Genomic DNA, 48,396 nt, shown 5'->3' with positions numbered 1-48,396 from the left:
GACCAGCTACAAGGCCACCATCAGCATCGACATCCTGACGACACCAGACCCGTGACCGGAACCCGCAGGCTCTATCTACACGGCGTTGGGACTAGCCCTGGGCGGTGGCGACCGCCGGAGCCATTGCCACGCGGTCACGGTCCCGCGCCGCCCAGCGGGCGACCGGGCCCATCGCGTAGCCGGCGGCGAGGAACACTCCGCCGAAGACCAGCCAGCCCGCGAGCCCGCCGTCCAGCAGCAGGGTGGTGAGCAGCAGCGGCCCGAGGGTGCGGGCGACGGCGACGCCGGTGCCGAAGAAGCCCTGGTACTGGCCGATCCGCTCCGGCGGCGCGAGGTCGAAGCCGAGCTGCCAGGAGCCTGCCGACTGCCGCATCTCACCGGCCACCTGCAGCACGGCCCCGCCCACCAGCAGCGCGCCGACCGCCCACACCGGGACGTCCAGCACGGACAGCCCGCAGACCGCGCAGGACAGGAGCAGCAGCACTCCGGCCGCCCGGACGGCCCGCACCGCCGAGTCCAGCCCGGTGACGTCGCGCGCCGCCCGGACCTGGAACAGCAGCACCGCCCCGGTGTTGAGCACGAACAGGGCCGAGCCGAGCCAGCCGAGCCCGGGGGCCCGCTGGGCTATCCACAGCGGGAAGATCAGGCTGAGCAGCGGCATCCGCAGCAGCAGCACGGTGTTGACCAGGGTGACGGCGGCGTAGCGGCGGTCCCGCAGCACGGCCAGGCGCGGGCCGGTGCCCGACTCCGCTTCCGCGGGCGGGACTTCGGGGAGCCGACGGAGCAGCAGCGCACCGGCCAGGAGGCCGAGCACGGTGACGACGAAGGCGCCGAGGTAGGCGGTCCGGGTGCCGATGGTGAGCGCGATGCCGCCGATCGCGGCGCCAACGGCCAGTCCCCCGTTGAGGGTTGACTGGAGGTGGGCGAGCAGTCCGGTCCGTTCGGCGCGCGACACCAGGCCGGCAACCAGCGCCTGCCGGGCGGCGGTGAGTCCGGACTGAGCGGTGGCGTACAGCCAGACGGCGAGCAGGAACGGCAGGTAGGAGCGGATCACCAGGAAGACGGCGACCACGGCCGCCGCGCCGAGCACGAGCGCCACCGCCGTGCGGCGCGGGCCCCGACGGTCGGCGACGTGCCCGAGCGGGACGCCCGCCACCGAGCCGACCGCCCAGCCGACGGCGAGGCCGATGCCGAGGGCCGTCGCCGACATGCCGACGACGCGGGTGAAGTAGAGCGCGGAGCAGGTGTAGTAGGCGCCGTCGCCCACCGCGCTCGCCAACTGGGCGGCGGCAAGGGTGCGCTGGGGGCCGGCGGGGGGCAGCAGGGCGGACCTGGCGACGCTCTGGTTCGGCACTTCTCTCCTGTCGGACGGACGGCGCGCGGGCCGGACGTTCACACCCGCTCGGGGCGGCTCTCAGTGGGGCACCGCCCAGCCTAGGGAACAAGTGGACCGCCTGACAGGTCCATTGATCTTGAATTTTCCTGGTCCAATTGCATGCTCCGCCGCACCGCCGACCGAGCAGAGAACTCCCGTACGACAATGGGCTGTTGATGCAATATGCGCGCCTGAACCGGGTTCGCACCGGCCGCGCCCGTGCGATCGAAGCGCCGTCCGTACCCGCTCCGACTCCCCCGCCCCAAGCGGACGGAGCACCTCCATCACCCGGCCGGAGGGCCAAGATTGGCCGTGTTGACCCGTCAGTAAGGCCCTCCTATGCTCAACGGCGTTCGCGATCCGGCACCGGGGCCGGGGCCGTCCGTGCCCGCCCGATCCGGCGCCGTCTCCCGCGCGAAGGGTTTCCTCCCATCAGCACCTCCATCGCGTCCCCGGACTCCACCGACCCTGGCGGGACGACCGAACCGGCCGCCGCCGAGGGCACCGGTCGGCGCCGATTCCTCACCTACCTGCTGGCCGCCCCGACCCTCACCGTCGCCGCCCGGCTCGGCCTGGACGCCGCCGCACCCGCCTCCGCCCAGGCCGCCGTACAGGCCGCCGCGGCCGCCCAGGACGCTGCCGCGCCACCGCAGTTGCTCGGCCTGCCGGGCATCCCGGACGTCCTCGACCTCGGCGACGCGATGATCCTCGCCGGACTGCCCACCTCGCACCTGCTGGTGCTCGAAATCACCCCCGCCGGGCGTGCCGCGCTCCACCTGCCGCGCCTGGAGGTCGGCCAGGGCCTCACCACCGCGATCGCCATGCTGGTCGCCGAGGAACTCGACGCCAAGCTCACCGACGTGGACGTCCCGCTCTCCGACGGCCGCCCCGAACTGCTCTTCAACCAGCTGACCGGCGGCTCCAACTCGGTGCGCTCGCTGTACGACCCGGTGCGCGCCGCCGCGGCCGCCGCCCGCGCCCGGCTGGTGACCGCCGCCGCCAACCGCTGGAACGTTCCGGCGACCACCCTGCGCACCGCCGACTCCGCCGTCCTCGCCCCCGACGGCCGCCGCCTCGGCTACGGCGAACTCGCCGCCGACGCCGCCGCGGTGGTGCTGCCCGCCGTGCCCGGCACGCCCAAGCCGGCCGACCAGCGGCGCCTGGTCGGCACGCCCACCGGCCGGATCGACGCCCGCGACATCGTCACCGGACGCGCCAAGTACGCCGGGGATCTCCAGATCCCGGGCGCCGCGCCGACCGTGGTCGCCCGCCCGACCACCATCAACGGCACCCTCAAGTCCCTGGACGCCTCGGTCGCCCGCGCCATGCCCGGGGTGCTCGCCGTGGTGCAGATCCCCAGCGGCGTCGCCGTCCTCGCCGAAACCTTCGACCAGGCGCTCAAGGCCCGCGACGCCCTGCGCACCACCTGGAACCCCGGTCCGGTCGCCGACCTGTCCACCGCCGACATCCAGGCCCAACTGCGCGCCGCGCACGCGCCGTTCCTGCTGCCGCCGCTGCTCACCCCGTACCTGGACGGCGAGTTCGACTTCGCCTTCGTCAACCACGCCCCGATGGAGGTGCTGACCGCCGTCGCCGACGTGCGGCCGGGCCGCGCCGAGCTGTGGTTCGCCGCGCAGAGCCCGATCATCGCCCAGCAGACCATCGCCGCCGAACTCGGCCTGCCCCAGAACGCCGTCACCGTCCACGTGGTGCGCGGCGGCGGCTCCTTCGGGCGCCGGCTGTTCTTCGACGCGGCCCTGGAGGCCGCCCAGATCTCCCAGGCCGCCGGCCGCCCGGTCAAACTGATGTGGACGCGCAACGACGACATGCGCCACGGCCGGATGCGCCCCGCCAGCCACCACCGGATCCGCGCCACCTACGGCCTCGGCCAGGTGCTCACCTGGGAGCACCGCGCCGCCACCGTCCGGACCGACCTCTCGCACGGCCTCGGCGAGGCGCTCACCGGGGCCGGGTTCAACCTCTCGCTGGCCGGGCTCAGCCTCGCCCAGGCCTTCTTCCTGCTCACCGAGAAGAACCCGTACAACGTCGGCATCCCCACCCAGTTGCTCGCCGAACTGCCGCTGGCCATGCACACCGGCAGCTGGCGCTCGGTCTACTCCGGCATGGTCCGGGTCGCCGACGAGATCATGATGGACGAACTCGCCCGCCGGATGGGCCAGGACGAGGTCGCCTTCCGCCGCGCCCGGGTGCGCGGCGCCGCCGGACAGGCCGTCCTGGACACCGTCGCCAAGGCCGGCGCCTGGGGCCGCCCGATGCCGGCCGGCCACGCCCAGGGCATCGGCTACCACGACGAGAACGGCGGCCGGGTCGCCTACCTGGTCGAACTGGACGCCTCCGACCGGGCCAACCCCCGGGTCACCAAGGCGGTGGTCGCCGCCGACGTCGGCCAGGTCATCAACCCCCGCGGCCTGGAAGCCCAGTTGACCGGCGCACTGATCGACGGCATCTCGGTCATCCTGCAGGCGGGCAACCACATCGACAACGGCGCGGTACGGGAGGGAAGTTACGCCGACTTCCACTACGCCCGACAGCGGCACACCCCGCCGGTGGTCGAGATCCACCTGATGCCGCCGAGCGGAGCCCCGGGCGGCGCGGGCGAGTTGGGCGTCCCGGCGGCCTCGGCCGCCGTCGCCAACGCCTACGCGCGCGCGACCGGCACCAGCCCGCGCTCCTTCCCCATCAACTTCTGATCACCCAGAGCCCGAGGATCACAACTCCCCATGCCCACCCACACCTTCGTCCTCAACGGGCAGCCCGTCACCGTCGAGGCCCCGGACGACATGCCGCTGCTCTGGGTGCTGCGCGACAAGCTCGGCGTCACCGGCCCCAAGTACGGCTGCGGGGTGGGCGTCTGCCGGGCCTGCACCAGCCACCTCGACGGCCAGGAGTTCCAGCCCTGCACCCGCTCCGTCAAGGACTGCGAGGGCCACACCGTCACCACCATCGAGGGCCTCGCCGACGGCGACACCCTGCACCCGGTCCAGGAGGCCTGGATCGACTGCGACGTCGCCCAGTGCGGCTTCTGCCAGCCCGGCCAGATCATGACGGCGGTCGCCCTGCTGCGCCGCACGCCCAACCCCACCGACGCGGACATCGACCAGATCCAGAACATCTGCCGCTGCGGCAGCTACCCGCGCATCCGCGAGGCGATCAAGCGCGCGGCGGCGGCCCAGCAGACGCACTGACGCGGGTGTGCCCCGCCCGACGGACGGGCGGGGCACACCTGGTCAGCTCAGGATCAGCACTGCGGGATGGTCGGCACGTGGAAGTTCCAGTTACCGTCGGTGTAGGCCCCGTACACGTAGGCCGTCTGGCCGTGGTAGCCGTAGCTGGCGGAGTACACGGTGGTCACCTGGTACCAGACGTCGCCCTGGTTGTTGATGTCCTCACCCGTGGTCCAGCACACCATGTCGACCGCGTCCCCGGAGGACGAGGTCGACCACAGGTCGCCGGCAACCTTGCCCGACCACGAGTACGGCTGCGAGTAGACGCCCACGCCGTGGCCGGTGGGGTGGTTGTTGAGGTAGTACCAGCCGACGGCGTTTGCGTCGCCCGCCGACATGCCGACCCCGACCGCCGCCAGCGTCACCGCGGCCACCGCGGTGACGCCCCGACGCCCGATCTTCTTGAGAATGCCCTTGACCATACCGATTCTCCTGTCCGGTCGAACCGCTTCAGTGCCGTTCCGTTGACCTCGACGGCGGAGCCAGCTGACCCGATCACCGCCGGTGTTCGGTACCGCCTGACAGGAACTGACAACAGCTGACAGCGTCGGCCGAAAGCCCGAACAGGCCGCCTGACAGCTGACAACACGACGTGCCCCCGTCCGGCGGACGGGGGCACATCCGGTTCAGCGGGACCTCAGCACGGCGGCACAGCGCCCTGGTGCCACAGGAGGCCGCCGTCCACGTAGGAGCCGTAGACGTAGCCGACTCCGTGCCAGTCGCCGTAGTAGGCGGAGTGCACGGCGTCCACCCGGTACCAGACGTTGCCGCCGTTGTTGATGTCCTGACCCCTGGTCCAGCAGACCACGTCGACCAAGTCCCCGGAGTGCAGGTCTCCCGTGACCTTCGGCGACATGGTGGTCGGCTGTGCGTAGACGCCCACCCCCTGGCCGATGGGGATCGGGCCGCTGATGGTGACCCACCCATAGGCGGACGCCTCGCCCGCCGAGAGGCCGACCCCGCCGGCCGCCAGCGCCACCGTGGCCACCGCGGTCGCCCCGCGCCGTCCGATCCTGCCAAGCAGGCTCTTGACCATGTCGATTCTCCCTTCCTGTCGAACCGTTGTGCCGTCCGCTTGACCTCGACGGCGGTGCCAGCTGACCCGACAGGCGGTGGTGTTCGATACGGGCCACCGAGATCTGACAACAGCTGACACGGGCGGCTGACCACCCCGAACGCGCCATCCCCCGAGGAAAGTCGCCAGACCTCTGATCGTCGCCGTCACACGCCGCTATGATCCGTACGCAACAAGCAAGCAGCGCCACCAAGGGATCTGACATCTGACAACAGGGGGCGTCATGGCGGAGCACGCACGTGACCCGCGACCCGGGCAAAGGGCAGCCTCGCCCACTGCCGCCGAGAGCTTCGCGGGTGAGCTGCGCACCCTCCGGCTGGACGCGGGCCAGCCCTCGTTCCGCACGATGGCCAGGACGGCCGGCTCGATCTCCCACACCACGCTCTACGAGGCCGCCTGCGGCTCGCGGCTCCCGTCCTGGGCCACCACCAGGGCCTTCGTCCAGGCCTGCGGCGGCAACGAGGAGGAGTGGCACCGCCGTTGGAGCGCGGCGGTCAACGGGGAGCGGCCCGCCGTCCCCGCGGTCCCCGTGCTCCCCGCACCTGCGGTGACGTCGGACCCGGAACCGCGGCCGTCCCGTCCCCCGGCCGTGCCGCCGGTGCCGTCGGTACCGTCCGCGCCCTCGTTACCGTCGGCCGTACCGTACCCGCACCGCCGTCGGATCTGGACCCACGCGCTCAGCCTGCTCGTCGGCCTGCTGCTCGGCGTCTTCGGCACGCTGGGCCTGCTCGCGATCCGCGCGCCCGCCGCCCAGCCCGACGCGCGGACCTGTCCGTCCGCCGAACCGGACACCCCCGACCCGCAGCCGACGCCCGCACCGGACGGCGCGACCCCGAGCACCGAGGCCCGGTCCTGGATCGCCCGGACCGCCTACGACCAACAGGCCGCCTCCAGTACGCGACTCGCGACCCCCGTACACGTCGCGGTCACCCCAGGAGACACCCTGGTCGTCGCGATGATGCTCACCGGCACCTGCCCCGGCCCGGTCAAGGTCACCGACAGTCGCGGCGACCGCTTCCAGGTCCTCGGGGACGTCACCGACTCGCTGCGCCACCGGGTGCTCGTCCTCGCCGCCTTCGGCGCCACCGCCCTGACCACCACCGACTCGATCCGCGCCGACTACCCGCGCGCCGGCGAGTACCACATGACCGTGGACGAGTTCCGGGGCGTCACCACCGTCCGGGCCGTCACCCGTGCCTCCGGCGACGCCGGTGGTACGGACTTCACCACCGCGGCAACCGCCACCACCTGCGACCCGGGCGACCTTCTGGTGAGCGCGGTCGGCAGCAACACCGGCACCGCCCCGGAGTTCGGCACCGGCTGGACCACCCTGCCGGCCCTCCAGCTCTCGTCCTACCGCCTCACCACCGCGCACCGGATCGCGACCGACGCCGAGCACTGCGTCGCCGCCGGCCGGACCACCTCCCAGTGGGGCGCCGTGCTGGCCGCCCTCCGCTGACCCACGGTCCCGGACCGCCGTCACGAACCGGAGCCCGCCCAGGGGTCGCGGCCGAAGAACGCGGCGAGCCGGTCGTACGGCGGGGCGTCCGCCGGGGCGGGGACCTCGGGGCCGACGGCGTGCTGGTCGGACTCCTCACCGCGGTACTCGGGTTTGAGCGCGCCGCGGGCCCAGGTGAGGGCGGCGGCCGAGACCTCGTGGTCCAGACCGTCCGTGGACTGGCTGGTGGCTCTGGCCAAGTCCCAGGCGTGGACGGCGAATTCGGCGACCTGCTGGTCCACCGGGAAACGTGCCGGGAGGGCGCCGACGCCGGGGACCTCCACCGTCCCGGTGAGGTCCCCGGCCGCGCGCCAGGCCTCGACCAGCCGCTCCGCGCCGGCCTCGAAGGCGTGCAGCCACTCCTCTTCCACCCGTTCGAAGGGCTGCGACCAGTCCGGCTGCCCGCCCTGCGCCCGGACGGTGAACTGCCGCAGGTCGAACAGCAGATGGCTGATCAGGTCGCCGACGTCCCAGGAGCGGCAGGGGGTCGGGTGCCCGGCCAGCTCGACGCCGGCGCCGTCGATCAGACCGGCGGTCTGCGCGAGGGCCCGGGCGAGCAACTCGATCGGGTCGTCCACGGCGGTCATGGCACACCTCTCGGTCGGGAAGGGGGACGGGTCGTGCCGGGTGATCGTAAGCACGTACGCCCACGACCGCCCGGCACGACACCGGCCCCCCGACCGACCCCGACCGGCCCAGACCGACCGTCAGACCGTCAGACCGCGAACCCGCCGTCCACCGCGAGCTCCGCACCGCTGACGTACCGACCCTCGTCGCCGACCAGGTAGGCGACGGCGGCCGCCACCTCCGCCGCCGTACCGTAGCGGCCGAGCGCGGTGAAGCCGCGCTGGAAGTCGGCGGACTCGCCGTCGGCCGGATTCATGTCGGTGTCGATCGGGCCCGGGTGAACCAGGTTGACGGTGATCCCGCGCGGACCGAGCTCCCTGGCCAGCGCCTTGGTGAGACCGATCAGCGCGGCCTTGCTGGTCGCGTAGAGCGTGGCGCCGGAGAAGGCGACGCGCTGCGCGATGCAGCTACCGATGCCGACGATCCGTCCCCCGCCCGTCAGGTGGGTGGCCGCCGCCTGCGCGAACAGGTAGGGCGCCCGGACGTTCACGTCCAGCACCCGGTCGATCTCGTCCAGCGTCATCTCCTCGATCGGCCCTCCGGCGCCGACGCCCGCGTTGTTCACCAGGATGTCCAGCCGACCGAACCGCTCGGCGACCGCCGCCACCGCGGCGCGCACCGCCTCCGGGTCGGCGCCGTCCGCCCGGACGGCCCAACCGGTCCGGCCCATCGCGCTGATCTTCGCGACCACCTCCTCGGCCCGGTCGGCCGCACCCTGGTAGGTCAGCGCCACGTCGGCACCGTCCTCGGCCAGCCGCAGCGCGACCGCCGCCCCGATCCCCCGGCTGCCGCCGGTCACCAGGGCCACCTTGCCGTCGAGCGCCGCCGTACCGTTCATCGTCATATCTACAGAACTCCTTGCTCCGGTCTCGGACATGAGGCAATCCTCCACCGAAGCCCTCCCCGACTCCGGCGGGATTCAGACGTTGCGTTCAACGTTCAACTACGACTCCGCGCGCCCCCGGTAGTACGAGCCGACCGCCGGCTGCCCGGTCCAGTTCGGCCCGGCCGACGGGTCGGCGCCCGCGTAGTCGAAGGGCAGCTCGACCGGCCGCCCGCCGTCGAGGAGCAGCAGGCGTCGGCGCGCCCGGTACTCGAACCCGGCCGCCCGCAGCGCGGCCACCACGGCGCGCGCGGCGACGGAGCCGTCGGGCCGGCGCACCGACTCCGGGTCGAAGTGCGCGGCGAACCGGCCGTCCGGGGTCAGCCAGGAGGCGGCCCGGGCGATCGCGCCGAGCTGGTCGCCGAGGTAGTGCAGGCCGTGCACACACGTGATCAGGTCGTACGACCGCTCGGGTGCCCAATCGGCGAGCGCCGCGGTGACCAGTCTCAGCCGGGGGCGGGTCGCCGCGTCCGGTGGCGGGGCCAGCGGCCCGACCAGGTCGACGCCGGTCAGCTCGACCTCCGCGGGCAGCAGCCACGCGGCCTCCGTGAGCGCCCGCCCCTCCCCGCTGCACAGGTCCAGCCAGGCGGGCGCCGAACCACCGCGCTCCGCCAGCCAGGCCGCCGGGTCGAAGCCGAGCTCGCGGGCATAGCTGTTCACGCCGCTGAGTCCGCGCTCGCGGTTCATGGTGCTGTTGGCCACCACGGAGCTGGCCGTGAGCTCACTGTCGCTGATGAGTCGAACCATCATTCGACCCTACCGGCGCGGGAATCCGGCCCGAGAAGTCCAGCCCGAGAAGTCCGGCGCGGGAACCCACGACGGGATCCCCCGTGGGGAGCCAGACGCACGGACCCGGCGCGCGGGAACCGCGAACGCGCCGAGCGGCCACCCCGCGCAGGGGTGGCCGCTCAGGCGGCGTCAGGACGCGGGAGGCGTCAGACGGTCAGGGTCTGCCCCGGGAAGATCAGGTCCGGGTTGCCGCCGATGGTGCGGGCGTTCTTGCTGTACAGGCCGTCGGTGTCGACGCCGAACTTGGCGGCGATGCCGCTCAGCGTGTCACCGCTGCGAACGGTGTAGCTGCCGCCGGTGGTGTTCTTCTCCGCGACCGGCGCGGACTGGGCCGGCTTGGCGGACGGCTGGCCCTTGGCGGCCTTCGGCGCCTGCTTGGCCTTGGGCGCGGCCGGCTGGGCGGCCTTCGGGGCCGCCTTCGGCGTCGCGGCGGGCTTCTCGGCCCGCGGGGCGGGCTTGGCCGCGGCGGCGCTGTCCGCCGAGGTGTCGACGGCCGCCGGGGCGCCGCCCTTGCTCAGGCCCGCCTTCTGCGAGCAGACGGGCCAGGCGCCCGGCCCCTGCGAAGCGAGGACCTTCTCGGCGACGGCGATCTGCTGCGCCTTGGTCGCCTGGTTGGCCTGGGAGGCGTACGCGGTCCCGCCGTACGCGGCCCAGGTGGACGGGGTGAACTGCAGTCCGCCGTGGAAGCCGTTGCCGGTGCTGATGCTCCAGTTGCCGCCGCTCTCGCACTGGGCGACGGCGTCCCAGGCGGAGGTGGTCGCGGCAGAGGCCGAGGTGGCCGTGACGAGGCCGGCCACCGGCAGGGCCGCGACGGCGGCACCCGCGACGACCGCCATCCGTACGCGGTTGCGCTTGGTGCTGGCGGTGGTGTCGGTGGCAGCGGCGGTCTCGTGACGGGAAGTCATGAAATTCCTCTCGACAAGCCCCGGGCGGGCAGCCGGAACCAGGCCCGGGACATGGGCCGGTCGGTCGCGCTTGCCTCACTCGTCGGGCGGCCGAGCACGTGTCGGACGTGCCGTACCGCCCCGGCCACCTCCGCTCGCCGACGGCCTGTTCGAGCCGGTCTCGTCGGCGGGCACCGCCCTCGCGCCGTGGGTCGGTCGGCGGGCAGTGCGTCGGGGTGAACCCGGGTGGCGCTCGTTGCGCCGCCAAGAAAGCTAGGGGCATGTCCGGGACGCAGCAAGCAATTCTTGGTCGTCGCAGCTCAGTTGACTGTTACCGGCGGTATCGATCAAGAAAGGGCGCCCGGTTCGACCGGGTTTGACCGCATTTTCGGGATGAAACGATCAATTTCCGTGCCCTCACTCACATCTGTCCAGCCGTGAACTCGGGCACACCGTCCACCCACCGCAATCGGGAACTGACGCACCGTCACCGAGTAATCCGGAGTTCCCCGTTCGGCGACCGGGTCGGGTGGGATCCGCCACACCCACCACCCATCGCGACCACGTGAACGCGCTCAGCTACGACCGTCGAGCTCGGCGTCCCGCGCCAGCAGCGCCGCCTGGACCCGGTTCTCGCAGCCCAGCTTGGCCAGGATCCGGCTGACGTACGTCTTCACCGTCGCCTCGCTCATGTGGATCCGCGCCCCCGCATCGGCGTTGGACAGGCCCTCGCCGAGCAGCGCCAGCACCTCCGACTCGCGTTCGGTGAGCACCTCCAGCCGGCGCCGGGCCTGCGCGCTGCGGGCGGCCGCCGAGCCGCTGCGGCCGGAGGCCAGCGAGTCGACGATGTGCCGGGTGGCCGCCGGGGAGAGGAAGGCGTTGCCGCTGGCCGCCGCCCGGACGGCCTGGATCAGCTCGTTCGGGGCGGTGTCCTTGAGCAGGAATCCGGCGCCGCCCGCGGTCACGGCGCGCAGGACGTTCTCGCGCTCCCCGAAGGTGGTGAGGATGATCGCCCGTGCGCCGGGTGCGACCCTCGCCAGCTCCCCGAGCGCCGTCAGCCCGTCCATCACCGGCATCTGGATGTCCAGCAGCACCACGTCCACCCGGTGCGCCCGGGCCAGCTCCAGTGCCTCCCGGCCGTCGGCGGCCTCCGCGACCACCTCGATGTCGTCGGCCGAACCCAGGATCATCCTGATCCCGGCCCGGATGAGCGGCTCGTCGTCGGCGACGAGGACTCGGATCACTGGTGGTCATTCCCCTCGAACAGTGCTGCACCTGCGGCACCATCCTCACATCCCGGCCGAACGCACACCCCGGCCGGGCCCCCGCCCGGGCTCCCCGGGCCCCGGGGAGCCGGGAGCCGGGAGCCGAGCCAGGCGGTCAGTTCTTGGTGACGTACTCCACCTTGTCCACCAGCACCCCGCCCTTGAAGCAGAACCGCGCCACGTGGGTCTCCGACCAGGACTCGTCCGAGTCGCCCTTCTCCAGTGAGTACCAACGGCAGTGCGAGCCCTCCGGCTGGGTCGGTCCGTCGTGTTCGAAGCCGGACGTGAAGAAGTCGTTGCCGGGCGGCAGCCGGCGCATCACCTCGGCCCTCGACTCACCCGGCCGGATCTGGTCGTAGACCGACATCTGCACCGTCGAGTCGGTGGTGCCGCGGACGAAGCCCATCACGCCCCAGATCACCAGGACCACCACGACCAGCGTGACCGCGCCGACCCCGGCCGCGCAGCCGATCGCGGGGCTGCGCCGCCCGTCGCCCGTCCCGTCGGCCGGTGGCAGGCCGTCGAGGAACCGGTCCTCCTCGCCGGCCAGGGCGGCGGCCCCCTCGCTCTCCGCCCCCTCGTACGGGAGGACGGCCGCCAGGCGGAAACCCTCCTCGGGCGTCGCTCCGGCGTGCACCATGCCGCCGACCAGCCGGGCGCGCTCGCGCAGCCCGGTCAGCCCCTGCCCCCCGCTGACGACCGCCCCCGCGCCGGCGTGTGCGCCGACGAGCTCCGGCGCGCGGGAGTTGGTGACCTCGACCACCAGCGCGTCCGGCTCGTACCGGAGCGCGACGGCGATCGGCGCGCCGGGGGCGTGTTTGTGCGCGTTGGTGAGCGCCTCCTGCACTATCCGGTACGCCGCGTTGTCGACCACGGCCGCCAGCGGGCGCCGCTCGCCCTCGGTCGAATGGGCCACCTCCGTCCCGGCCGCCCGGGAGGACTCCACCAGCTCCACGATCCCGTCCACCCCGCCGCGGACCGGCGCCGCGCCCTGCGCCCCGACCGTCGGCGGCAGCGCCGTCGAATCGTCGTGCAGCACCCCGACCACCTCGCGCAGTTCGCGCATCGCCGCGACCGCCGCCTGCCGCAGCACGCCGACCGCCTCCCGCTGCCGGTCGGTGAGGGTGCGGTCCACCTCCAGCGCGCCCGAGTGCACGGAGATCAGCGCGAGCTGGTGGCCCAGGCTGTCGTGCATGTCCTGGGCGATCCGGTGCCGCTCGCGCAGCCGCGCCTGGTGCACCACCATGACCCGCTCGCGCACCAGCTGGTCGTTGCGCTCGCGCAGCGCGTCCAGCAGGGCGCGGCGCTGCGCCCGGTAGCGGCCGTAGAGCGCGGGCAGGACGACGAAGACCAGGAACATGCCGAGCGACAGTCCGATGATCAGCTTGAGCGGGGCCAGGGCGCCGTCCTTCAGCGTCCCGGTCACGTTGAACAGCAGATAGCTCAGCACGAAGGAGCCGAGCAGTCGCCCGACCCGGCGGATCCGCGCCCCGGCGGCCCAGCCCGCGCAGACCAGCATCGGCAGGGGCCCGAACGACCAGCCGGTCATCGCCCCGGCCAGCACCAGCGCGGTGGCCGGGAGCCCCCGTCGCAGCACCCACAGCACCGCGACGGCGATCCCGAAGGGGACCGCCAGACCGGTACGGCTGACCAGCTCCAGCAGGCCGGCGACCACACCCATGAACAGGGCCTGCACGGCCTCGCCCACCACCCGCCGCCGGGGCCAGGGCCCGGGCAGCGCCGTTCGTACCGCCTTCGACCAGGCCCGCGCGATTGCTTCCACCCGTCGAGGCTAACCGGGCGGTCACCGCGCCCGCGGTCACCCTTCGTCGCCCTCCGCACCGACGAAAGTCGCCGGTCCGCAGGCGGTGAGCAGCAGCGCCACGTCGTCCACCCGCCCGGTCGAGCCGACCTCGCGCAGCAGCCGCTCGGCCAGCTCCTCCAGCTCCTCCCCGGCCCGGCCGTGGTCCAGCGCGGCGCGCAGCCGCTCCACCCCCTGGTCGATCGCCAGCGCCGGGTCCTCCACCAGTCCGTCCGTGTAGAGGGCGAGCAGCGAGCCGGGCCGCAGCCGTAGCTCGCTGACCGGATACGCCGCCTCCTCGTCCACGCCCAGCAGCGGCCCGCCGGGGACGTACAGCGCTTCGGCCCGCCCGTCCGGGTGGCGCAGCACCGGCGGCAGGTGCCCGGCGCGGGCGATCCGGACGGCGCCGTCGGCGGGGGTGAGGCGGACCAGGCAGCAGCTGGCGAGCAGCCCGGGGTCGAGGTCCAGCAGCAGCCGGTTGGTGCGGGCGAGCACCTGGTCGGGCGGCTCGCCGCCGCTGGCGAAGGCGCGCACGGCGCTGCGCAGCTGGCCCATCGCGGCGGCGGCGCCGACGCTGTGGCCCTCGACGTCACCGATCACCAGGGTGAGGTCCGCGCCGGTGACGATCGCGTCGTACCAGTCGCCGCCGATCTCCATGCCCTGGGTGCCGGGCAGGTAGCGGGCGGTGATCCGGATGCCGGGCACCTGCGGGAGGCGGTGCGGCAGCAGGCCCTGCTGCAGGCCGCGGGCCAGGGCGAACTCGGCGTCGTAGAGCCGGGCGCGCTCCAGGGCCTGGGCGATGAAGCCGCTGAGGCCGGTGAGCAGGCCGCGCTCCTCGGCGGTGAACGGGTGCGGGAGGTCGAAGCCGAGGATGCAGCTGCCGACCGGGCGCCCGGAGGCGATCAGCGGCAGGAAGGCCCAGGCGCCCATTTCGTCCAGGGCCAGACCGGGGTAGGTGGCGGCGAGCTCGCGCACCGACTCGAAGAAGATCGGGGTGCCGGTGCTGAGCGTCTCGGCGCCGGGTATGCGGGCGTCGAGCGGGGTGCCCTCGAAGCCGTCCAGGAAGCCGTCCGGGTAGCCGAACTGGGAGACCAGGTGCAGGTGCTGCTCGCGCACCCCGTAGATGGCGAGCTCCTGGCCACCGAAGGCCGGGAGGATCTCCTCGGCCACCGCCCGGCACACGTCGCGCACGGTGACCGCCTCGGTGAGCGCGCTGGCGAGCTGGAGCAGGTGGTGGGTGCCGCCCACGCCAGTGGTCGTGGGCGGCGGCGGGGCGGCGGGCGGTTCGGCCGCGCCCGGCGGCGCCTCGGCGGCGACCACCCGGCCGGTGACGCCGTGGATGTCGGGGTAGAGCGAGAAGGCGAGCCAACCGTCCGGCGGGCGGGCGGCGAGGAAGGCGGTGGGCTGCTGGGAGATCAGGGCCGCGCGGTGGCGGTTCTCGTAGACGGGGTCGGTGAGCCAGGGCAACACCTCCCAGAGGCGGTGGCCGACCAGCTCCTCCCGGCTCGCCCGCAGCAGCGGCTCGCTGGCGCGGTTGGCGTAGGTGATCAGGCCGTCCGGGTCGAGCGAGAAGACGCCCTCGCGCAGCCGCTCGACGGCGGCCGCGGCGGCGGTGAGGGTCCGGACGTCCAGGACGGCGCCGACCAGGTGGGTCCGGCCGTCGACGATCGCGCCGGGCACCCGGGCCCACAGCTCCACCGGGTACGGGCGGCCGTTCGGCCCGAGCACCCGCACCCGGGCGGCCAGCACCTCGCCGCGTTCCAGGGCGGTGCGGGCGGCGGCCCGGAACTCGGGCACGTCCCCGGGGGCGATCCGGCGGGTCAGACAGCTCACCGTGCCGTCGAACTCGCCGGGCGCGAAGCCGAAGATCTCCCGGAACACCGCGTCGGCGGCGAGCGCGCCGGTGGCCGTGTTCCAGTCGAACAGCCCGACCCTCGTGCTGGGCACCGCCGGCGGCGGAAGCTCCACCACGGCGGCGTCCCCGGCCGGCTCGACCGGCTGCCCGGACCCGGCCAACTCGGCAAGCCCGGAGGCGAGTCGGGAGGCGATGGCGTCCAGCTGACCGGCCGCCCGCTCCGGCACGCCCTCGTCCGAGGCCGGCCACAGCACGCTGAGCACCCCGAACCGGTCCCCGCCGTACCCCACCGGCACGCAGGCCGAGACGAAGTCGTACGGCAGGCCGACCGCGAGCTGCGGGAAGCGCCGCATGGTGTCCTCGGTGTCGGCCAGCGCGATGGTCCGGCCGGTCCGGAAGCAGACCGCGACCGGCAGCGGCCCGGCGGCGGCGACCCGCCGGAACGAGCTCATGATCGACAGTGGCACCCCCGCGAGGGTGCACAGCACCAGCGACCGGCGGTCCCGCGAACGCAGGTACGCCATCGCCCCGTGCGCCCCGGTGGACCCCAGCACCCGGCGGACGGCCTCCGCCAGCAGTTCGTCCCGCTCGCGGACCGCCTCCGGGGCCGCCTCCAGGGCAGCCTCCACGACCGACTCCCAGACCGCCCCCGGCACCGCGCCCGAGCCCGTATCCGGAGCCGTGTCCAGGACCGGTCCCGGCAGGGTTTCCGGGACCTCCTCGCGGACCGGCTCAGCGGCCCCGGTCGCATGCGGACGGCGCATGCTCCCTTGCTACGTCCGCCCCGGAACCGTGTCAAGGCGAGCCCCCACCGCCCTGGGCCACCCGTCGACCTCGCGCGCACCGGCACGGACACCCTCACCCACCGCGCGAGCCATCCGCCGAGGGGGTGATGCCTACAGCTCGGTGAGGTCGACCTCCACCGGGTACGGCACCACGGCCTTCACCAGCCCGGCGAACAGCTCGCCCGCCCGGTACGACTGGCTCGCCGCGTCCAGCACATACGTGTGGACGACCGGCACCCGGCCCTGCCCCTGCTCGACCCGCCAGTAGAAGGGGATGCCGGCCTTGGCGTACTGGTCGAGCTCGACCACCCGGTCGGTGGTCTCCGAACCCGGAGAGAGGCTGAGCGGCGGCTCCGGATGGTTCGGGGACTGTTCGATATCCTCCCGGCGAGTGGCGGCACCGAGGCCGCCGGGGGTGGAAGCGAGAGCGGGATGCAGTCGCCGTCGTCCGAGGGGTCCGCCCGGGAGCAGTCGTGGCAGTGGGACGGGGAGGCGGACGGCGCGGCCGAGGCACCCGGGGACGTGATCGGCGCGGGCGGGGACGGGCCTCGGCTGAGTCGGCGCGGGCTGCTGATCGGGGCCGGGGTGCTGGCGGCCGGCGGGGCGGCGTGGGCGTTGGCGAGCTCGGGCTCCGACCGGCCGGTGCCGGAGCCGACGAAGCCGACGCCGACCGCACTGTCCGGGCCGACCCCGCTGTGGACGTACCGGGGCGCGCAGGCCATGACCCCCGAGCGGCTGGTCGCCCCGCCGGACCGCCCGGTGTTCCTGTCCAAGGCCGGGCTGCAGGTCCTCGACCCGGCCAGCGGTGCCCCCCAACGGCTGCTGGTGTTCGACCCGCCGCCGCCCCCGGGCTGGCCGAGCGACGTCGAGCCGCCCGTCGGGAAGGTCGCGGTCGGGCCCGAGTACCTCTTCACCGCCACCTCCCGAGGGCACCTGGACGCCCGCCACCTCACCGACCCCACCCGCGACTGGAGCCTGCCGCTGCCCGATGAACTGCAGGACCAGCTCCTGTTCACCTGCATGGGCGGCGGCGTCCTCTACGGCTACGTCTGGGGCCGGCCCCGCGCGGACGGCACCGCGCCGAGCAACCGGGTCTTCGCGCTGCGGCTCGACGGCCGTTCCCTGCTCTGGTCCGTCGCCGGCGACCACCAGGAACAGCCGGTCGCCCCCGCCACCAGGGGCACTGCCCGCCTGGTGGCCTGCGCCCGCTCCCTCGGCGACCGCACCGAGCTGGTGGTCCGGGACGCCACCACCGGTCGCGAGCTGTGGACCGCCCCCGGCGACGAGGACCTGCGCTGGTGCGCTGCCGCAGGGGAGAACTTCCTCGTCCCGGACGGCAACGGCGGCGTGCGCGGGCTGGGGCCCGACGGCGAGCCGCGCTGGACCCACTCCCCCGCCCGGGGCGAGTCCTGGCGGGCGTTGCCGCCCGTCCCGGACGGCGTCCGGGTGTTCGTCCCGCACGACAACGGCCTCGTCACCTGCCACGACGCAGGCACCGGCGCGGTGCTCTGGTCCTACCGCCTGCCGTTCCTGCTGGACCGACGCAGCCGTCCACTGGTCGTCGGCGGCACGCTGTACGTCCCGGGTCCGGCGGCGGGTGGGGTCAGCGCGGTCGACACCGCGACCGGCGTGCCGGCGTGGACCTTCCACGACTCCGGCCCGGGCCGGGACGTCTGGACCGTCGCCGCCGACGGAAACCACCTCTACGCCGGCCACGACGACATCCTGCACGCCCTCCCGCTGTCCTAGCTGGGGCCTGTCCGGCGGACGGGACGACACGGCAGGATGGCCTGATGCAGGTACGCCCGATCTCCCCCGACAAGCTGGCCGAACTGCTCGCCGACCGCATCACCGCGCTGCCCGGCGCCGGCGAGCGCTGGCTGCGGGTCGCCGTGGACGGCGCCGGGCCCGCCCGGCCCGAGCTGCTGGCCGACGCCCTGGTGGAGCCGTTGCGGCTGCGCGGCCGCCCCGCGCTGCGCGTGTCCGCGGCGGACTTCCTGCGCCCGGCCTCGATCCGGCTGGAGTACGGCCACCACGACGCGGACGCCTTCCACGACCTCTGGCTGGACGACGGCGCCCTGCTGCGCGAGGTGCTGGACCCGCTGGAGCCGGGCGGCAGCGGCCGGGTGCTGCCCTCGCTGCGCGACCCCGTCACCGACCGCTCCACCCGCGCCCCGTACACGCAACTCCCGCCCGGGGGCGTGCTGGTGCTGGACGGCGCGTTGCTGCTCGGCCGCTGGCTGCCGCTGGAGCTGACCGTCCATCTGGCACTCACCCCGGCCGCGCTGGCCCGCCGCACCCCCGCCGACCAGCAGTGGACGCTGCCCGCCTTCGCCCGCTACGAGGCGGAGACCGGGCCCGCCGAATCCGCCGACGTCACCGTGCGGGTGGACGACCCGCGCCACCCCGCCCTGGTCGAGCGGCCGTAGGGCCTGACCGGCGGGTCTCGCCGCGGACCCGGCGGGGATCCGCCGGTCAGGCCCTGCCCGCCGGGGCCGGGCCGCGCTGGCAGTAGGGGCACCAGAACACCATCCGGTCCCGTGGGGGCTCGCCCTGACGTCCCGACCGGACCGGCGTGACGCAGCGCGGGCAGGGCCGTCCGGCCCGGCCGTACACCCAGTGCTGGTAGCCGGGCCGGGTGTCGCCGGTGGTGACGTGGCCCGGGCGCAGCTTGTTGGCCTCCAGCATCTGCCGGGCACGTTCCACCAGCCGGTCGGGGTGCGGGAGTTCGCCGATCGCGGTCCACGGCGTCAGGCCGGCCGTGAAGCACAGCTCGTTGGCGTAGACGTTGCCGATCCCGGCCAGGTTGCGCTGGTCGAGCAGGGCCTCGACGAGCGGGCGGCCGGGGTGGGCGAGGAGTCGGCGGACGGCCTCGACCGGATCCCAGTCGGGGCCGAGCAGGTCGGGGCCGAGGTGGCCGACGGCCCGCTGCTCGTCGGTGGTGCGCAGCAGCTCGACGACGGGCAGCCGGTAGCCGACGGCGGTGCCCCGCTCGGTGTCGAGGACGGCGCGGATCTGCCGGGCCGGGCCGCCGGTCCAGCGCTCGCCGGGGCGGTAGACCTCCCAGCGGCCGTCCATCCGCAGGTGGGTGTGCAGGGTGAGGCCGCCTTCGAGGCGGGTGAGCAGGTGTTTGCCGCGCGGGCGGACCTCAAGCACCCGGCGGCCGGCGAGGGCGGCGGTGGCGTGCGCGGGCACCCGCAGCTCGGCGCTGGTCAGCAGCTGCCCGGCGAGGGCCTCGTGCAGCCGGGCCGCCACGCGGTAGATGGAGTCACCTTCTGGCATGACTCCATTCTGGTCCGCATGACGGCCCGGCGGGCTGGCGCCCCTGGCTGCCGGCGGGCCCCGGGGGCTACTCGGACTCGGCCGCGACGCCTTCGCGGACCACGACCACCGGGCAGGGCGCGTGCTCGGTGAGGTGGCGGCTGACCGAGCCGAGCAGTACGCCGGAGAAGCCGCCCCGGCCGCGGCTGCCGACGACCAGCAGCGCGGCGCCCTTGGCGGCCTGGAGCAGGGCCCCGGCCGCGTTGCCGGGCATCACGCTCTGGTTGATCCGCACGCCCGGGTCGTCGCCGACCACCTTGACGACGCTCTCGGCGAGGGTCTTGCCGGCGAGCTCCTCCGGGTTGTAGACGTCTTCCGGCACCCTCGTCCCGCCCCAGCCGTAGAAGGCCGGGTACTCCCAGGCGGCGATCGCGTCGATGGTCCCGCCGACGGCCTTGGCGTAGTCGACCGCCCAGTGCAGCGCCTGCTCCGAGGCGGGCGAGCCGTCCACACCGACGACGATCCGGGGGTTGGCAGTCATGCCGTGTCTCCTTCGGTTGCTCCTGCTCGGCACCAACCCGCCAAACATAGATCAAATCGGACAAATGGTCGGTATTTGCCGCGCCGCCGCAGCGGCGGCTTCGCCGAGGTCCTCGCCGCCCTGCCGTCGAGGGAGGCCCACGAGCCCCGGAGCCGTGAGCACCCGGTCGCGGCGGGCGGCTTCCTGGACGCCGACGGCTGCTACTGGCGTCTGGCCCGGGGCCCGCTGGAGCGCCGGCCGGCCAAGCGGCTGGCGGTCGGCGCCGACGAGATGACGCTGGGCGACTGGCACGAGGACTTCCCGGACGCCCTGGTCCCGGTGCTGCTGGCCCCCGAGGAGCGTCCGGCCGCCTGGCGGAAGGCCTCGGCCGAGGACCCCCGGGCGTACGGGTTCCGCGCCGCCGACGGCCGGACGCTGCTCTACCTCGACGTCTTCTGCTGACTCAACTGCGGTAGGCAGCCCAGGAGTTCGCCATCCGCTGGGCCTGACCCGGGGTGAACTGGGTCATGCAGGAGTCGTAGCTGTAGTCCATGAAGTTGTGGATCGGGTCGAGCCCGGAGCCCGGGCAGCTGTGGCGGCCCTCGGGGCAGCCGTAGCCGGGCGTGCCCTCGGGCGGGGTGTCGTCCACGTAGTCGCCCGGGGGCAGGCAGCCGCCCTGGAAGGTGTGGAAGAGGCCGAGCCAGTGGCCGGTCTCGTGGGTGGCGGTGTTGCCCTCGTTGTAGTGGGTGACGGGCCCGCCGGGCAGGGAGTCGTCGAGGACGACCACGCCGTCGTCGGTGGGGTTCGAGCGGTAGAGGTTCGGGAAGGTCGACCAGCCGAGCAGGGACTGCCCGAGGTGGGCGGTGTAGAGGTTGAGGGTGCCCTGGTCGCCCTTGCGCAGGGCGGTCTTCATTGCCCGCTCGGTGGCGGAGCCCGGGGTCATGCCGGTGTACCAGGCGGCGTTGTCGGTCCAGTCGGTGCCGGCTAGCTCGAAGTGGAACTGGGTGGGGGTGTTGCCCGCGCCCTGGCCGCCGTAGGTGGCGTTGAGGTGGTCGATCTGGGTGGCGACGACGCCCTGGTCCAGCCGCCCGGCGTCCCCGGCGTGGATCACGTGGACGTACACCGGGACGATGGTCGGGACGGCGGCGAGCGGGACGTGGGCGGAGCCGAGCTCGGCGAGCCGGTCGTCCAGGTCCGTCTGCATCGCCCGGGCCTCGGCGGCGCTGACGGCGTTAGGGTCCTTCCCGGCCCGGCTGCCGGCCGGCTTGCGGGCGGCGGCGTCGGTGCCGTCACAGACCGCTGCGGCGGCCACCGCGTGGTGCGGGGCCGGGGCCGCGAGCTGGCTCAGTCCGGCGGCGGCGACCAGCGCGGCGGCGCAGGGGAACAGGCGGGGGGCGCGCGAGCGCGCCCGGGCGGTACGGCGCATCAGCGCTCCTGACGGGAAAGGAAGGTGACCGGGTGTCGCCCGCGCCACGCGCCCGCCCGTCGGCGCCCGGCCGCTGACCACCGGGCGCAGCCACCGACGAAAGCCCACCGGCGGTGCCCGGCGCGGATTCGCCGAGACTACGACGCCGTGAAGTCGATCTCCCGCAGGGCACGCGCGGCGGCCCGGTCGAGTACCACGGCCGACGCACAGCCCGCCGGCGGCCGCCCGGCCCCGAGCAGCAGCCGGCGCAGCCGGTCGGCGGCGGCCCGGTGCCGGGCGAAGGCGTAGTGGGAGACGCCGCGTCCGCGCCGCCGCTGGCCCGCCCGGGCCTCGGCCGGGTCGACGTCGAGCAGCAGCAGGTGCACCCGTCGGCCCTGCCGGGCGGCGGCACGGGTGAGCCAGGCCCGGACGAAGGGGAGCGTGCCGCAGTCGTGGACGGCGAGCGGCCCGCCGCCCAGGACGGCGCGACGCAGCCGCCGGTAGTGGGCGAGCCTGGCGAGCGGGCGGTAGAGCGCGTACGGGAGGCAGCCGGGCAGCCGGGCCGCGTACTCCTCTCGGATCTGCTGGGAGTCGACCAGCGGGGCGCGGATGCTGCGGCGCATCAGGGTGCTCTTGCCGCTGCCGGGCAGTCCGGTGACCACCAGCAGATCGCCGGCGGGGTAGTGCAGGACGGCCGGGCCGGGGCCGCGCAGCTCGTGCAGGCCCGCTCGGATCGCCCGGCCGTCGGCGGTGCGGGGCGGCGACGCCGTGGGCACCGCCGCCCTCGCTGTTCGTGTCCCGGCCACCGGCCCGCCCCCCACCGTTTCCTGGTTCCTCCCCCAGGAGCATGGCGTATTCCCAAGAACGAGTAAAGACCCGTGGTCAGGGCGGGTACGGAGGGCCGGTGCGGGCAGCCGGGCCTGTCTTGTGGGTCTTGGCGGACCCGGCGCGGACCCGCAGGACTGACCTTCAGCCCAGCTGAGGGGCGACCCGGGAGGCGATCAGCTCCAGGTGGTCCAGGTCGGCCAGGTCGAGCACCTGGAGGTAGACCCGCTCGCTGCCGACCGCCGCGTACCGGCCGATCTTCTCCGCGACCTCGTCCGGGGTGCCGGCCAGGCCGTTGGCCTTCAGCTCGTCGACCTCGCGGCCGATCGCGGCGGCCCGGCGGGCCACCTCCGCGTCGTCCCGGCCGACGCAGACGACCAGGGCGTTGGAGTAGACCAGCCCGTCGGCCGGGCGCCCGGCCCGCTCGGCGGCCTCGCGGACCCGGCCGAACTGGGCGGCGGTGTCCTCCACCGAGGCGAACGGCAGGTTGAACTCGTCGGCGAAGCGGGCGGCCAGCGCCGGGGTGCGCTTCGGGCCGTAGCCCCCGACCAGCACCGGGATGCGCTCCTGGGCGGGCTTGGGCAGCGCGGGCGAGCCGGTGAGGGTGTAGTACTCGCCGGAGAAGTCGAAGGTGTCGCCGAGCTTGGTCCTCCACAGCCCGGTGATGATCTCCAGCTGCTCCTCCAGCCGCCCGAACTTCTCCTTGGGGAAGGGGATGCCGTAGGCGGTGTGCTCGGCCTCGTACCAGCCGGCGCCGAGGCCGAACTCGACCCGGCCACCGCTCATCGCGTCCACCTGGGCGACCTGGATCGCGGTGACGCCCGGCAGCCGGAAGGTGGCGGCGGTCATCAGGGTGCCGAGGCGGATGGTGCTGGTCTCGCGGGCGAGGCCGGCCAGGGTGATCCAGGCGTCGGTGGGGCCGGGCAGGCCGTCGGCGTCGCCCATCTTCAGGTAGTGGTCGGAGCGGAAGAAGGCGCTGAAGACGCCGAGGTCCTCGGCGGTGCTGGCGACCTTCAGGAGGGTGTCGTAGCTCGCGCCCTGCTGGGGCTCGGTGAAGATGCGGAGATCCATGCGGGCCATTCTGGTACAGACCACCCGCCCGTGAGCGCAGGGAACCGGCCATGCCACGGAACGTTCCGAAGGTGGCCAAGGTCTCACCACGGAACCGTCACGGGTCGGCTTGCCCACCCGCCGGTTCGCCTACCTTGGACGGATGTTCGCGACCCCCGACGAATCGTTTCAGCCCTCCCCCGACGGGCCGGACGGCTGCCCGCTTCCCGGCATCGTGGCCTCCTTCACGCCCCGGCTGGCCGAGCTCGCCTTCGAGCCCGGCTTCGTCGCGGCGGTCGACCAGCACGTGGCGATGCTGCGGGAGCTGCTGTACGCGCAGGGGCCGGAGCTGACGCCCCGGCCCCTGGACCGTGCGGAACTGGCGGACTACGCGCTGGGCTTCCTGGACGCGCTGGCCGAGATCGGCTGGCGGGAGCCGGTGGGCTACGACTACGCCGTTCTCCGGCTGACCGCGATCTGCTGGCTGGTGCGCGAACAGGGCCTGCTGGAGGTCTGAGTTCCGCCACCGGTTCCGAGCGCGCCCGGTTGTCCGGGATGGTTCCGTCGGGTGAACGCTGCGGCCGTCCGCACGCGTACAGTGGCGACCCGGAGGATCGGGCCGTGTGGCGGGAGGGTGCGCAGGTGATCGGAAGCGGTACGGACAGCGGTACGGACAGCCGTGCGGCCGCGCACCGGGTGCTGCAATGGCGGGTGCGGCCCTCCGGGGCCCGGGCCGCCGTCCTGGTTCTGCACGGGGGCGAGGAGCACAACCTCTCCCGGCCGGGCCGCCTCAACCTGCCGCTGCTGCGGATGCGCGGCTTCCTGCGCTCGCTGGGCCACGACACCGCGGGCGCCGGGATCGCCGTCGGCACCGTCCGCTACCGCCACCGCGGCTGGAACGGCGAACGCGCCGACGCCGCCCGGGACGCCCTGGCCGCCCTCGACGAGGCGGCCGCGCTGCTCGGCCCGGTGCCGACCGTCCTGATCGGCCACTCCATGGGCGGCCGCGCCGTCCTGCGGGCCGGCGGCCACCCCTCCGTCACCGGCCTGATCGCCCTCGCCCCCTGGTGCCCGGCCGAGGACCCCTGCGAGCACCTGGCCGGCCGCGACGTCCTGCTGCTGCACGGCGACCGCGACACCGTCACCCCGCCCGCCGACACCCACGCCTTCGCCGCCCGCAGCCGCGCCGCCGGCGCCCGCGTCTGCGGCTACACCGTCACCGGCAGCGGCCACGCGATGCTCCAGCGCATCCCCGACTGGCACCGCGCCACCACGCGCCTGACCACCGCGCTCCTGGGCCTGCGCCCCCTCCCGGCCGAGACCGCCTCGGCGCTGGCGCTGCCGGCCACCTCACGGGAGGCGCTGACGCTGCCGCTGCCCCGGCAGCCCCGGGTCGCGCCGAACCTGCCGGCGAACGTCTGAGGCCGCCACCCCGGCGCGGCGGCCACCTGGGCGGGTGAACCGTACAGGGGTGCACCTGTAGGGATACGGGTGCGGGCTGCTAGGAAGCGGCCGGGGGCGCGGGGAGACGGCCGGCCAGGAGGGCGCGGCCGAGCGGGGTGGGCCGGTGGGTGACGGTGCGGCCGTCGCGCTCCTTGGCGCTGAGGCCGGATTCGGCGAGGACGGTGGCGTGTTCGCTCGCGGAGGCGGTGGAGATGCCGAGCAGGGCGGCCAAGTCCTTGGTGGAGCACGGGCCGTGGTCGGCGATCGCCTCCAGGGCGGCGGCCCGGGTCTGGCCGAGCAGGGCGGTGAGGGTGCGGCTCGGGGTGGGTTCGGCTTCGGCGAACAAGGGGCCGTTGATCCTGGCGGGGTAGAGGAGGACGGGCTGCTGCTCCGGGTCCTCGAAGCGGGCGATGACGGGGCGGCGGACGCCGAACACGCAGGGCTGGAGCAGCAGTCCGCGACCGTCCAGTCGCAGGTCGTGCCGGCAGCCGCCGACCAGCGGGAGGGTGAGCACCGGGCGGCGCCAGGAGATCGCCGGGTGCAGCGAGCGCAGCACCTGGTCCGGCTCGGTGATCCTGCGGCGGAGGCCGTGCTCGGTGGTGACGATGGTCTCGATCTGCCGCCGGTAGGGGTCGATCGCCCGGGTCTGGTACTCGGCGGTGACGTTGCCGAGCAGCTTCCTGGCCCGTCGGTCCCCCGTCGCCACACCCCGGGCGAAGGCGCTCAACTGCCGCTCCCCGCCGACCGATCGCAGGTGCTCGCGGAGCGGCTCCTCGGGCGCCTCGGCGGTGGCGCTCTCGGTAGCTCCGGGGTCGCGGCGGACGGTGAGGAACTCCGGGATCGCGGAGCGGGTGTAGAGGTCGAAGAGCAGCGCGGTGCGCGGGTTCCAGGAGGACCGCAGCCGGTCCCGCCAGGGCTTGAAGCGCGGATCGCGGTGCCCGCTGACCAGGGCGTGCACGCTCAGTGACAGCTCCATCGACATGTCCGGACGCGCGGCCACCCGGAGGCGTTCCAGGTCGTCCCTACCGAAGAAGATTCGCAGCACGGTGCCGATCGTCGCCCCGGAACCGTCCGGGCCGCAAGACAGTTCGGCGAGATCCGAATCGTTTGCGGGCGGTTCGGGGCCCGGCCAGGCTCGTAGGGGGCGCCCGGGTGACGGACCGGACGTCCGCCGGGGGGGGGGGGGGGGGGGGGGGGGGGGGGGGGGGGGGGGCGGCCCCCCCCCCCCCGCCCCGGGCCCTTACGCCGAGGTGTCCGCGCCGGTGCCGCGGCCGCGGCGGCCGAGCACGGCGCCCGTCACCGCGCCGAGGACGCCGACCACGATGCCCGCGATGCCCAGTGCGCGGGCGGTGGAGTCACTGCCGCTCGCCTTCGCGGTCGCGGTGCCCGTCGTGGTCGCCGGCGCCGGGTCGGCCTTGGCGCTCGCCGCGGCGCCGGGGGCGGGAGCGTCGGAGTCGCCGGCGGTGGCGGCGGTCAGCTTGAGCACCGGCGCCGGGTTCTTCGGCTCGGGCCGGCCGTCCTGGGGCTCCTCGATCCAGCGCACCACGGTGCCGTCGCTGTAGGTCTGCAGGGCCTTGAAGACGACCTTGTCCGTGCCGTCGGGCAGCGCGCCGAGGTCGACGGTGAAGTCCTGGAAGTGGCCGGGGGTGATCTGGCCGCCGGTCCACACGACCTGGGAGACGGCGTCGGTGATGTCGCCGTCATCGGTGTGGATCGGGGTGGCGAGCTTGGTGGTCTGGATCGCGTCGGTCCAGCCCGGCACCGGCGCGACCTTGACGGACGGGATCGGGTGGTCGGTGGGGAAGTCGATCTCGACCTTCACCGTGCTGTTCTTGTCGTCCTCGTTGGGCACGCGGAACGCGAAGGTCTGGTCGGTCGCGTTCTTGGGCACGCTGTTCGGCTGCACGATGACGTGCGCGGACGCCGGGACGGCCGCGCCGAGTACGGTCGCGGCGCCCAGGGCGCAGGCGGCGGCGAGACGCTTCTTCAGGGACAGGCTCATGGCTGTGTGGTCTCCGGGTCGGAGGTACGCGTGCGCCCGTGGAGACGGAGCACGCGTATGGGATCAGAGGGAGGGCGGACGGCCGTGACCGGACGGCGTTCCCGCTCCGGTCAGACGGCCGGTACCAGCGGCGGGCCGCGCCTGATCACCACGTGTCGCAACAGCGTCCACCGCGGCTGCCACCACCGGCCCTCGGCGGGCACGAAGTGCACGGCAGCGGCCCGCGACCGTCCGTGTGTCCCGCCGCGCAGCACCGCGAACAGGGCCAGCGCCCCGCGCAGCGACGCCGCGCGGGCGTGAACCGTCGCGGTGACGGTCTCGGCGGTCAGCCGGACCAGCCGCCACACGGCCACCTCGCCCCGCCACAGCCACCATCCCGCGGCGACGGTCGCCGCCAGGTGCGCGACGAGCATCGCGGGGCTCAGCCCCAGGAGCGCCGCATGGCTCCAGAAGGACACGTGCGTCGCCGCGACGACGGCGTGCGGAGCCGCACTGCTTCCCGCCGCGGCATGGGCGGCCGACGGACCGGAGCGACCGTTGCCCGCCGACAGCGCCCTGGACATGCCGGCCATGCCGGACATGCTGTGCATCCCGGGCATCGCGGCCATGGCGGCGGACGGGTTGGCCGGGCCGGCGGCCGTTGGAGGACGCCGACCGCACTGCGCGGCGTGGAAGAGGACGTGCAGTCCCCCCTGTCCCGCGGCCAGGCCACCGACGATCGCCCGCAGCGAGCGCTCCCGCCGCGCGGCGAGCACGGCGACGGCGCCGACGAGCACCCACCCGACCAGCAGCGCACCCGGCGCTACCGCGCTGCCGGACGCCAGCCCGTGCCCGAAGGCGGCCAGCGCGACGCAGACCGTCGCGAAGGGCAGAGCCCGCAGTACGCGAAGGTCGAGCGCGGCGGCACGCGCCGCCGTAGGCACGGGATCGGTTCTCGGGGCAGACATGGCCGGGACATCATGACACCGGCCTCCATCGCTCCGGTCGGGCTCCCCCGGATCGTTCCCAACCCGACACTTGCGGCCACCGAAGCGGCACAACGGGTGAGCGACGCGGACCCTGCGCTCAGGCGACGCTGACGTCGAACGGCAGGTCGGCGTGGTCGTTCCGGCCGCTGGAGAGGACTCGTCGCGATAGTGCGGCGATAGAGGGGCGTTGGTGCGGCTGCCTAACGTCGTCCTCGCACTGGAGGAGGATGGATGGACAGACGTCGGCTGGTCGTGGGTATCAGTGGTGCGACCGGGATCGTGTACGGGCTGCGGGTGCTGGAGCTGGCACGCAAGGCCGGCGTCGAGACGCACCTCGTCGTCACGCCCGCCGGGCAGCAGACCCGGGCGTACGAGACGGACCTGTCGGCGGCGGATCTGGCTGCCATGGCGGACGTCGTGTACCGGGCCGCCGACGTGGGCGCGGCCATCGCCTCCGGCTCGTTCCGCACTGCCGGGATGATCGTCGCGCCGTGCTCCATCCGCACGCTGTCGGCGATCGCGCAGTCCAACGGCGACAACCTGCTGACCCGGGCGGCGGACGTGACGCTCAAGGAGCGCCGCCGCCTCGTGCTGATGGTGCGGGAGACCCCGCTGACGCTCGGTCACATACGGGCCATGGCCGCGGTCACCGAATCCGGCGGGATCGTCATGCCGCCGGTGCCGGCGTTCTACCTCAGGCCCGGCAGCGTCGACGAGATCGTCGAGCACACGGCCGGTCGGGCGCTGGACCTGCTCGGGATCGACGTGCCGGACCTGCCGCGCTGGGGTGAATGAGCCTCCCGTGTGGACCTCCGGGCGCGCACGGCGTGGGGGGGGGGGGGGGGGGGGGGGGCGGCGGCGCCCCCCCCCCCCCCCCCCACGCCCGCCTCACGCGTAGACGTACTCCGGCTGCCACTGGTCCCGGGGCCGTTGGTGCAACTCCACGTAGACCTTGGCGATGGTCGCCGGGTCGAACCGCTCGTCGCCCGGGCGGATGAAGCCGCCGACGGTCACCGTGGTGACGTGCACGCCCGCGTCGCGCTGCTCCTCGTGCAGGGCGTGTGCGTAGGCGCGCAGCGCCGCCTTGCCGACCGAGAGGGTGGCGTAGTCGGGGGACGGCGCGAGTGCGAAGCCGCCACCCGTGATCAGGACGGTCCCGCGACCGCCGCGGAAGGCCGGGATCACGTGACCGGCCGCGACCGTCGCGCCGATGACGTTGACCGTGAGACTGGCCGCCCAGCCCTCCGGGCTGACCGCGGTGGGGGTGTCGGGGCGGGCGTAGGCGGCGTTGTAGACGAGCGACTCCGGGGCGCCCAGGTCGGCGACGGCGGCGTCCAGCGCGGAACGCAGCTGCGCCGGGTCCGCCGCATCGGCCTGGTAGGCGTGCGCGGTGTGGCCTTCCTCCTGGAGCTGTGCGGCCAGCTCCTTCAGCTTGGGGTCGGTCCGGCCGATCAGCGCGACCGCGTGGCCGGCCTCGGCGAAGGCGCGGGCCACGGCCATGCCCAGGCCGGGGCCGGCACCGATGATGAGGGCACTGCCCTTGTCGGTCATGATCACTCTCTCTCAACTCTCGGGGACGGGCACACGGGCGGAGGTGGCGGCGAGCCGGGCCGCCTCATTCCTTCGCGCTCTTGAAACCGTAGGCCTCCCAGTTGTCCAGCACGTGCTGCTGGAGCTCCGGGGACCAGTTGTGGGCGAAGTCCGAGGCCACCGGCCGCTGGTCGGCCGGGAAGCGGTCGGCGAGCAGGCAGTTGTAGACGACCTTGGTGGCGTGGTAGCTCAGCCGCTCGTGCTCGTCGAGATAGACCGGAATGATGTTCTGCGGCTGGGCGGGGAAGTGCGCCTCGCCGTGCTCCGGGTGCGAGCGGCTGGCGAACGCCCAGATGATCTGACCGGCATCGGCGATGTCGAAGTCGTGCTCGACCAGGAGCAGTTTGGGCACGCCGAAGGCGAGCTTGCCCGCGCCGAACACCACCTCGCCGACCTGCTGGGCCATGTCCTTGGAGTCCAGGCCGGAGTCCTCGTGCCAGGACGGCTTCAGTGCGACGACCCACCAGTGCGCCGCCGACTCCAGCACGCCCCAGCAGGCCGACACCGGCAACCCTGCCTCGCGCAGCACGTGCGTCATCTCGGCGGCGTGCGGCAGGCCCCAACCGGTGTGGTCCTCCTCGACCGGCGCGCCGGCGACGGCGACCGGCAGGATCGCCTCGTCGCGGTAGGTCACGGCGGTGACGTGCAGCACGGGCTTGGGGGAGTGGCTGCCGCGGTCCAGGTAGCCCGGGTACTCGCCCATGGGGCCCTCCTCGACCAGGTCGGTGCGGGAGACGTAGCCCTCGATGACGATCTCGGCGGTGGCGGGCACCAGCAGGTCCACGGTCTCGGCCGGCACCAGCTCCAGCGGTTCGCCGAAGTAGGCGCCGAGGAAGTGCGACTCGTCGTCGCCCTCCGGCAGGGGCATGCCGCCGACGTAGGGCAGGCCGGGCTCGACGCCGAGCGCGACCGCGACCGGCATGTCCTCGTCCTGCTCGGTCCACTGCGCGCGGATCATCCCCAGGTGCTGGGGCGGCGGGATCAGGCAGGCCAGGCGGTTGTGGTCGACCAGCATCATGCGGTTGATCGACCAGTTGGTCCACGACCCGTCCGGCGTCTTCGCGATGTTCATCCCGAAGGACTGGATGTAGCGGCCGCCGTCGCCGTCGTGGATCAGCGGGGTGGGGAACTTCAGCAGGTCGATCGCGTCGCCCGTCATGACGTTCTGTTTGCAGGGCGCGGCGGCCCGCTCCACCACCACCGGCGGGATCGGCTCGCGCTGCCGCGCGTCGGCCAGTGCGGTGACGATCTCGGCACCCTTGGCGTCCGCCGGGAGGCCGAGGGCCAGTGCGATGCGGCTGTAGGTGAGGCCGGGCTGGGCGGACAGCCCGCCGGGCGCCGACAGCACGCGGAAGCCCTTCTCGATGCCGGTGACGGAGTTGAAGAGCGGGGCCGGGGCCCGCAGTTCGTAGGTGCGACGGGCCACCGCGCCGAGTTCGAGCCGCCAGTCGACCTCCTTGTCGATCGGCTGGAGTTCGCCGATCGCGTCCAGGGCGTCGATGAAGGCGCGAAGGCTTTTGAGGTGATTCACGACAGTCCTCCTCGTTCGTGCGCCTGACGCTAGACACGCCCGATATCGCGGTGCTAACGCCGGGACATCGCCGGAATCCGGTGTCTGTTCGCGCTGCCGGCCGTGCTCGTCGAGCGCTCAGCGGATGTCGTCCTGCCTGCCCGAGTGTCCGGCGGCCGTGAGGGGTTCCCGGGCTGGACGGGCGCTCTCCCGGTGGTCACCCTGGCGGTCGGCACACTGGCCCAGGACGCGGTGGACCTCGCCGAGATGCGCCGAGGCCCCCGCGGCGCGGAACATCCGGAGGGCACGCCCCAGTTGGAAGCGGGCGGTCTGATACTCACCGACCGAGGTCAGGGTGCGGCCGATCAGCAGGTAGCAGTAGCCCTGCGCGGTCAGATCGCCCAGGGGTTTGGCGGCGGCCAACGCGGCCCGCGCCTGCCGCAGTTCCTCGGGCTGGCCGCCGCGCAGCGCCAGTCCGCAGGACTGCGCGGCGGCCAGGCGCCACGCGTAGGAGTTCAGGCCGTGCGCTGCCGCCTGGGCGATCAGGGTGGAGAGCACCTGCTGCTCGTCGGTCAGCCAGGCCAGGGCGGTGTCACGGTCGGCGAAACCCGTCGGCGTGAGGCCCGCCGGGAGCGGGACGTGGTCGGGCTCGACGTCCGTCGGCCGGGCGCTGCACCTGCGGTCGGCCACCAGGGCCCAGCGCAGGTAGTAGTCGTAGAGCCGGTGGCCCGCGGCCCGCTGTTCGCGCGCGTCGGTCGCGTCGTCCACCAGCTCGACGGCGAACGCCCGGAGCAGGCTGTGCATCGTGTACCGGCCGGGGGCGCTCTCGGTCAGCAGACTCATCGCCGCCAACTCGTCCACCAGCGGCGCCGCTTCGGCCGGCGGGATGTCCGCGAGCGCCGCCGCCGCGGCCGCCGTCAGCTCCGTGCCCGGGTGCAGGCCGAGGAAGCGGAAGACGCGCGCGGCCGGCTCCGTGAGCCCGACGTACGACCAGGACAGCACGCTGCGCACGGTGCTGGCCTCGTCCCCGGCGCTCAGCGCGTTGAGCGCGCCGCGGTCCAACTGGTCGGCGAGCGTGGACAGCGGCGTCGCGGACACGGCGGCGCGCGCCGCCACGACGGACAGCGCCAACGGCAGGTGCGCGCAGCGCTCCGCGATGACCTCGATCGCCTGCCCCTGCCCGGACGTCCGCCGGGTCCCGAGCCTGCGCACGAGCAGTTCGTGCGCGGCGTCCGCGCTGAGCGGGGCCAGCACCAGCGCCTCGGCGCCTTCCAGCGCCACCAGGCTGCCCAGCGACCTGCGGCTGGTCACCAGCGCGCGGCAGTCCTTGCCGGACGGCAGCAGCGGCCGGACCTGGGCCGCGTCGCGCACGTTGTCGAACACCACCAGCAGCCGCTTGTTCGCGATCAGTCCCCGGTAGAGCGCCACCCGGCCCTCGGGCGTGGCGGGAAGACGGGTTGCGGGGACGCCCAGGAAGTCGAGCAACGCGCGGATGGCGCCGTCGGTCGCAACGGGTCTGCCCTCGGCGGTGAAGCCGTTCAGGTCCAGATACATCTGCCCGTCGGGAAACCGCTCGGCGATGCTGTGTGCCCAGGCCAGGGCCAGGGTCGTCTTGCCGACGCCGGCAGGCCCGACCACGGTGGCGACGCGCACACCGGCACCGACGTCCAGCGCGTCGGCCGCGAGCCGGCCGTACCCGCCACGGGAATCCTGCGGGGCGGCTGCCGCTTCCGGCGGCGGTGCGGGGGCGGCCAGCAGCCGAGTGAGCTCCCGAAGCTCCCGCTCACGACCGACGACCAGCCGCGGCGGGCGCGGCAGCTGCGACAGCGGGAATCCGACGCACTGTCCGCCCGGCGTGTCGCCCCGCACCGCATCCGTCAGGTCGTCCCGCGAAGGTGCGACGCTCGCCGCTTCGGCCTCCGTCGCGGCCCGGGCCGTTGCCGCCGCGGCCACCCGCGCTCGGGACGGCGCCCGTCCGGTCCGCGTCGCCGCCGCGGCCTCGGCCTCGGTCCGGACCACGGACCGGCCACCGGCGTGGGCCAGGGCGCGCGCCCGGTGCCACACCGCCATCAGCTCGGACAGCGGGGCGTCCCGCAGGGCCAGTCCGTGCAGTTCCCGCAGGCACTGCGAGGGGTCGGCGCCGATTCCGTCCCGCAGCGCCCGCCGGGCCCTGCCGTAGCAGCTGAGTGCCTCGGCGCGGCGCCCGGTGCCGTACAGGGCCACCATGGCGCGTTCGTACATCGGTTCCAGCAGCGGGTGCGCGACCGTGAGGTCCGTCAGCCGCGGCAAGGCCCGGTCGAAGTGGGTACCGCTCAGCAGCGCGTCCAGCCGGAGCTCCTCCAGGCGCAGCTGGAGTGTGTCGAACGAGGGCACCCAGTCGGCCTGGAGGCGTTCACACGGCACGTCCTCCAGGGGCTCACCGCGCCACAGGGCGAGGGCCGCGTCCGCGTGCCGCTCGCCGGAGCGCCAGTCCCCATCGCAGAGGGCCTTCCGGGCCAGGGTCTCCAGCGTTGCGGCGTGCAGGTGGTCGAGCTCGGCGTCGTCGCGGACCTCCAGCCGGTAGCCGCCGGCCGTGGTCTGCAGACGGTCGGCGACCTCCAGCAGGTTCCGGCGCAGCCGGGCCACGTAGTTGAGGATCGCCGGTTTGGCGTTCACCGGCTTGCGGTCCGGCCAGACCGCCTCCATCAGGGCGCCGGTCGAGACGGTGAGGTTGGCGCGCAGCGCCAGGCAGGCCAGGAGGGTGCGCTGCTTGGGCGCGGCTACGACGAGGCGATCTCCGCCGCCCGTCTCCACCTCAAGCGGCCCCAGCACGCCCAATCGCATTTCAGGCCCTCCCCCGACCATCACGCACCACAGTAACTCGTTTTCCGTAAGCGGTGTGTGATCTTGTATCAGTTGTCCGCGGTCCCGGCGGGAGCGGCCGTCGTGGCAGCTCCGGGACCGGTTCCCCCGGCGTCAGCCGCTCGTAGAGCTGCGTGTGCGACCGGCCGTAGCCGAGGCTCTGCCGAGCCGTGGCAGGCAGGCTCGACCGGTACCGGCAGGACACCACCGCACCAGGTACGAGCTCGGCAGCGGGATCGGCCGACGCGCCGAACCGGTGCGGTGAGCACCGGACGCTCAGGTCCGGTCACACACAGGTCCGTCTCGATTCGCACGGCGCGGGCCGGAGCGATGGTGATCCGGAAGTCTCCGGCCCGCGCCGTGGGGCGCCCCGCGGGTTGGCACTCCGCCTCTCACCTGCACCGACCCGCCCGCTCACCCGGGCCGACCCGCCGCTGATCCGTTCGGAACGCGGACCGGCGGTCGAGCCCGGTCCGTTTGGCGTTGACAATGGGATTTGTCCCCATTGTTCCGGAGCAAGGCTGGGACCGGTTTGGTCGACCTGCGGAGAAGTCCTGATGTGCCCGAGCGGCTTTCCCGCCCGAGGCGCAGCGGGCAAGGACGCCAAGAACACGGCCGGCCGCATGCGGGAAGGCCGAGGCGGCTGTTCAAGGGCCTGCTGAGCCTGCGCAGCCTCACCGGCCCGGTGCTCCTCCTGCAACTGGCGGTGATGCTGCTGATCGTCGTCGCCACGCTGGTGGCTCTCGTGGTCGGGGCCCGGCGCGACGCCACGGCGGACGCCGAGAACCGGACGCTCGCCGCGGCGCAGATGTTCGCGCACTCGCCGGGGATCCTGACGGCACTGAGCAGCCCCGATCCGACCGCGGCCCTGCAGCCGTACGCCGAGGCGGCTCGCAAGGCCGCCGGCGTGGACGCCATCATCGTCTACGGGTTGGACGGGATCACGCTCACCCACAGCGACCCGAACCAGATCGGGAAGCACGTCATCGGCCCCTACGCGCAGGCGGCGACCGGCAAGCCCTTCACCATGACCTTCCACGGATCACTGGGCCTCTCCGTGATCTCGGCGGTACCCGTCAAGGCCGCCGACGGCTCCGTCGTCGCCATCGTCTCCGCCCCGGTCACGGTCGGGAAGGTGCGGCACAAGGTGAACCAGCAGCTGCCGGTCCTGTTCGGCGGTGCCACGGTGGCTCTCGCCATCGGCGCGTGCGGGGCGAGCCTGGTGAGCCGCCGGCTGCAGCGGCAGACCCATGGCCTGGGCCCGGCCGAGATGACCAGGATGTACGAGCACCACGACGCCGTGCTGCACGCCGTCCGGGAGGGCGTGCTGATCCTCGGCGAGGACGGCCGCCTGCTGCTGGCCAACGACGAGGCCTGCCGGTTGCTCGGCCTGCCCCCCGACTGCCAAGGCCGTACGATCACCGGGCTGGGTCTGGGCCACCCGGTCGGCGAGCTGCTGGCCTCGGGGCGAGTGGTCACCGACGCTGTGGTCGGCTCCGGCGACCGCCTACTCTCGGTGAACACCCGGGCCACCGACCGCAACGGGGGACCACCCGGGCGGGTCGCGACCCTGCGCGACTCCACCGAGCTGCGCGCCCTGTCCGACAAGGCCGAGGCGGCCAACGAGCGCCTCAAGGTGCTGTACGAAGCCAGCAGGACGATCGGCACCACACTCGACGTGGTGCGCTCCGCCCAGGAACTCGCCGAGGCGGCCGTCCCGGGCTTCGCCGACTACGTCACCGTCGACCTCGCGGAGCCCGTCCTGCACGGCGACGAGCCCACCGGCACCCGGATCCTCCACCTGCGGCGCGCCGGGCTGAGCGGCGTCCACCGGGACACGCCGTTCCATCCCGTCGGTGCGACCGTTCCGATCGTTCCCACCGCCCTGCTCGGCCGCAGCCTGCAGCACGGCCAGTCCGTACTCGAAGCGGATCTGACCAGCTCCGCCGTCTGGCACGACGACGTCCCGGACCGGGCCCGGCGCACGGCCGAGGCCGGCATCCACTCGCTGCTGAGCGTGCCGTTGCTCGCCCGGGGCCAGGTCCTCGGCGTGGCCGTCTTCTGGCGCGCGGCCTCACCGAAGCCCTTCGACGAGGACGACCTCTCGCTGGCCGAGGAGTTGGTCGCCCGGGCCGCGGTCTGCATCGACAACGCCCGCCGCTACACCCGCGAGCACCGGATGGCCGTCACCCTCCAGCACAGCCTGCTGCCCGGCGGACTGCCCCAGCAGAGCGCCCTGGACGTCGCCTACCGCTACCTGCCCGCCGAGGCCGGCGTGGGCGGCGACTGGTTCGACGTGATCCCGCTGCCCGGCGCCCGGGTCGCCCTGGTGGTGGGCGACGTGGTCGGCCACGGCCTGCACGCCGCCGCCACCATGGGCCAGCTGCGCACCGCCGTGCACAACTTCTCCTCCCTCGACCTGCCCCCGGACGAACTGCTCGGCCACCTGGACGACCTGGTCAACCAGATCGACCAGGACCGGGCGGCCAAGGACGACGACGCCATCACCGGCGCGACCTGCCTGTACGCCGTCTACGACCCGGTCACCCTGCGCTGCACCATGGCCCGGGCCGGGCACCTGCTGCCGGCCCTGGTCCACCCGGACGGCGTGGTGGAGTTCCCCGAGTTGCCCGCCGGGCCGCCGCTCGGCCTGGTCGGCCTGCCGTTCGAGAGCGCCGAACTCCAGCTGCGGGAGGGTACCCGGCTGGTCCTCTACACCGACGGGCTGGTCGAGGACCGCTCCCGGGACATCGACGTCGGCCTCGAACTGCTGCGCTCCACCCTCGGCCAGGGCGACCGCAGCCCCGACGACACCTGCGAGGCGGTGCTGAACGCCCTGCTGCCGGCCAACCCGACCGACGACATCGCCCTGCTGGTCGCCCGGACCAGGGCGCTGCCCGCCGACCGGGTCGCCGTCTGGGACGTCCCGGCCGACCCGGCCGCCGTTGCCCGGGTCCGGGCCGGCGTCGCGGAACGGCTCACCGAGTGGGGGCTGGACGAGCTGGCCTTTGCCACCGAACTGATCGTCAGCGAGCTGGTCACCAACGCCATCCGGTACGGCATCGCTCCGATCCGGTTCCGCCTGATCCGTGACCGCGCACTCATCTGCGAGGTCTCCGACGGCAGCAGCACCTCCCCGCACCTGCGGTACGCGGCCAGCACCGACGAGGGCGGGCGCGGGCTGTTCCTGGTCGCCCAGCTCTCCGAGCGCTGGGGCACCCGCTACACCCCCAACGGCAAAGTCATCTGGGCCGAACAGCACCTCCACGAGGGCGCCACCCCGGCAGCGGAAGGTTCCGGCGGGATCCCGCTCGTGACCACCGAAGGACGTCTGGAGTCATCGTGACCGCATCTCGTGCCCGAGCGGCGACCGTCTCCGGCTGCCTGGTCCTCCTGGCCGTGGGCCTGGGCGCGTGCGGCCACACGCCGCCCGCCGCACCCAAGGACCCGTCGGTGGCCACCTCCGCGCAGGACGTGGGCGGCATGGACGTATTGACCGCCGCGGCGAAGAAGGAGGGCATGCTCAGAGCGATCGCGCTCCCCCGTGACTGGGCCGACTACGGCGGCCTGATCGACGGCTTCGAGAAGAAGTACGGGATCACGATCACGGTCGACAATCCGCTGGGCCACAGCCAGGACGAGGTCGACGCCATCAAGAACGGGACACGGCAGAGCGCTCCCGACGTCATCGACGTGGGGGACACGTTCGCCCGGGCAGCAGGCCGGCAGAACCTGCTCGCGCCGTACAGGGTCGCCCAGTTCGGCTCGATCCCGGGCAATCAGAAGGACCCGCAGGCCCGTTGGTCCAACAACTACGGGGGCTACATCTCCATCGGCTGCGACGCGAACCGCGTCGAGGTCTGTCCCCGGACCTTCGCCGATCTGCTGAAACCCGCCTACCGGGGCAAGGTCGCGCTCGAGGGCGACCCCACCCGCTCCGGGACCGGATTCGCCAGCGTGTACGCGGCGGCCCTGGCGAACGGCGGATCGTTCGACGACATCCAGCCCGGCCTCGAATTCTTCGCCAAGCTCAAGCAGGCGGGCAACCTCAACCCGGTCGATGCCACCTCGGCCACGGTCGCGAGCGGCCAGACGCCCATCAGCATCAACTGGGACTTCGTCAACCTCAACTACACCGACCAGCTCCGCAGCAAAGGCGTCAAGTGGCAGGTCTCGATCCCCTTCGACGGCAGCTTCTCCCAGTACTACGCGCAGGCGATCAACAAGAACGCCCCACACCCGGCGGCCGCCCGCCTGTGGCAGGAGTACCTCTTCAGCCCCGAGGGCCAGAACCTCCGGCTCAACGGCTACGCCCGCCCGGTGCTGCTCGACGCCATGGCGAAGGACGGCACCCTTGACCAGGCCGCCGCCGCAAGGTTGCCGACGGTCGAGGGAACGCCCGAGTTCCCGACGGACGCGCAGACCGAGAAGGCGCAGCAGACGGTCGCCGTGGGCTGGGCGAAGGCCGTCGGGAAGGGCTGACGCCGGGGGCGTGTCCAGTCGACGGTCCTCAGCCGCCGCTGCCCGCCGGGGCGGCGAGCCGGTAGCGGTTGGACTCCCGGGCCAGAAGTCCGTCGTCGACGAGGGCGCGCCGCAGCGAGACGGCGTCCAGCACGCCGCCCTCGCACCACGGCTGCAGGCGGTCGGTCACCGTCCGCTCGTCGTAGTCGTCGCCGGCGGCGAAGGTGCTCTCGGCGACGTGTCCGAGCACCGCGAGCCGGGCGTCGTCCTGCTCCGGCACGTTGACCAGGACGCCGCCGCGGACGTGGCCGCGCAGCTGCGGGTCGGGCTGGTCGGCCGCCCTCTCCTCCGCCACCCGCCGGGCGGCGGTCTCCGCGGCCGCGGCGAGGGCGTCGTCGTCCAGGGCCGGCGAGCCGCGCCCCTGGACGAGCAGTCCGCTGCGGACGAGCCGGCCGATGGCCTTGGCGGCCTGCGGTGCGGCGAGCCCCGAGAGGGAGAGGATCTCCGAGGAGGTCGACGCGCCGAGGGCGAGCGCCGAGAACACCCGGCGCAGTGCCGGATCGCCCAGGTCGATGGCGAGTTGTTCGGGTGTCATGAGAGAGAACGCATCCTTTCCGAAGCCTGCCGGCCCGTGCGCCCGGCACGGGCCGGTTCCCATCCGGGGTTCAGCGGCCCTTGCGCTTGACCTTGATCTTGGACAGGTCGGTGGAGACCGACCGGAGGTCGCGGTACTCGCCCCCGAGCTTGTGGATCGCGGCCGCGGCCAGTTTCTCGGCCCGGCCCAGCACGAGGTCCTCGGTGTCGTCCTCGGTCGCCGGGATGAGGACCCGGAAGGTGAAGGTGAGCAGGGCCGGCTCGTAGGTGACGGTGCCCTCCTCGGTGAACCGGGCCTTGAACAGGTCGTGTTCGCCCGCCTGGGCGACCAGGGACGCCCGCTGTTCATCCGTGAGCTCGGCGAACTTGCCGTGGGTGATGACCTGGTAGGTCGTACCGCTCATAACTGTGGTTCTCCAGTTGTGGATTCGGCCATCGGCCCGCGATCCGCAGTCGCGCGCCGACGAGGTGACCGAACGTCAGTCGATGCCCTCCGACTGCCGAGGCTCACTTCTGCTCCGGCCGGTGCGTCAGGTGCGGCAGGAGGAACAGCAGGCCGGTGACGAGCACCAGTCCGCCGGCCGCCCAGTACAGCGCCTCGCTGTAGGTGGCGATGAAGGTCTTGGAGCGGATCTCTCCCAGGACGGCGCCGATCGCCTTGACGTCGGCGCCGGAGTCCTGGCTGGTGCCCGGGGCGCTCGCGAGCAGCGTGGTGCAGCTCTCGGGCACCTCGGTCAGGTCGGGCCGGCCGAGCGAGTCGGTCGCGCAGGTCCGGATCGCTCCGGCCTGGGCCGGAGCCACCGCCTGGACGGTCGGGATGACCTTGGCGGCCTGCGGGCCCGCGTTGCTCGCCAGGGCGGAGAAGAAGACACCGCCGATGATCGCCACGCCGAGGGCCGCGCCGAGCTGCCCGGTCGCGTTGATGATGCCGGATGCCGCGCCCGCCTCCTGCGGCTTGACCTCGCGCAGGATCAGGCCGGTCAACGGGGCCATCAGCAGACCCGTGCCGGAGCCGAGCAGGAGCATGGACGGGACGGCGTGCCAGGAGGTGATGTCGCTCCCGGCGTGGTTCGCGACCCAGGCGTAGGAGGCGACGCCGAGCATCATCATCAGCGCGCCCGCCACCAGGGTGTACCGCCCGTACCGGGGGAAGAGCGTGCGCACCGCGATCGTGCCGACGATCGGGACCCCGAGCGAGAACGGGATCGCGGTCAGACCGGTGTGCAGCGCCGACCAGCCCAGGCCGCCCTGGAGGTAGAGCGTCCAGCTGAGGAAGAAGCCCGCCGGGACGGCGCTGAAGAGCATCTGCGCCGCGACGCCGGCGCCGAACGCGCGGACCTGGAACAGGGAGAGGATCACCAGCGGGGATCCGTCCTTGCGGGTCTTGTACCGCTCGTAGAGGACGAAGCCCGCGATGACGGGCACGGCGACGAACAGGCAGGTGATACTCCAGGCGGGCCAGCCGAGTTGACGGCCGAGCATGAGCGGCAGCATCAGCAGGAGCAGCCCGACGATCGCGAGCAGCATGCCGATCAGGTCCAGCCGCATCGCGTGCGGGGACTTCGACTCCTTCATCCACTTCGCGGCCCCGATCAGGGCGGCCACGCCGACCGGCAGGTTGACCACGAAGATGCCCCGCCAGCCGAGGTCGAGCGGGCTCCAGTCGACCAGGGCGCCGCCGAGGACGGGGGCGGCGACGATGGCCAGGCCGATCATGCCCGCGTACAGACTGACGACGCGGCCGATCTCCCGCGGGGCGAACGTCACGTGGATGATCGCCAGGACCTGCGGGACCATGATCGCGGCGGCCACACCCTGGAGGATGCGGGAGGCGACCAGCATCTCGGAGTTCTGCGCGGCCGCGCACAGGGCGGAGGCCGCGACGAACCCGGCGACACCGGTCATGAACATCCGCTTGCGGCCGAAGATGTCACCGAGCCTGCCACCGGTGATCAGGATGGCCGCGAAGGCCAGGGTGTAGCCGGCGGTCACCGCCTGGATGACGACGGCCGACGCGCCGAGGTCGCCCTGGATGGTCGGGATCGCCACGGTGACGATGTTGACGTCCAGCAGGTCCATGAAGGTGGCGACCAGCAGAACAACCAGCGCGAGCCACCGCTTCGGGTCCGGCGCGGGGGCGTCGGAGGTGACAGGCGGTTCGGCGGTCGGTTGCTCCGCCTGCCCTGCCTTGAAGTTCATGGGTTCTTCTCCGGCTTCTCGGTCGATGGCGTCCGGCCCTCGGTGGTCGGACGCCCGGGAGACGGGCGGGAGGCTTCCCCGGCGGGCGCGGGGTTCCGGGCGAGCGCGCTCCACGAGCGCATCAGCAGCTCGACGGCGTCCGCGACGGCGTCGATGCAGCTGTCCTCGGGGGAGAGCACGCGCTGGATGGACAGGCCGTCGCCCAGCGAGTGCAGGACGAGGGCCAGGAACTCGACCGGGGCCGGGGGAGCCACCGAGCGGGCGGCGAAGCCCTGTTCCAGCGCCTGGGCGAGCGCGGCCCGCGAACGCCGCTCGCGGTCGGCGAGCACCGGCAGCAGCTCCGGGTCGCGCAGGCCGTAGAGCCAGAGCTCGGTGCGCAGGGCGAGCCAGCTGCCGAGGGTCTCGTCGCGCCGGCGGTACCAGGACCGCATGTGCTCCATCAGGTTGTCGAACGACCCGGCGTCGCGGCTGAGCTCCTGCATCTCTTCGAGCTCGCGCTGGGTGCGCTGTTCCAGCAGGGCCAGGACGAGCTCGTGCTTGCCCTCGAAGTTGCCGTAGAACGCGCCGCGGGTGTAGCCGGCACGTTCGGCGATCTGCTCGACCGAGGTGCCGCCGACACCGTGCTCGGCGAAGAGTTCGGCCGCGGCCTGCAGCAGCTGCTCGCGGGTGAGTTCCCGGCTCTGCTGCCGGGTGAGCCGCCTGGTGATGGTGATCGCCTCCTGATGCGTTGTCAGATACGGGACTGTATCCCAATACGGGTCTGTATCTGAAATGGAAAGACGAATCCCGAGGTCAGTGCGCGAAGCGGCGCATCAGCCGGTCCGAGCGGTGGCACGCCCCGGTGCGCTACGGGCCACGGGGGACAGCCCGCGCTTCTACCGCGATTCGCGGGTGAACAGGGACTTCGACCAGAAGTGGCCGAGCACGGCCGAGCCCAGGCAGCAGGCGAGCGAGAGCCGCGACCTACGGCGGCACAACGGCGGCACCCGCGACCTTCAAACGTGCTCGCGCGGTGCCCGTCGCCACGCTTCAGTCGTTGAGGTCGCCGAGCCAGCGCAGGGCGCTCAGTCCGGGCAGGAAGCAGTACTCGCCGCCGCGCGTGACGACGAACGACGGCAGTGACCGCAGGCGCCGTCTTATCGGACGTCGGGGGATCGTGAAGTCACCCGGTCCGTCGTTGGACCCGACGAACGGATCCCTGGCGTTGCCCGCGCCGAAGAAGACTCCGTCGTTCATCCACTGGGACTGGACGAACTCGAACTGCCGCCCGAGGTGTGCCCCGACGAACGCGAACATCAGCCCGCGGTCGACGCCGTCGTCCGCCAGTACCCCCTCGGGCAGCGGCGGGCCGTACGCGGTGCCGCGTCTGATCATGCGGTGGAGCCTCGGTTCTCCCGCCACCGCCGCGTCGCGGGGATTGGCCCGGCGGATGTGGCAGCCGCCGGGAGTCGTGAAGCCTGTCGGATCGTCGTCCTGATAGCGGAAGTTGTTGTTGCGGCCCCGGTCGGCACCGAGGACGGGGTCGTCGTGCAGCGGGCTGAGCGCCAACGGTGCGCCGCTGCGCCAGCGCCCCATGAGCTTGGCTGCCAGGAGGTCCTCGTCCTCGGGACCGGTGGAGTTCTCCCTGAGGAAGCGCCGGAACTCGGCGGTCCGCTGGTGGAGTTTGCGGAAGACCGCGTAGCTGCCGTTGCGTCCCAGTATGTCGGGTTGCGGGGTCTGGACGCCACCGAGCTCGTCGCGGTAGCCGAGTACGAACTCGCCGGCTTTGAGGGGTACTTCCAGCTGGTTCGACCCGGTGATGCCGCTGCCCTCGACGGCGGGGTGGCTGATGCCGTCGCGGTAGCCGAAGTGTTCCGTCTCGGTGGGCAACGCGTAGCAGTCCTGCCGCCAGATCGCTGTCACGCCGGTGAGGCGGTGGTAGGCCGGGCGGGCATGGTCGATGGCCGCTTCCAGCCCGGCGCTGTCGGGTGCGAGCGCGGTGAGTACCACGTGAACGTCCGTGGTGCCCAGCGGTGGTTCCCAGTACTCGGGGCAGCTCTCGCCGGTGTCGCCCAGCGCCGCCGCCCGTGCGGCCATGCCCTGCCGGAACTCCCAGGCGAACGTGTCCAGCGATTCCCGCGGCACACCGAGGACCTTGAGGCCGTGGTGGGTGAGCGCGACGCTCACCCAGGTCTCGCCCAGCGGACTCGCCGAGTGGGCGGCCGATGTCGCCACCGCGCTCAGACGCCGCATCAACTCCCGTCCGTGTGTGCGGTCGTCGATGCGGAAGAGGATGTACGTCGCCGCGTACGGGGTGGGACGGGGGCTGAGCACGCCGCGCTGGATGTCGTCGAGCTCGAGTGTGGGTCGGCTTTGCGTGGTCACGGACACCGCCTCCCAAGGACGCTACTTCGAGGCGAGGTTCCGCCAGAAGTTGCGCAGGCTCTCGTCGGCTCCGAACAAGGTGCTGAAGATCGTGGAATCCGCCATCAGCACGTCGCCGGCCCGGTCGCCACTCGGGGGCATCCACAGGAACATGTTGAACTCCGTGTTGCCACTGTCGGTGAACGGGTGCGGCCGGGACACGTCGATGGGTTGCCTGGCCAGGACGTGGACGGTATTCGGATCATCGGTGGTCACGGCGTAGTGCGGCAGGTGCGGGTGGAAGTTGAAGTTGGTCACCCCGTCCAGCCACCCTCTGCTGTCCAGGTCCCTGGTCGTCGACAGCGGGGCGATCCGGTTGTCCTCCCCTACCGCTGGACGCAGTCCGTAGCGGTTCACGACGGGCACTCCGAGCCCCGCCATCAGGGAGCGGCCGTACCTGCCGAACCGCTGCTGGCGGGGGACCAGGGCATCGCGGTGGTGGTGGTACTCGACGTCGCGCATCACCATGTCGTCCGAGGCGCCGACGTCGTGGTGCGGGCCGAGGACCAGACAGGTGCCGTCCCGGGTGAGGAACTGTCGCACCGCCTCGATCTCCTCGGGCGTGGCCTCCTGACCGGTCACCACGTGGTCCAGCGAGAAGACGAACACGGTGTCGGTGTCGGCCAGCACCCGCTCGTCGAGTGGAGTCCTGAAGCCGGCCTGATCAATGCGTTGGTAGACCGGGACGGCGTGTCCGGTGGTCTCCTCGACGAGTTGCTGGAACGGTATCCAGGCCCAGAAGAACAGCTCCAGCGATCCCGCGATGCTCTGCTGGAACTGTCCCGGGTCGGACCACCTCGGCTCCTCGTAGTCCGGCCAGGCCACGCGCCGGACCTCGGTCATGGTGGAGAACCGGTTGTCGAGCTCGGCCGGGTTCCTGCCGGTCTCGGCCGGGTAGCTCCACGAGACGTAGATGCTCACCCGTCGCCGGCCAGGGGTGTATCGGCGTGGGACATGGTTCTGGTTGTAGGTCCGCGCGGTGGCGATGTTGTCCATCTCGTCGTCCGATCCTCAGAGGAACGCGGGCCGCAACCCGATCTCACTGCAACTGGTCGAGCATCTCCGACAGGGCGCTCTTGATGCGCAGAGCCTTCTTGATCTCGTCAGCCGTGAAGTACGGGTACTCTCCGTACTCGATGAAGCTCGGGCAATGGTGTTCCCGGACAAACCTGACGAACGCCTCGGGATTGGTCTTCCAGTCCTCGGGAAATCCCTCGAGATTCTCGAAAGCCGTGCTCACCCCAGCCTTGGTGAACAGCGCGACGGCGTCTTCGGTGTACTTGTCGAAGTCGGTGTCGAAGATGCCCTGGTACATGAACCGCGTGTCGTCGTCGAAGAGAACCCAGCGCAGGTAGTGCAGCTTGAGCGGGGCCAGAAGATCCGGATCCTCTTCCAGCGCCTTGGCCAGCTGGTGACCGTAGTCGCGGATCACCACGGCCCGGCCGGGCTTGACCTTCGCGATGACGGTGAAGCCGTAACACGCCGGAGTCCTCGGAAAGACGGGGCCGTATTTCCCCTGGTCGAGGTGGTCCGTCTCCTTGGGGATGACAACCGCTTGCGGCCGGATCTCCATGGCTGTTCCTCCATTTTCCCGCGTGGAGCACACCCACGAACCACTGTTCCACACGGCGCGGCCGTCCGCCCGCTCGCTACCGGACCGGCAGCGACTTCTCGGTCGTTGTCAGCTCCCGGAAGTGTCCCGGGGCCGGGATGCGGGGTGCCGCCGTGGGGGCTTCCCGGAGACGGCCACCACGACGCTCGGGCCTCGACGGCGTGAAAGGAGCGGCCGTAGGGCCTGTGCGAGTGGACCGCATGACGTCCGGGCCGCTCCGCCGGCGGGGGTGTGCCGGAGTGGGCGCGCCGGTGTGCCGGCACCGTGGCCGGCGCCGGCACGCCGGGGCGCGTCGGATCCGGTGGTGCTACGGCAGCTTCCACTGCTGGTTGGTGCCGCTGTTGCAGTCCCAGATCTCCAGTCGGGTGCCGTTGGTGAGGGTGGCGGCCGGGTCGTCGAGGCAGCGGTCGGACTGGGTGCCCTTCAGGGTGCCGTCGGGCTGGGGCGTCCACTGCTGGTTGGTGCCGCCGTTGCAGTCCCAGAGTTCGACCGGGGCGCCGTTGGCCGTGCCCTGGCCGGTGACGTCGAGGCACTTGCCGTTGTGGGTGAGGGTGCCGTTGGACCAGGTCCAGGTCTGCGAGGCGCCGCCGTTGCAGTCCCAGAGCTGCACCGCGGTGCCGCTGACGCTGGAATTGGCGTTGTCGTCGACGCACTTGCCGGGCAGGGCGGAGGTGACCGGCCCGGTGTGGGTGGACGGCGTGCCGGGGGTGAGGGCGAAGTTGTCGAACTGGTCGGTCTGGTAGCCGGTCACGCCGAGGCCGGCCTGGCCGTTGGTGAAGCCGGCGTCGGTGGCGCTGCCCACGGCGTGGCCGTCGATGCTGGCGGTGAGCGTGGTGTCCTGCATCGACAGCGAGACGGTGTGCCAGCTGCCGGTGCCCGGCGCGGTGATGGTGCCGCTGGCGAGGGTGGTGAAGTTCCAGCTGGTGTCGCTCTTGTCGATGGACCAGGCGCCGGTGTCGCTGACCCGCAGGTGGTAGGCGTTCAGGCCGTTGTCGTTGCGGCCCTGCTGGTTGACCCGGCCGAGCAGTTCGACGCTGCTGGACTGCTCGAAAAGGGTGTCGGCGGTGACGGTGTAGTTGGACCAGCTGCCGTCGCCCATCATCGTGTACGGGGCGTTGTAGGGCTCGTCGGTCCAGCGGATCGGCGTGGTCGGGGCCATCTGGCGCAGGCAGGTGCCCGTGCGTCCGCCGCCGCAGGGGACGGTCTGGAAGGCGCCGTTCATGTCGGTGAAGTACTTCGGGGAGGTGGTGGTGGCCGGGGTCTCGAAGTCGTCCTTGTAGGGCAGCTCGAGCGGGGCGGCGGCCGGCGCGGCGGCGGTGCCCTTGCCCTGGCCGGTGGTGGTGGTCACCGTGTAGACGTGGCCGGGCTGGAGGGTGAGGGCGTAGGTGCCGTGGGCCGGGGTGAGGTCCTGGGTGTGGACGAACCAGCCGGCCGGGTCGGTGGAGTTGAGGTCGGTGTCCCAGACGTGGACCCGGCCGGCGGACAGGCCGCCGGTCACGGTGAAGCTCGCGGTCCGGGCGGCGGTGGCGTCCATGGTCTCGATGACGGTGCTGTAGTCGTCGCCGTTCGGCGACTTCAGCGTGACGTAGCTGCCGTTGGCGCGCGCGCCGCCGAGGTAGCCGCCGGCGGAGTCGATGTAGCGCCAGCCCGGCTTGGCGAACTGGGCGGTGTGCGCGGTCACCCAGGTGGTCTTGCCGATGGTGTAGTTGCCGGACCAGGGCTGGTTGGCGATCGACATGCCGTCGGTGGAGAAGTACAGGTTGGGGTAGAGCGCGGCGATGACCGGCCAGTTGATGAAGGAGGTCATCTTGCCGTCGAGGTAGTCGCGGTTGATCGCGCGGGCCACCGACGCCGCGCCCGCGTTGGCGTCCTCGGAGCCGTTCTCGCTCGCCCACAGCGGCTTGCCCAGGGACTGGGCGTTCGCGGTGCTGGGGCAGGAGTTGAAGGCGCCGAGGTAGCCGCACGGGTAGTGGACGCCGACGATGTCGACCGCGTTCTTGAACGCCGGGTCGGTGGCCATGGCGTCGGCCACGTCCCAGCCGTCGTCGGCGGCGACGACCTTGGTGCGGTAGCCCTTCGACACCAGGGTGCTCTTGAGGTTCTCGTACCACGTCTTGTCGAAGCCGCGCTCGTTCCACCCGCCGAGGTAGTCGACGGTCAGGTGGTGCTGGGCGGCGCAACCCATCCAGTCCATCAGGTAGTTGATGGTGTCCTGGGACCAGAAGTTGCCGGAGCCGTGGTCGATCCAGCCGGGGGCGCCCCAGGACAGGCCGTAGAACTTGATGTCGGGGTTGCGGGCCTTGGCCTGCTCGGCCAGCCACCACTCGTAGCCCTGGTTGCAGTCGACGGTGCCGGCGGTGTGCTCGATGCTGGGCTCGGCGCCGTCGGTGGAGTTGGTGTCGCCGCCGATCTCCAGCTTCAGCACCTGCAGTGAGGCGCCGTAGCCGGGCTTGAACAGGTAGTCGAGCAGCTGACTGCGCTGCGGCTCCGGATAGTCGACCAGCAGGCGGGAGTTGCCGCCGCCGCCGGAGATGGCGCCGACGCCGTCGAAGGCGAGGCCCGGCTTGGTGCCGTCGAGGGTGATGGCCGTGGTGGGTGTGGCCGTCGTGGTGGTGGGGGCGGCCTGGGCGACCGGTGACGTGGCGAGTCCGCCGAGCGCGCCCAGCAGCGCCAGGGCTGCGCTCAAGGCGGTGCGGCATGTTGACGACAGGCGTCTGCGACCCATGGGGGGACTCCAGGGGGAGGGTGGGGGTTTCTGTTTGGCGTTGCTCAATATGGAGACGAAATGAGCACTAGTCAACAAGTTCTAACAGAAGCACACGTCCGGCGGTTCGTCGACATCGCCCTGTCTCCCACGTCGCGCCTGATCCGGGATCGCGCGCCGCTCGGAACGTCGACGGGCGGGACTGCCATGGGGAGGCAGTCCCGCCCGTTCGGCGGTGAGGATGTGTCACCGGACACCCGGGGCGCGGCGCGGGCCCCCGGGTGTCCGGCGGCAGCCGCTGCGGCTGCCGGGCAGGGCTACTTGACGGAGCCGGCGGTGAGTCCGGACACGACGTGGCGTTCGATCACCGCGAAGAGCACGACGACCGGCACGATGGCCACCAGCGAGGCGGCGAACACGTAGTTCCACTGCACGCTGTAGGCGCCGATCATGTTGTTGATGCCGACGGTGAGCGGTTGCCGGTCGGGCGAGTTGGTCAGGGTCAGGCCCATGATGAACTCGTTCCAGGCCGAGATGAAGGTGAAGATCACGGCAGTGACCACGCCCGGCAGAGCGAGCGGCAGGGTGACGCGGAACAGCGCGCCGAGCCGGCTGTTGCCGTCGATCATCGCGGCTTCCTCCAGCTCCATCGGGATGGAGCCGATGTAGGCGCTCAGGATCCAGATCGCGAAGGCCAGGTTGAACGCGGCGTTCGCGAGCACCAGGACGATGGGGGTGTCCAGCAGGTCGAGCGCGTAGAACTCGCGGTACAGGCCGACCTGGAGAGCGGTGGGCTGGAACATCTGGGTGACCAGCACGAGCAGCAGGAAGGCCTTGCGGCCGCGGAAGCGGACCCGGGCGGTGTAGTACGCGGCGGGCAGGGCGACCAGCAGCACCAGGAGTGTCGAGCCGCCGGCCACCAGCAG

The 48,396-nt window shown here is 72.9% G+C and carries 42 protein-coding genes and 1 pseudogene; 11 read left to right on the top strand and 32 right to left on the bottom strand.

Annotated features, from left to right (window positions below):
• Positions 1-91 precede the first annotated feature (91 nt).
• Positions 92-1,354, bottom strand: coding sequence for an MFS transporter (locus tag ACGF12_RS29200; protein WP_393036344.1), 1,263 nt, complete (start codon positions 1,352-1,354; stop codon positions 92-94).
• Between the two features lie 197 nt (positions 1,355-1,551).
• Between ACGF12_RS29200 and ACGF12_RS29195 the strand changes: the two genes are divergently transcribed.
• Both ACGF12_RS29195 and ACGF12_RS29190 read left to right on the top strand, forming a co-directional pair.
• Complete coding sequence (locus ACGF12_RS29195; RefSeq protein WP_393036341.1) at positions 1,552-4,086, top strand: molybdopterin cofactor-binding domain-containing protein; 2,535 nt, start codon at positions 1,552-1,554, stop codon at positions 4,084-4,086.
• Between the two features lie 30 nt (positions 4,087-4,116).
• Positions 4,117-4,581, top strand: a complete 465-nt coding sequence (locus tag ACGF12_RS29190) for a (2Fe-2S)-binding protein (RefSeq protein WP_393036338.1) — start codon at positions 4,117-4,119, stop codon at positions 4,579-4,581.
• A 53-nt stretch (positions 4,582-4,634) separates the two neighbouring features.
• Here ACGF12_RS29190 and ACGF12_RS29185 read toward each other — a convergent pair whose 3' ends face one another.
• Both ACGF12_RS29185 and ACGF12_RS29180 read right to left on the bottom strand, forming a co-directional pair.
• Complete coding sequence (locus tag ACGF12_RS29185; protein WP_393036335.1) at positions 4,635-5,042, bottom strand: hypothetical protein; 408 nt, start codon at positions 5,040-5,042, stop codon at positions 4,635-4,637.
• A gap of 215 nt (positions 5,043-5,257) precedes the next feature.
• Entirely contained in the window at positions 5,258-5,656 is a 399-nt protein-coding gene (locus ACGF12_RS29180; RefSeq protein ID WP_393036332.1) for a hypothetical protein, read from the bottom strand.
• Between the two features lie 262 nt (positions 5,657-5,918).
• Here ACGF12_RS29180 and ACGF12_RS29175 point away from each other — a divergent pair, with 262 nt between their 5' ends.
• Positions 5,919-7,154 (top strand): hypothetical protein, encoded by a 1,236-nt coding sequence (locus ACGF12_RS29175; RefSeq protein WP_393036329.1) that lies wholly within the window; start codon positions 5,919-5,921, stop codon positions 7,152-7,154.
• A gap of 20 nt (positions 7,155-7,174) precedes the next feature.
• On the opposite strand, the gene ACGF12_RS29170 is transcribed toward ACGF12_RS29175, so the two are convergent.
• The 8 genes from ACGF12_RS29170 to ACGF12_RS29135 all read right to left on the bottom strand — a co-directional run bounded on the left by ACGF12_RS29170 (position 7,175) and on the right by ACGF12_RS29135 (position 16,391).
• Positions 7,175-7,780, bottom strand: a complete 606-nt coding sequence (locus tag ACGF12_RS29170; protein ID WP_393036326.1) for a TIGR03086 family metal-binding protein — start codon at positions 7,778-7,780, stop codon at positions 7,175-7,177.
• 128 nt (positions 7,781-7,908) lie between these two features.
• The gene (locus ACGF12_RS29165; protein WP_393036323.1) at positions 7,909-8,664 is read right to left on the bottom strand and encodes an SDR family NAD(P)-dependent oxidoreductase; all 756 of its coding nucleotides are present in this window, start codon (positions 8,662-8,664) and stop codon (positions 7,909-7,911) included.
• A 99-nt stretch (positions 8,665-8,763) separates the two neighbouring features.
• Positions 8,764-9,450, bottom strand: a complete 687-nt coding sequence (locus ACGF12_RS29160; protein ID WP_393036320.1) for a class I SAM-dependent methyltransferase — start codon at positions 9,448-9,450, stop codon at positions 8,764-8,766.
• A 188-nt stretch (positions 9,451-9,638) separates the two neighbouring features.
• Positions 9,639-10,397: a transglycosylase family protein gene (locus ACGF12_RS29155; protein ID WP_393036317.1), complete on the bottom strand. Its 759-nt coding sequence runs from the start codon at positions 10,395-10,397 to the stop codon at positions 9,639-9,641.
• A gap of 554 nt (positions 10,398-10,951) precedes the next feature.
• Positions 10,952-11,620: a response regulator gene (locus tag ACGF12_RS29150; protein WP_393036314.1), complete on the bottom strand. Its 669-nt coding sequence runs from the start codon at positions 11,618-11,620 to the stop codon at positions 10,952-10,954.
• Between the two features lie 136 nt (positions 11,621-11,756).
• The gene (locus ACGF12_RS29145; RefSeq protein ID WP_393036311.1) at positions 11,757-13,424 is read right to left on the bottom strand and encodes a sensor histidine kinase; all 1,668 of its coding nucleotides are present in this window, start codon (positions 13,422-13,424) and stop codon (positions 11,757-11,759) included.
• A gap of 36 nt (positions 13,425-13,460) precedes the next feature.
• Positions 13,461-16,061: a SpoIIE family protein phosphatase gene (locus ACGF12_RS29140; protein ID WP_393036308.1), complete on the bottom strand. Its 2,601-nt coding sequence runs from the start codon at positions 16,059-16,061 to the stop codon at positions 13,461-13,463.
• Between the two features lie 132 nt (positions 16,062-16,193).
• Positions 16,194-16,391, bottom strand: coding sequence for a hypothetical protein (locus ACGF12_RS29135; RefSeq protein WP_393036305.1), 198 nt, complete (start codon positions 16,389-16,391; stop codon positions 16,194-16,196).
• A 123-nt stretch (positions 16,392-16,514) separates the two neighbouring features.
• On the opposite strand from ACGF12_RS29135, the gene ACGF12_RS29130 reads away from it, so the two are divergent.
• Together ACGF12_RS29130 and ACGF12_RS29125 are read left to right on the top strand one after the other, a co-directional pair.
• On the top strand, positions 16,515-17,831 hold the full coding sequence (locus ACGF12_RS29130; protein WP_393036302.1) for a PQQ-binding-like beta-propeller repeat protein: 1,317 nt from the start codon (positions 16,515-16,517) through the stop codon (positions 17,829-17,831).
• 44 nt (positions 17,832-17,875) lie between these two features.
• On the top strand, positions 17,876-18,511 hold the full coding sequence (locus ACGF12_RS29125; protein ID WP_393036299.1) for a uridine kinase: 636 nt from the start codon (positions 17,876-17,878) through the stop codon (positions 18,509-18,511).
• A gap of 46 nt (positions 18,512-18,557) precedes the next feature.
• On the opposite strand, the gene ACGF12_RS29120 is transcribed toward ACGF12_RS29125, so the two are convergent.
• Both ACGF12_RS29120 and ACGF12_RS29115 read right to left on the bottom strand, forming a co-directional pair.
• Positions 18,558-19,364, bottom strand: a complete 807-nt coding sequence (locus ACGF12_RS29120; protein WP_393036296.1) for a DNA-formamidopyrimidine glycosylase family protein — start codon at positions 19,362-19,364, stop codon at positions 18,558-18,560.
• A 67-nt stretch (positions 19,365-19,431) separates the two neighbouring features.
• On the bottom strand, positions 19,432-19,884 hold the full coding sequence (locus ACGF12_RS29115) for a universal stress protein (RefSeq protein WP_393036293.1): 453 nt from the start codon (positions 19,882-19,884) through the stop codon (positions 19,432-19,434).
• A gap of 75 nt (positions 19,885-19,959) precedes the next feature.
• On the opposite strand from ACGF12_RS29115, the gene ACGF12_RS29110 reads away from it, so the two are divergent.
• Positions 19,960-20,325, top strand: a complete 366-nt coding sequence (locus ACGF12_RS29110) for a hypothetical protein (RefSeq protein ID WP_393036290.1) — start codon at positions 19,960-19,962, stop codon at positions 20,323-20,325.
• Between the two features lies 1 nt (position 20,326).
• Here ACGF12_RS29110 and ACGF12_RS29105 read toward each other — a convergent pair whose 3' ends face one another.
• The 3 genes from ACGF12_RS29105 to ACGF12_RS29095 all read right to left on the bottom strand — a co-directional run bounded on the left by ACGF12_RS29105 (position 20,327) and on the right by ACGF12_RS29095 (position 23,164).
• Positions 20,327-21,289, bottom strand: a complete 963-nt coding sequence (locus ACGF12_RS29105) for a zinc metalloprotease (RefSeq protein WP_393036287.1) — start codon at positions 21,287-21,289, stop codon at positions 20,327-20,329.
• A gap of 137 nt (positions 21,290-21,426) precedes the next feature.
• Positions 21,427-22,044, bottom strand: coding sequence for an AAA family ATPase (locus ACGF12_RS29100; RefSeq protein WP_393036284.1), 618 nt, complete (start codon positions 22,042-22,044; stop codon positions 21,427-21,429).
• Between the two features lie 193 nt (positions 22,045-22,237).
• The gene (locus tag ACGF12_RS29095) at positions 22,238-23,164 is read right to left on the bottom strand and encodes an LLM class F420-dependent oxidoreductase (protein WP_393036281.1); all 927 of its coding nucleotides are present in this window, start codon (positions 23,162-23,164) and stop codon (positions 22,238-22,240) included.
• A 142-nt stretch (positions 23,165-23,306) separates the two neighbouring features.
• Between ACGF12_RS29095 and ACGF12_RS29090 the strand changes: the two genes are divergently transcribed.
• Both ACGF12_RS29090 and ACGF12_RS29085 read left to right on the top strand, forming a co-directional pair.
• On the top strand, positions 23,307-23,660 hold the full coding sequence (locus ACGF12_RS29090) for a DUF6401 family natural product biosynthesis protein (protein ID WP_393036279.1): 354 nt from the start codon (positions 23,307-23,309) through the stop codon (positions 23,658-23,660).
• Positions 23,661-23,785: 125 nt separating this feature from the next.
• Positions 23,786-24,565 (top strand): alpha/beta hydrolase, encoded by a 780-nt coding sequence (locus ACGF12_RS29085; protein ID WP_393036276.1) that lies wholly within the window; start codon positions 23,786-23,788, stop codon positions 24,563-24,565.
• Between the two features lie 79 nt (positions 24,566-24,644).
• Here ACGF12_RS29085 and ACGF12_RS29080 read toward each other — a convergent pair whose 3' ends face one another.
• The 3 genes from ACGF12_RS29080 to ACGF12_RS29070 all read right to left on the bottom strand — a co-directional run bounded on the left by ACGF12_RS29080 (position 24,645) and on the right by ACGF12_RS29070 (position 27,511).
• The gene (locus ACGF12_RS29080) at positions 24,645-25,631 is read right to left on the bottom strand and encodes an ArsR/SmtB family transcription factor (RefSeq protein WP_393036273.1); all 987 of its coding nucleotides are present in this window, start codon (positions 25,629-25,631) and stop codon (positions 24,645-24,647) included.
• Between the two features lie 195 nt (positions 25,632-25,826).
• Positions 25,827-26,588, bottom strand: a complete 762-nt coding sequence (locus ACGF12_RS29075) for a YcnI family protein (RefSeq protein ID WP_393036270.1) — start codon at positions 26,586-26,588, stop codon at positions 25,827-25,829.
• Between the two features lie 110 nt (positions 26,589-26,698).
• On the bottom strand, positions 26,699-27,511 hold the full coding sequence (locus ACGF12_RS29070) for a hypothetical protein (protein ID WP_393036267.1): 813 nt from the start codon (positions 27,509-27,511) through the stop codon (positions 26,699-26,701).
• 276 nt (positions 27,512-27,787) lie between these two features.
• On the opposite strand from ACGF12_RS29070, the gene ACGF12_RS29065 reads away from it, so the two are divergent.
• The gene (locus ACGF12_RS29065; protein WP_387630412.1) at positions 27,788-28,351 is read left to right on the top strand and encodes a UbiX family flavin prenyltransferase; all 564 of its coding nucleotides are present in this window, start codon (positions 27,788-27,790) and stop codon (positions 28,349-28,351) included.
• Between the two features lie 93 nt (positions 28,352-28,444).
• On the opposite strand, the gene ACGF12_RS29060 is transcribed toward ACGF12_RS29065, so the two are convergent.
• From ACGF12_RS29060 to ACGF12_RS29050, 3 genes are all read right to left on the bottom strand, one after another.
• Complete coding sequence (locus ACGF12_RS29060; RefSeq protein ID WP_393036262.1) at positions 28,445-29,107, bottom strand: SDR family oxidoreductase; 663 nt, start codon at positions 29,105-29,107, stop codon at positions 28,445-28,447.
• Between the two features lie 64 nt (positions 29,108-29,171).
• A complete protein-coding gene (locus tag ACGF12_RS29055) occupies positions 29,172-30,677 on the bottom strand; it encodes a UbiD family decarboxylase (protein WP_393036259.1) in 1,506 nt (501 codons plus the stop codon).
• A 117-nt stretch (positions 30,678-30,794) separates the two neighbouring features.
• Complete coding sequence (locus ACGF12_RS29050) at positions 30,795-33,479, bottom strand: BTAD domain-containing putative transcriptional regulator (protein WP_393036256.1); 2,685 nt, start codon at positions 33,477-33,479, stop codon at positions 30,795-30,797.
• Positions 33,480-34,182: 703 nt separating this feature from the next.
• On the opposite strand from ACGF12_RS29050, the gene ACGF12_RS29045 reads away from it, so the two are divergent.
• Positions 34,183-36,843, top strand: a complete 2,661-nt coding sequence (locus ACGF12_RS29045; RefSeq protein WP_393036253.1) for a SpoIIE family protein phosphatase — start codon at positions 34,183-34,185, stop codon at positions 36,841-36,843.
• Positions 36,840-37,979: an ABC transporter substrate-binding protein gene (locus ACGF12_RS29040; RefSeq protein ID WP_393036250.1), complete on the top strand. Its 1,140-nt coding sequence runs from the start codon at positions 36,840-36,842 to the stop codon at positions 37,977-37,979. Before ACGF12_RS29045 ends, ACGF12_RS29040 begins: the two co-directional genes overlap by 4 nt.
• Positions 37,980-38,007: 28 nt before the next feature.
• Here the strand turns inward: ACGF12_RS29040 and ACGF12_RS29035 are convergent, their stop codons facing one another.
• The 10 genes and pseudogenes from ACGF12_RS29035 to ACGF12_RS28990 all read right to left on the bottom strand — a co-directional run.
• The gene (locus ACGF12_RS29035; RefSeq protein ID WP_393036248.1) at positions 38,008-38,553 is read right to left on the bottom strand and encodes a DUF2087 domain-containing protein; all 546 of its coding nucleotides are present in this window, start codon (positions 38,551-38,553) and stop codon (positions 38,008-38,010) included.
• A 70-nt stretch (positions 38,554-38,623) separates the two neighbouring features.
• Entirely contained in the window at positions 38,624-38,956 is a 333-nt protein-coding gene (locus tag ACGF12_RS29030; protein WP_393036245.1) for a DUF6204 family protein, read from the bottom strand.
• A gap of 103 nt (positions 38,957-39,059) precedes the next feature.
• Positions 39,060-40,751 (bottom strand): MFS transporter, encoded by a 1,692-nt coding sequence (locus ACGF12_RS29025; RefSeq protein WP_393036242.1) that lies wholly within the window; start codon positions 40,749-40,751, stop codon positions 39,060-39,062.
• A complete protein-coding gene (locus tag ACGF12_RS29020; RefSeq protein ID WP_393036239.1) occupies positions 40,748-41,191 on the bottom strand; it encodes a TetR family transcriptional regulator C-terminal domain-containing protein in 444 nt (147 codons plus the stop codon). The genes ACGF12_RS29025 and ACGF12_RS29020 overlap by 4 nt, the downstream gene beginning before the upstream one ends.
• Before the next feature lie 135 nt (positions 41,192-41,326).
• A pseudogene (locus tag ACGF12_RS29015) lies at positions 41,327-41,404 on the bottom strand (TetR family transcriptional regulator); the annotation flags it as partial.
• Positions 41,405-41,780: 376 nt separating this feature from the next.
• Entirely contained in the window at positions 41,781-43,115 is a 1,335-nt protein-coding gene (locus ACGF12_RS29010) for a Dyp-type peroxidase (protein WP_393036236.1), read from the bottom strand.
• Positions 43,116-43,136: 21 nt separating this feature from the next.
• Complete coding sequence (locus ACGF12_RS29005) at positions 43,137-44,150, bottom strand: hypothetical protein (RefSeq protein WP_393036233.1); 1,014 nt, start codon at positions 44,148-44,150, stop codon at positions 43,137-43,139.
• A gap of 43 nt (positions 44,151-44,193) precedes the next feature.
• Positions 44,194-44,727 carry a hypothetical protein gene (locus ACGF12_RS29000; protein WP_393036230.1) on the bottom strand — a complete coding sequence of 178 codons (534 nt, stop codon included), beginning with the start codon at positions 44,725-44,727 and terminating at the stop codon, positions 44,194-44,196.
• A gap of 346 nt (positions 44,728-45,073) precedes the next feature.
• On the bottom strand, positions 45,074-47,452 hold the full coding sequence (locus tag ACGF12_RS28995; protein WP_393036227.1) for a ricin-type beta-trefoil lectin domain protein: 2,379 nt from the start codon (positions 47,450-47,452) through the stop codon (positions 45,074-45,076).
• A gap of 335 nt (positions 47,453-47,787) precedes the next feature.
• Positions 47,788-48,396 (bottom strand): carbohydrate ABC transporter permease (locus tag ACGF12_RS28990; RefSeq protein WP_393036224.1); only part of this gene is annotated, 609 nt, incomplete at its 5' end.

The sequence above is a fragment of the Kitasatospora sp. NPDC048296 genome (assembly GCF_043201815.1).
Classification (GTDB): Bacteria; Actinomycetota; Actinomycetes; order Streptomycetales; family Streptomycetaceae; genus Kitasatospora.
This window is presented reverse-complemented; position numbering and strand designations above follow the sequence as displayed.

Coding starts and splice junctions, on each gene's coding strand:
- ACGF12_RS29195 (WP_393036341.1), top strand. CDS start 1,552: ATGCAATATGCGCGCCTGAACCGGGTTCGCACCGGCCGCGCCCGTGCG.
- ACGF12_RS29190 (WP_393036338.1), top strand. CDS start 4,117: ATGCCCACCCACACCTTCGTCCTCAACGGGCAGCCCGTCACCGTCGAG.
- ACGF12_RS29185 (WP_393036335.1), bottom strand. CDS start 5,042: ATGGTCAAGGGCATTCTCAAGAAGATCGGGCGTCGGGGCGTCACCGCG.
- ACGF12_RS29180 (WP_393036332.1), bottom strand. CDS start 5,656: ATGGTCAAGAGCCTGCTTGGCAGGATCGGACGGCGCGGGGCGACCGCG.
- ACGF12_RS29175 (WP_393036329.1), top strand. CDS start 5,919: ATGGCGGAGCACGCACGTGACCCGCGACCCGGGCAAAGGGCAGCCTCG.
- ACGF12_RS29170 (WP_393036326.1), bottom strand. CDS start 7,780: ATGACCGCCGTGGACGACCCGATCGAGTTGCTCGCCCGGGCCCTCGCG.
- ACGF12_RS29165 (WP_393036323.1), bottom strand. CDS start 8,664: ATGACGATGAACGGTACGGCGGCGCTCGACGGCAAGGTGGCCCTGGTG.
- ACGF12_RS29160 (WP_393036320.1), bottom strand. CDS start 9,450: ATGGTTCGACTCATCAGCGACAGTGAGCTCACGGCCAGCTCCGTGGTG.
- ACGF12_RS29155 (WP_393036317.1), bottom strand. CDS start 10,397: ATGACTTCCCGTCACGAGACCGCCGCTGCCACCGACACCACCGCCAGC.
- ACGF12_RS29140 (WP_393036308.1), bottom strand. CDS start 16,061: ATGCGCCGTCCGCATGCGACCGGGGCCGCTGAGCCGGTCCGCGAGGAG.
- ACGF12_RS29130 (WP_393036302.1), top strand. CDS start 16,515: ATGCAGTCGCCGTCGTCCGAGGGGTCCGCCCGGGAGCAGTCGTGGCAG.
- ACGF12_RS29125 (WP_393036299.1), top strand. CDS start 17,876: ATGCAGGTACGCCCGATCTCCCCCGACAAGCTGGCCGAACTGCTCGCC.
- ACGF12_RS29120 (WP_393036296.1), bottom strand. CDS start 19,364: ATGCCAGAAGGTGACTCCATCTACCGCGTGGCGGCCCGGCTGCACGAG.
- ACGF12_RS29115 (WP_393036293.1), bottom strand. CDS start 19,884: ATGACTGCCAACCCCCGGATCGTCGTCGGTGTGGACGGCTCGCCCGCC.
- ACGF12_RS29105 (WP_393036287.1), bottom strand. CDS start 21,289: ATGCGCCGTACCGCCCGGGCGCGCTCGCGCGCCCCCCGCCTGTTCCCC.
- ACGF12_RS29095 (WP_393036281.1), bottom strand. CDS start 23,164: ATGGATCTCCGCATCTTCACCGAGCCCCAGCAGGGCGCGAGCTACGAC.
- ACGF12_RS29090 (WP_393036279.1), top strand. CDS start 23,307: ATGTTCGCGACCCCCGACGAATCGTTTCAGCCCTCCCCCGACGGGCCG.
- ACGF12_RS29075 (WP_393036270.1), bottom strand. CDS start 26,588: ATGAGCCTGTCCCTGAAGAAGCGTCTCGCCGCCGCCTGCGCCCTGGGC.
- ACGF12_RS29065 (WP_387630412.1), top strand. CDS start 27,788: ATGGACAGACGTCGGCTGGTCGTGGGTATCAGTGGTGCGACCGGGATC.
- ACGF12_RS29060 (WP_393036262.1), bottom strand. CDS start 29,107: ATGACCGACAAGGGCAGTGCCCTCATCATCGGTGCCGGCCCCGGCCTG.
- ACGF12_RS29050 (WP_393036256.1), bottom strand. CDS start 33,479: ATGCGATTGGGCGTGCTGGGGCCGCTTGAGGTGGAGACGGGCGGCGGA.
- ACGF12_RS29035 (WP_393036248.1), bottom strand. CDS start 38,553: ATGACACCCGAACAACTCGCCATCGACCTGGGCGATCCGGCACTGCGC.
- ACGF12_RS29030 (WP_393036245.1), bottom strand. CDS start 38,956: ATGAGCGGTACGACCTACCAGGTCATCACCCACGGCAAGTTCGCCGAG.
- ACGF12_RS29025 (WP_393036242.1), bottom strand. CDS start 40,751: ATGAACTTCAAGGCAGGGCAGGCGGAGCAACCGACCGCCGAACCGCCT.
- ACGF12_RS29020 (WP_393036239.1), bottom strand. CDS start 41,191: ATGGAGCACATGCGGTCCTGGTACCGCCGGCGCGACGAGACCCTCGGC.
- ACGF12_RS29005 (WP_393036233.1), bottom strand. CDS start 44,150: ATGGACAACATCGCCACCGCGCGGACCTACAACCAGAACCATGTCCCA.
- ACGF12_RS29000 (WP_393036230.1), bottom strand. CDS start 44,727: ATGGAGATCCGGCCGCAAGCGGTTGTCATCCCCAAGGAGACGGACCAC.